The organism is Streptomyces sp. NPDC006012 (assembly GCF_042871185.1).
Classification (GTDB): Bacteria; Actinomycetota; Actinomycetes; order Streptomycetales; family Streptomycetaceae; genus Streptomyces.
The window spans coordinates 872,878-929,229 of the sequence record NZ_JBIAIE010000001.1; the positions used below are offsets into that span (position 1 = coordinate 872,878).

Here is a 56,352-nt window from a genome sequence, read left to right on the forward strand (position 1 = left end):
AGGAAGCCCATCGCCTGCACGGACTGTGCGTTCTTCAGGACCACGCCCAGGGTGAGGAACACCCACATGATCGACGAGGCGAAGGCCGCGGACAGCCCCACGGCGGCGAACAGCCCGCCCCAGTTGTGGATGTGGAAACCGACCAGGACGGACACGATCATCAGCACGGCGGTCGCGAACAGCATCCGCACCAGCTCCACCGAGATCTTCGCGAACAGCACCGAGCCGCGCCCGATGGGCAGCGACCGGAAGCGGTCCATGACACCGGAGTTGAAGTCCTGGCTGAAGCCGGTGCCGACGCCCTGGGACAGCGTCATGCTCATCATCGCGATCATGCCGGGGATCACGTACTGCACGTACCCGTTCTGGCCGCCGCCCAGGGCCTGTCCGATCGAGCCGCCGAAGACGTACACGAACAGCAGGGTGAAGACGATCGGCATCAGCAGCGCGTCGGCCATGGACTCCGGGTCCTGCCGGATCCACAGCAGGTTGCGGCGGATCAGCGCCCCGGTGTGGCGCAGGTGGCCGCGCAGCGGGATCCGGGCGTCGGGCACGGAAGCGGCGGCGGTGGCCGACGGGGTCGCGCGAGGCGCCTGGTTCAGGGTGGTCGTGGGTGACGGGCTGGCGGTCATACGGCGACCTCTTGGCGGATGTCGGCGGGCGTGGGGTCCTGCGGGGCACTGGCGCGGTGGCCGGTGAGCGACAGGAACACCTCGTCCAGGCTGGGCAGTTCGGTGGTGATCGAGGAGATGGTGATGCCGCGCGCGGTGACCGCGCCGACCACGGCGGTCAGCTGCTCGTCGCTGAGGACGGGCACCAGCAGGGTGCCGGCCTCGGTGTCCACGGTCGTCGTGGCGAGACCGGTGATGCCCAGTTCGTCCAGCATCCCGGCGAGCGGGCGCAGCTCCAGCGGGTCGGCCGGCCGTACCCGCAGCGTGCGTCCGCCGACCTTCGCCTTCAGCTCCTCGATGCGGCCGTTCGCGATGACCTTTCCGCGGTCCACGACGGTCAGTTCGGAGGCGAGCTGTTCGGCCTCCTCCATGTACTGGGTGGTCAGCAGGACGGTGACGCCGTCCCCGACCATGGCCTTGACCTCGTCCCACACCTCGTTGCGGGTCCGCGGGTCGAGACCGGTCGTCGGTTCGTCCAGGTAGAGCACCTCGGGCCGGCCGATCATCGAGGCGGCCAGGTCGAGCCGGCGCCGCATGCCGCCGGAGTAGGTGGCCGCGGGCCGCTTGGCGGCGTCCGTCAGCGAGAACCGCTCCAGCAGTTCGTCGGCGCGGCTGCGGGCCTCCTTGCGCGGCAGGTCGAGCAGCCGCCCGATCATGTACAGGTTCTCCCAGCCCGGAAGCTTCTCGTCCACCGAGGCGTACTGCCCGGTGAGTCCGATGACCCGGCGCAGCTGCCGGGGCTGCTGGACGACGTCGTACCCGGCGACGGTCGCCCGGCCGGCGTCGGGAGCGAGCAGGGTGGACAGGATGCGTACGAGGGTGGTCTTGCCGGCGCCGTTCGGCCCGAGCACACCCATCACGGTGCCTTCGCGCACGTCCAGGTCCACGCCGTCCAGCGCTTTGGTCTCGCCGTAGTGCTTGACCAGCCCCCGCACGGTCACGGCGTCGCCGTGGCCGCTGGGCTTGTTGTCGGTTCGCGTCATGACATGAACGGTGCCAGCCCGCACCGACAAACCGCCTACAGGACACCGACAGTCGCGCGGTACCGCCCGACAACGGCGGACGGCCCGCCGACGGGGGACGATCGGCGGGCCGTCCTGGGTGTTTCCACTGTGGTCATTGCGTGCCGCGCCCCCCAAGGGGCCGGGGAACCGGGGGCCCCTGTCCGAGCGAAGCCGAGAACTTGGGGGAGCGACCGGCCACGACGGCGCCGCGGACGAGCGACGGCCCTCGCGGCACAGCCGGCCGGGCGCCTAATGGACGGAGTGCTCCTCCCGCGGGAACGTTCCGCCGACGACCTCCTCGGCGAAGGACTTGGCCGCGTCGCCCATGACCGCACGCAGATCGGCGTACTGCTTCACGAACTTCGGGACCCGCCCGCCGGTCAGCCCCATCATGTCGGTCCACACCAGGACCTGCGCGTCCGTCTCGGGCCCTGCGCCGATGCCGACGGTCGGGATGTGCAGCACCCGGGTCACCTCGGCCGCCAACTCCGCCGGGACCAGTTCGAGCACCACCGCGAACGCGCCCGCGTCCTGCACGGCCTTCGCGTCGCGCAGCAGTTGCTGGGCCGCCTCCTCGCCGCGCCCCTGCACCCGGTAGCCCATGGCGTGCACGGACTGCGGGGTGAGGCCGATGTGCGCCATGACCGGGATGCCGGACTGCACCAGCAACTCGATCTGGTCGTGCGAGCGCTCGCCGCCCTCCAGCTTCACGGCGCCGACCCCGGCCTCCTTCACCAGCCGGGTCGCCGAGCGCAGCGCCTGCACCGGCCCCTCCTGGTAAGACCCGAAGGGCAGGTCGCCCACGATCAGGGCGCGTTGCGTGCCGCGTACGACCGCGGCCGACAGCATGGTCATCTCGTCGAGGGTGACGGGTACGGTCGTCTCGTACCCGAGGTGGCAGTTGCCCGCCGAGTCGCCGACCAGCATCACCGGGATGCCGGCCTCGTCGAAGACGGAGGCGGTCATGGCGTCGTACGCCGTGAGCATGGGCCACTTCTCGCCCCGCTCCTTGGCGAGGCCGATGTCGCGGACGGTGATGCGGCGGGTGCCCTTGCCCCCGTACAGCGCTTTGCTGCCGTCGGAGGACCTGGTCTGGGCAGCCGAAAGCTGCGTCATTGCAACGGCTCCTTCAAATCGTCTCGAAGCGCCCTCACGGCGTCTCCGGATCCCCTCCATGGTGGCACCTCGTGCCAGTCAGGGCCAGGGGATCCCCGTGGGTTCCGGCCGTGTTCCGGTGTGATCCCCTTCGCAGCCGCCTTCGCCTCCGGGGTGTCCGGCCGGCCGCCCCTGGGTACGCGGAGCTGGCTCTCTGTGTAAGTTCTGGGTAAAGGAAATAAGATACGAGACGGTTCCGTATCGAAAATCCTCTAGGGTCATCGCTATGACAACTCCCGCTGCACCCGCCTCCCGGATACCCGAGGAGGTGCACCGGCGCCGCTGGGCCATCCTCGGCGTCCTCATCCTGAGTCTGCTGATCGTGGTGCTCGACAACTCGATCCTGAACGTCGCGGTCAAGACGATCTCCCAGCCCGCACCCACCGGGCTGGGTGCCACCCAGAGCGAGATCGAGTGGGCGATCAACTCCTACACGCTCGTCTTCGCCGGGCTGCTGTTCACCTCGGGTCTCGTCGGTGACCGGCTGGGCCGCAAGAAGGTCCTGCTCGGCGGTCTCGTCGTGTTCGGTGTCGGCTCGGCCCTGGCCGCCGAGTCCGGGTCCCCGGGGCAGCTCATCGCCTACCGCGCGCTCATGGCCCTCGGCGCCGCCTTCGTCATGCCCGCGACCCTCGCCGTGCTCATGAACGTCTTCGAACGCGCGGAGCAGCCCAAGGCCATCGGCATCTGGGCGGGCGGCGTCGGACTGGCCATCGCCATCGGCCCGATCACCGGCGGCGCGCTCCTCGACCACTTCTGGTGGGGCTCCGTCTTCCTCATCAACGTGCCGATCGTGATCGTCGCGGTGGCGCTGATGGTCTGGCTGGTGCCCGACTCGCGCGACCCGAACCCCGGCCGGCTCGACCCCGTCGGCGTGCTGCTCTCCGTGGTCGGCCTGGTCCTGCTCGTCTACGGCATCATCAAGGGCGGCGAACTGGCCGACTTCACCGACCCGAAGGTGCTCCTCACCACCGTCGCCGGCCTGGTCGTCCTCATCGGCTTCGTCGTGTACGAGAAGCGCAGCGACCACCCGTCCCTGGACGTGACGTACTTCAGGAACAAGACCTTCTCGGCCGCCATGGCCGCCATCGCGCTGGTCTTCTTCGCGCTGATGGGCGTCACGTTCTTCAGCGTCTTCTACACCCAGAGCGTGCGCGGCTACTCGCCGCTGGAGGCCGGTGCGCTGATGCTGCCGCTGGCCGTCGCCCAGATGATCTTCGCGCCGCGCGCCCGGCTGGTCGTCGACCGCATCGGCAACCGGGTCACCACCGCGGCCGGCCTGGTCCTGATCGCCGTGACGCTGGCCGCCTTCGCGCTGTTCGAGGCGGACACGCCGATCTGGCTCCTGGAGGTGGACCTCTTCCTGATGGGCACCGCCATGGCGCACATCATGACGCCGACCTCCGTCGTCATCATGCAGGCCCTGCCGCGCGAGAAGGCCGGCTCAGCCTCCGCGCTCAGCAACACCTTCCGCCAGGTCGGCGGCGCCCTCGGCATCGCCGTACTCGGCTCGGTCCTGTCCACCGCGTACCGCGACGGCATCGGGGACAAGCTGGGGATGCTCCCGGCCGGCCTGCGCGACACCGCGGGGGAGTCCATCGAGGCCACCCTGGGCGTGGCCGCGAAACTCGGCCCGCAGGGCAGGGCGCTGGTCGGTGCCGCCGACGACGCGTTCCTGCACGCCATGCACGTCACCGCGCTGTGCGGGACCGGGGTCGCGCTGCTCGGCGCGCTGGTGGCGGCGCTTTTCCTGCCCGGCAGGCCGTCGGCGGAGCAGCGCGGCGAGGAGGAACGGGAACTGGTCGTGGCCGCGGAGTAGGCGTGTGCCCGGAGGGGGCAGCACGGCGGAAGGGGGGCGGCTGCGGGACAATCCCCGCAGCACAGCGAAAGGACGGAGTGACGTGAGCCCTGCCGGAAGCCACCCGCAGCCGTGCGGCCCCGCCCGGGGCCGGCCCCGCAGCGAGGCCGTGGAACGCGCCATCCTGGAAGGCGTGATGAAGCTCCTGGAGGACGGTGTTCCGCTCGCCGAACTGTCCATCGAGCGGGTCGCCCGTACGGCCGGCGTCGGCAAGGCCACCATCTACCGGCGCTGGGCGGGCAAGGAGGACCTGTTCGCCGACGTGATGCGCGCCGCCGAACCCCCCGAACCCGAACTCCCCGGCACCTCCCTGCGCGACGACCTGGTCGTCCTGCTCGAATCGGTGCGCCTGCGGGGCGTGGCCAGCCGCTCGTCGCTGATCCTGTACAACGCCCATGCGCAGATGAAGAACAGCCCAAAGGTCTGGGCTGCCTACCACGCCAACGTGATAGCGCCCCGGCGCAAGCTGAGCCTGGAGGTGCTGCGCCGGGGGCAGCACACCGGCGAACTCCGCACGGACATCGACCTCGAACTGGCCAACGACCTGCTCGTCGGCCCGATGCTCCTGCGCTCCGTCCTGCGCCCCGACGTCGAACTCCCCGAGGACCTCGCGGAGCAGATCGTCGACGCCGTGCTGGCGGGCCTCCGGCCGCCCGCCGGCACACCCGGCACATAGTCCGAATATTCGCGTTCTGTCACAGTCCTCACCCCTCCCGCGCAGGTCCGGAACTTTCGGCACCCACCCGTTCGTCGTCGACTTCTGTACGGCCGCCACGGGAGGCGGGAACGGAGCCGATCATCCCCTAGGGTCGTAACGCGGGGGAGTGACGGTGTGTACAGCGGGTAGTGAGGCGACGGTATGGCGCAACAGGCATACGTGACGGAAACGGAAGACGGCGGCTCCGGACCCGAGCAGCGGCGCTCCCGGCTCCGGCGCCTGGTGACCCGCCCGCTGCGCGGCTGGCGCGGCGACCGGGGCATCTGGCGCCGCGGCATCGTCCTCGCCGTCATCGCCGTCCTGCTCGCCCTGGTGCTGCTGCTGCATTCACGCATCCCCAACACCGTGGGCAACCTCGGCAGTCTCACCGAGACCTTCCTGCCCTGGCTCGGCCTGCTGATCCCGGTGCTGCTGGTCCTCGGCCTCGTCCGCCGGTCGGCCACCGCGCTGATCGCGACGGTGCTGCCGGTCGTCATGTGGCTGAACCTGTTCGGCGGGCTGGTCATCGACCGCACGTCCGCCAACGGCGACCTCATGGTCGCCACCCACAACGTCAACGCCGACAACCCGGACCCCTCCCGCACCGCCCGCGACCTGACCGGCTCCGGCGCGGACGTGCTGGCCCTGGAGGAACTGACGGCCTCCGCCGTCCCGGTCTACGAGAAGGCGCTGGCCTCGACGTACAAGTACCACAAGGTCGTCGGCACGGTCGGACTGTGGAGCAAGTACCCGACGACCGCCGTCCGGTCCGTCGACATCGAGCTGGGCTGGGAGCGCGCGATGCGCGCCACGGTCTCGACCCCCGAGGGCCAGGTCGCCGTGTACGTCGCCCATCTGCCCTCGGTGCGGGTGAAGGCCGCCACCGGCTTCACCGCCCGGCAGCGGGACAAGAGCGCCGACGCGCTGGGCACCGCGCTCGCCCACGAGAAACTTCAGCGGGTGGTGCTGCTCGGTGACCTGAACGGCACGATGAACGACCGCTCCCTCACCGCGATCACCTCCCAGCTGCGCTCCACCCAGGGCGCGGCGGGCGGCGGGTTCGGGTTCAGCTGGCCGGCGTCGTTCCCGATGGCACGGATCGACCAGGTCATGGTCAAGGGGGTCAAGCCGGAAAGCTCCTGGACCCTGCCGCGCACCGGCAGCGACCACCTCCCGGTGGCGGCCCGCGTCCAGGTCAGCGCCCCTGACTGAGTGAGCGGCCGGAGCCGGCCCGGGCCCGTCCGGCCCGGGCGCGGGACGCCCCCGAGGGCATGGGAGGACGGGCGCGGGACGGCCCCGAGACGCGTCAAGCCGATTCGCGCCACCCGTTGGTGATCGGAAGCCGGCGGTCCTTGCCGAAGCCCTTGGCCGAGATCTTCGTGCCCGGCGGGTACTGGCGGCGCTTGTACTCCGCCGTGTCCACCATGCGCAGGGTCCTGGTGACCAGCGCCGGATCGAAGCCGGCCGCGACGATCGTGTCCGCGCCCTTGTCGTGGTCGACGTAGAGGTCGAGGATCGCGTCCAGGACCGGGTAGTCCGGCAGCGAGTCCGTGTCGACCTGGCCGGGGCGCAGCTCCGCGCTCGGCGGCTTGGTGATGGAGTTCTCGGGGATCGGCGGGGTCTGGCCGCGCTCGGCCGCCGCCCGGTTGCGCCACCGGGCCAGTGCGAAGACCGACGTCTTGTACACGTCCTTGATCGGGCCGTACGCACCCACCGAGTCGCCGTACAGCGTCGAGTAGCCGACCGCCAGTTCCGACTTGTTGCCGGGGGCGAGGACGATGTGGCCCTCCTGGTTGGAGATCGCCATCAGCAGCGTGCCGCGCAGCCGGGACTGGAGGTTCTCCTCGGCAAGCCCGGTCAGCTCCGTGGACGCCATGTACGCCTCGAACATGGGGGCGAGCGGCACGGTCCGGAAGTTGAGCCCGGTGCGGCGGGCGAGGTCCGCCGCGTCGTCCTTGGAGTGGTCCGAGGAGTACTTCGACGGCATGGACACGCCGTACACGTTCTCCGCGCCCACCGCGTCGCAGGCGATCGCCGCCACCAGCGCCGAGTCGATGCCGCCGGACAGACCGATCAGGACGGACCGGAAGCCGTTCTTCTGTACATAGGCGCGCAGGCCGACCACCAGCGCCGAGTAGACCTCCTCGTCGTCGTCGAGGCGGTCCGCGTAGCCGCCCGTCCGCTCCGGGGCGTAGGCGGGCAGCGGATCCTCGGAGAGGATCACCCGGTCGATGCGCAGTCCGTCGTCCACCACGCCGGTGGGCGGCTGCGCCGAGGCCGCGGGCAGCTCCAGGTCCAGCACCACGCAGCCCTCGGTGAACTGCGGCGCCCGCGCGAGAACCGCGCCGTCGGCGTCGACGACGATCGAGTCGCCGTCGAAGACCAGCTCGTCCTGGCCGCCGGTCATGGCGAGGTAGGCCGTCGTGCAGCCCGCCTCCTGGGCCCGCTTGCGCACGAGGTCGAGACGGGTGTCGTCCTTGTTGCGCTCGTACGGCGAGGCGTTGACGGACAGCAGCAGGCCCGCGCCCGCCGACCGGGCCGCGGGCACCCGGCCGCCGTCCTGCCACAGGTCCTCGCAGATGGCCAGGGCGATGTCGACGCCGTGCACGCGCACCACCGGCATCGTGTCGCCGGGCACGAAGTAGCGGAACTCGTCGAAGACGCCGTAGTTCGGCAGGTGGTGCTTGGCGAAGGTGAGGACCGGCTCGCCGCGGTACAGCACCGCCGCCGCGTTCTGCGGGGCGCCGGCCGGCTGGCCGTACTTCGGCTGGGCGCTGTCGCTGCGGTCCAGGTAGCCGACGACCACCGGCAGCTCCCCGAAGCCCTCCGCCGCGAGCCGGGCGGCGAGTGCGCCGAGCGCGGCCCGGGACGCCTGGACGAAGGACGACCTGAGGGCGAGGTCCTCGACGGGATACCCGGTCAGCACCATCTCCGGGAACGCCACGAGATGCGCTCCCTGCTCGGCCGAGTGCCGGGTCCAGCGGAGGATCGTCTCGGTGTTGCCGGCGAGGTCGCCGACGCGCGAGTCGATCTGGTTCAGGGCGAGACGAAGTTGAGGCACACGCCCAGTGTAATCGTCAGAGCGACGCGATGGGGGTGGCGCGGAGTGTGGTGCACCCCACGCCACCCCCGTCCGGCGGCTCGATCAGTGGCGCCGGTACGACTGGACGTAGCCGTTCGCGGGCGAGCCCACGCCGGTCACGTCGTCGTAGCCCTTCACGGCCTTGAGCGAGCTGTCCTGGCCGAGGACGCGGACCGAGGTCAGCAGGCCGCCGGTGGCGTCGACGCTGTTGGCGTAGTCGACGCGGGCGACCGCGAGGCCGGAGCCGGTCGGGTCGTCCGTGACGTCGTGGTACGCCTTCGAGCCGGCCTTGGCGTAGATCGCCGGGTTGGCGAAGCCGATCGCGTGCCCGCCGCGCGCCTGCTGGGACAGCGCCTGCACGGCCGCGATCACCGGCGCGGCCAGCGAGGTGCCGCCGATGCGGTACTCGTTGTACTGCTGGGACCCGTCCGGGAAGGTCTGCGTCTGGCCGACGAGGAAGCCGGTGTTCGGGTCGGCGATCGCCGAGATGTCCGGGACGACGCGGTTGCCGGCGGCGCTGTTGGCCTTGGCGAGCGAGTTCGGGACGACACCCTTCTGGTAGAAGGGCTCGGCCACGGTCCTGCTGGTGCCGCCGCCCGCGCCGGAGGTGAACGCGCCGGGGAAGCCGGTCCAGCTCGTGCCGTCCGCCGACAGGTTCGCCTTCTCGGTGCCCCAGCCGGTCTCCCACAGGTACTTGTCGCCCTTGCCGACGGCCAGCGAGGTGCCGCCGACCGCGGTCACCCAGGCCGAGTTGGCGGGGGTGTCGACCTGCTTCGTGCCGGAGTGGGCGACCTCGTCGCCGTTGTCGCCGGAGGAGAAGTAGAAGCCGATGCCCTGGACGGCGCCGAGCTGGAAGACCTGGTCGTAGGCGGCCTGGACGTCCGGCGTCTCGTTGGCCTCGATGTCGCCCCAGGAGTTGGAGACGATGTCCGCCAGGTGCCGGTCGACGACCTTGCCGAGCGAGTCCAGCAGGTCGTTGTCGTAGCAGGACGCGGCGCCCACGTAGGTGACGTCGGCGGCGGGCGCGACCGCGTGCACGGCCTCGACGTCGAGTGTCTCCTCGCCGTACCAGCCGGCCGCCCCGCACTCCTCGGTCTTCGTGTAGGTGTCGGGCAGCACCTGCTTCAGCTGGCCGTGCTTCCAGCCCGCGTCGCCGTTCTTCTTCGCGTAGGCGGCGGCGTCGGCGGCGATGGTAGGCGAGGCGTAGGCGTCGGTGATGGCGACGCGGACGCCCTTGCCGGTGTACCGGCCGGCGCCGTAGGCGGACCGCAGCTGCCTGCCGGTGTAGCCCTTGACGGCGTACGGGATCTGCTGGCCGAACGCGCTCGGCAGCAAGCCCGCGATGTTCGAGCCGTAGTACGAGGAGAACGGCCCGGCGTTCCTGAACGCGACGTCCGGCGGCGGCAGTTCGTCCTGGTGGCTCGCCTTGTGCGGGGCGTTGTCCAGGCCCGTCACGGTGAGCACGGCGCCGTCGAGGGCCGCGGGCACGGAGGCGGCGGCCGTGGGTGCCCGGTAGGTCCTGGAGCCCTTGGCGTAGTTGTGCAGCTGGGTGCCGAACGCCTTCTCGGCGGCGGACACGTCACCGGAGACGGCGACGTAGTGCCGGGTGACCTCCGTGACCGTCAGGCCGGCCGAGGCCAGCCACGACTTCACGGCGTCCACCTGTTCCTCGGTCGCGCCGAAGCGCGCCTGCGCCTGCCCGGCGCTGAGGTACTTGCCGTACTGCGGCGAGGACGGGTCGGAGACCGCCTTCGCGTAGGCGGCGAGGCCGGAGGCGTCCCGGCCCGCCAGATACACCCGGGCGGTGACCCGGGCGCTGTTCGCGGTGGCGCCCTTGTCCGCCGTGGCGGTGGCCCAGGCGGGCCTGGTGCCCGCGAGAGTGTCCCGGGCCGGACCGTCCGCGGCGTGGGCCGCGGGTATGCCGAGAGCGAGCGCGCCGGCGAGCATGGGCAGCGTCGCCGCCATGCTCACACCGGCACGCGCCATGGCGCGGTTGGATCTCATTGAACCCCCTGTGATGCGGTTCGCACGCACGAAGTGGTAGGACGTCGCCGATCCACTCGGGGGGTCCGTAAGGGTCAGAGGCCCACGAATGGATCACACGATGGGGGTCACTCTGACGGATGAAACGTTCATGCCTGGGGAACGCGAAGGTCAAGAGAGACTCAAGGAGCGTTCATTCGGGGCGAATTGAGGTATTCGTCCGCGTGTACGTGTCAGGAGCGGGGCGCCGCGCCACGGTCCTTGAGCATGCCGGCCATCAACTCGATCTCGGACTGCTGCGACTCGACCATGCCCTTGGCGAGCCGCTTCTCCACGCCGACCGTGCACCGGGCGACACACCCCTCGGCCATGTGCACGCCGCCCTTGTGATGCTCCGTCATGAGCTGCAGGTAGAAGACCTCCGCCCGCTTGCCGGACAGGGCGCCCAGCTTCTTCAGGTCGGTGTTGGTCGCCATGCCCGGCATCAGCGCGCCGTCCTGGCCGGGCGGCATGCCGCCCATGCCCATCCAGGTCATCGGCGGCTCGGCGGACACCTTCGGCAGCCCCCACAGGTCCAGCCAGCCGAGCAGCATGCCCCGCTGGTTGGCCTGGGTCTGGGCGATGTCGTAGGCGAGCCGCCGCACCTCCTCGTCGTCGGTGCGGTCGCGCACGATGTACGACATCTCGACGGCCTGCTGGTGGTGGACCGCCATGTCCCGGGCGAACCCGGCGTCCGCGGACTCGGCGGCCGGCACCGCCGTGCCCGAGCCGCCGTCCTCGGCGACCGCGTAGGTGATCGCGCCCGCCGCGACCAGCGCCGCCGCCGCGGTCCCCGCGACCCAGCCGATGTGCCGCTTCACCGCGCCGCCCTCACTTCGACGTCCCGCCGGTGCACGAGGCACCCGGCTCCGGCGTCTGGTCGCCCTGCACATAGGTGGAGAAGAACTTGGCCACCATCGGGTCGTCCGCGCTCTTGACCGTCACCTGGTGGCCCCAGGCCGACAGCATCAGCGGCGCCGCCTGCTTCTCGAACGGACTCATCAGCGAGTACGGGGTGCTTTTCACCTTCGCCGTGAGCGTCTCCACGTCCGCCTTCTTCGCCGCCGCGGTGTACGTCACCCAGACGGCCCCGTGCTCCAGCGCGTGCACCGCGTTCTCGTTCTTCACCGGTGAGGTGTAGACGTCGCCGTTGCAGTTGAGCCAGACCGGGTTGTGGTTGCCGCCCACCGGCGGCTGCATCGGGTACGTCACGCTCGTCGTGACGTGGGTCCGCGACAGGTTGCCCTTCCAGGTGCGCACCCCGTCCTTGCCCTCGGTGAAGTGTCCCGAGTCGCCGGAGCCCTTGCCGTCGCTCGACGCGCTGTCCTTCCCGTCGGACTGCGAGTTCACGAGGACGACACCGCCGACGATGAGACCGGCGACGACCACCACGCTCGCGGCGACGACGAGCAGCCGGTTGCGGCGCTCGCGGGCGCGCTCGGCGCGCTGCATCTCCGCGATCCGGGCCTTGCGTGCCGCGCTGCTGCTGTTCTTGGCGGAACCCATGAGGTGTGTCCTTCTGGGGGAAGAGGAGAGAGAGGCGGGAGAGAGGGCGGAAGGGAAACAAAAAAAGAGGAAAGAGTCGGGGAAGCGGTGCGGAAGTGGCGCTAGCTGATCGTAAGGGGGCAGGAGCCGTCTTCGTAGGGAGGGCACCGGAATCCAGAGAATCGAAACGTGCGGGGATGCCGTACCGACGGCCCCGCCGCAACCGGCAGGAACGATCGGTATCGGCCATTACGGATGACGGTCCGAGCAGGCAAGATGGGCGGCAGGGCAGTGCATCCGCCCGGCCCTCCGCGTTCAGTACGGGGCCGGCCGGGCGATCAAGGTCCGCAACGCGCACGAAATGCTGTCGTGGTGGGATGCTCAGGTGCCCGACCGCCTCCGCCGGCACCGGGGAAAGGCGGCCTGACCAGCAAGGATGGGGAAGCGGAAGATGGACAAGCAGCAGGAGTTCGTGCTCCGGACCTTGGAGGAGCGCGACATCCGGTTCGTACGCCTGTGGTTCACGGACGTGCTGGGCTTCCTCAAGTCCGTCGCCGTGGCCCCCGCCGAGCTGGAACAGGCATTCGACGAGGGCATCGGCTTCGACGGCTCCGCCATCGAGGGCTTCGCCCGGGTCTACGAGTCCGACATGATCGCCAAGCCCGACCCGTCCACCTTCCAGGTCCTGCCCTGGCGCGCGGAGACCCCCGGCACGGCCCGCATGTTCTGCGACATCCTCATGCCCGACGGCTCACCGTCCTTCGCCGACCCGCGCTACGTCCTCAAGCGCGCCCTCGCCCGCACCTCCGACCTGGGCTTCACCTTCTACACCCACCCCGAGATCGAGTTCTTCCTGCTGAAGGACCGCCCGCTCGACGGCACCCGCCCCACCCCGGCCGACAACTCCGGCTATTTCGACCACACCCCGACCAACGTCGGCATGGACTTCCGCCGCCAGGCGATCACCATGCTGGAGTCGATGGGCATCTCCGTCGAGTTCTCCCACCACGAGGGCGCCCCGGGTCAGCAGGAGATCGACCTGCGCTACGCCGACGCGCTCTCCACGGCCGACAACGTCATGACCTTCCGCCTGGTCATGAAGCAGGTCGCGCTGGAGCAGGGGGTGCAGGCGACCTTCATGCCCAAACCGTTCAGCGAGCACCCGGGCTCCGGCATGCACACCCACCTCTCCCTCTTCGAGGGCGACCGGAACGCGTTCTACGAGTCCGGCGCGGAGTACCAGCTCTCCAAGGTCGGCCGCTCCTTCATCGCGGGCCTGCTGCGGCACGCGGCGGAGATCTCGGCGGTCACCAACCAGTGGGTGAACTCCTACAAGCGCATCTGGGGCGGCTCCGAGCGCACGGCGGGCGCCGGCGGCGAGGCGCCCTCGTACATCTGCTGGGGCCACAACAACCGCTCGGCCCTGGTCCGGGTGCCGATGTACAAGCCGGGCAAGACCGGCTCGGCCCGGGTGGAGGTGCGCTCCCTGGACTCGGGCGCCAACCCCTACCTCTCGTACGCCGTACTGCTGGCCGCGGGCCTCAAGGGCATCGAAGAGGGCTACGAACTGCCGCCGGGTTCCGAGGACGACGTCTGGGCGCTCTCCGACGCCGAGCGCCGGGCGATGGGCATCGAGCCGCTGCCGCAGAACCTCGGCGAGGCACTGACCCTGATGGAGCGCAGCGACCTGGTCGCCGAGACCCTCGGCGAGCACGTCTTCGACTTCTTCCTGCGCAACAAGCGCGCCGAGTGGCACGAGTACCGCAGCGAGGTCACGGCGTTCGAGCTGCGGAAGAACTTGCCGGTGCTGTAAGCGCAGGTCGAGGTCGTATCCCGCCGAAACGACGGATGGGGTCGACGGCTGATGGCCGTCGGCCCCAAGGCCGTTTCACGGCTGCTGGCGGGAGCTCCCCCGCCGCCGCACTCACAGCAGGCTGCCGGGGACAGGCGAAGGGACCACCCGTGCGTCGAACAGCATGAGGAGCACCACGGGCGCAACGTGTTCCTCCTGCCGTTCGGCAGCGGCGGCTGCGTCGGCCGGGGTGGTCTCTGGCGGCGAACTGGAGTTCGACTCCGGGCGGAGCAGTTGGCGATGGCGACTGCCCGAGGCCGCCGGAGGGGCGCGTCACTTCCTGCGCAACAAACGCCACGAGGTCACGGCGTTCGAGCTGCGGAAGAACCTGCCGGTGCTTCAGGGGCGGGCCCGGGCCGGCTGGGGGCCGGGGTGTGTCCCGCGCGCCGTGCGGTGCCGCGCCGCGCGCCGCACGGGCCCGGCATCACGCCTCGGCCCGCTGCGTGATGGCCGCCTCGGTGCGGTCTCCCAGGAACTCGTACCAGCGGCGCTCCAGGCACACGTAGCGCGCGTCCGCCTCGACCAGGCTGAGGAAACCCGACACGGTCTCGCCCAGCCGGTGCTGCAGTCCCGTGTCGGCCAGCGTGCCGTCCTCGGCGAACGCCTGGTAGCTGTTGGGCAGGCTGAACATGTCCGGGTAGACGCGGGTGCCCAGGTGTTCCAGGGGCACCCGCAGGGCCCACAGTCCGCGGTTGCCGCCGATCAGGGACGGCGAGGCGGAGACGAGCAGCGCGTGCTTCGTCTTGAACGGCTGCGGCCGGACCCGCGACACCCAGTCGATCGCGTTCTTCAGCACGCCCGGCACGGAGGCGTTGTACTCCGGCGAGGAGATGACGAAGGCGTCGTTCCGGTCGATCCGGTCGCGCAGGGCGAGGGCGCCCGGCGGCAGCCCTTCGGCGGCCTCCGCGTCGCCGTCGTACATGGGCATGCCGAAGTCGCGCATCCCGGCGAGGTCGACGGTGGCACCGGTGTCGGAGATGAGCCGGGCCACGAGGGCGGCGAGGCGGGAGTTGGTCGAATCGGCGCGCAGGGCTCCGCCGAAGACCAGGACCCGCAGCGGGCCGGGAACCGTATCCGTGGGCATGGGTCCGTCCTTCCGTCATGAGCGCGGCACGCGCCCTTTGCGGGGCCCTCCACCGACCAGTGTGATTCCGGGAGGGCCACCCTGCGACAGGGCGGGAAACGGGCCGCGGCGGCGAGCGCCCGCGCGGCGGCCGGCCCGGGTACGCCGCCCTGGCCGGGTCCGGCGGGCGGCGGCCGGCCCGGGTACGCCGCTCCGGCCGGGGCCAGCGCCTCCCTTCCGGCAGGTTCGCCCGTCCCCACCGCTCCGGCCGCTCCGGCCCTTCCCGTCCGGCCACGGCCCCGCCGGCCCCGGTCAGCCGAACCGCCACCTCGTCTGGCCCAACGGCTCCCCTTCCGTGAATTTTCCGAAGCCGAGGACGACCCGCGGCGCCACCGCGAACACCCTCGCCCGTCCCGGGCCGTGCTCGAAGCAGCCGTCCCGCACGTCGAAGCGCCACTCGGAGCCGTACTTCGCCGCCCAGGCCGCGGCCAGCTCGCGCAGCCGCCCGTCCCCGGTGACGCGCACCGCCGTGCCCTCCACCGCCAGGTCGTAGCCCGCGTCCCAGGCGCCGGCGCCTGCGGTGGTCAGGACCACCTCCGGGTTGCGGCCGAGGTTGCGCGCCTTGCGCTCCCCGGCGCCGGTCGCGAAATGCAGCGCCCCGTCGTCCCAGACCGCGAGCAGCGGGGTCGCGTGCGGACGCCCGTCGGGCCGTACGGTCGAGATCCAGAACAGTTCGGCCGTACGCAGCAGCGCCTCAGCCTCGGACCAGGCGGGTGCGGTGGCGCCCGCACCGGAGTACTGGCGGTCCAGCTCGCCCATGGGTTCCGGCATCGTGCCCTCCCTGTGGAATGACGGTGGCCTCGGTGGACAGACCGGGCGGACGCGTGCAACTCATCGCGGACCGCCCCGGCGCTTCACCGAAGCTTGGCGGTTAGGCTCTGGCCAGGATGAGCTTGGTCCTGACCTGATTCGATACCTGATTCGACCCGATTCGAGCCGATACGAGGGGAGGCCGCGGATGACGCCGGGGCGCAGGAGCAGTACCTTCACGCGACTGCTGCGGCACGGCTTCACCGACCCCTCCGGCGCCGAGAGCCTGCTCGACGGCGCCGAGCTGGCGCCCGTCCGCGACGACCCGGTGCTCCTGGAGGCGCTGGGCGGGACCGCCGACCCGGACCTCGCGCTGCACGGGCTGGTCCGGCTGCTGGAGGCCCAGCCCGACCCCACCGCCCGCCGTGAACTGCTCGACACGCTGATAGCGGCCAAGCCGCTGCGCGACCGCCTGCTCGGCGTGCTCGGCGCCTCCGAGGCCCTCGCCGACCACCTGGCCCGACACCCGCGGGACTGGGCGGAGCTGGTCACGTACGAGCCGCGCGACCTGCACCCCGGGGTGGAGGAGTTCGAACGGGGCCTGGCCGAGGCCATCGACCCGGTCTCGCTGCGCGTCGCCTACCGCCGCTGTCTGCTGTCCATCGCCGCCCGCGACGTGTGCGGCACCACCGACGTCGCCCAGACCGCCGCCGAACTCGCCGACCTCGCCACCGCCACCCTGCGCGCCGCGCTCGCCATCGCCCGCGCCGCCGCGCCCGACGACGCGGCGCTGTGCCGGCTCGCGGTGATCGCGATGGGCAAGTGCGGCGGCCACGAGCTGAACTACGTCTCCGACGTGGACGTGATCTTCGTCGGGGAGGCCGTGGAAGGCGCCGACGAGGACAAGGGCCTGCGGGCCGCCACCAAGCTTGCCTCGCACATGATGCGGATCTGCTCCGAGACCACGGTCGAGGGCACCATCTGGCCGGTCGACGCCAATCTCCGTCCCGAGGGCCGCAACGGCCCGCTGGTGCGCACCCTCAGCAGCCATCTCGCCTACTACCAGCGCTGGGCGAAGACCTGGGAATTCCAGGCGCTGCTCAAGGCCCGCCCGGTGGCCGGGGACATCGAACTGGGCGAGGAGTACGTCGACGCGGTCGAACCCCTGGTCTGGCAGGCCGCCGAACGCGAGAACTTCGTCCCCGACGTGCAGCAGATGCGCCGGCGCGTCGTCGAGAACATCCCCGCGGCCGAGATCGAACGCGAACTGAAACTCGGCCCCGGCGGCCTGCGGGACGTCGAATTCGCCGTCCAGCTCCTGCAGTTGGTGCACGGCCGGTCCGACCCCGCGCTGCGCAGCGGCACCACCCTGGACGCGCTCGCCGCCCTCGCCGCCGGCGGCTACGTCGGCCGCGCCGACGCCGCCCGGCTCGACGAGGCGTACCGCTTCCTGCGCTCCATGGAACACCGCATCCAGCTCTACCGGCTGCGGCGCACCCACCTCGTTCCCGAGGACGAGGCCGACCTGCGCCGCATCGGCCGCTCCCTCGGCCTGCGCACCGACCCGGTGACCGGCCTGATCCGCGAATGGCGGCAGCACACCGGTGTGGTGCGCCGCCTGCACGAAAAACTGTTCTACCGCCCGCTGCTCGCCGCGGTCGCCCAACTCGCCCCCGGCGAGGCCCGGCTGAGTATCGAGGCGGCCCGCGAGCGTCTGGTCGCCCTCGGCTACGCCGACCCCGCCGCCGCGCTGCGCCACCTGGAGGCGCTGGCCGCGGGCGTCACCCGCAAGGCGGCCATCCAGCGGACCCTGCTGCCGGTCCTGTTGGGCTGGTTCGCGGACTCGGCCGAGCCGGACGCGGGCCTGCTCAACTTCCGCAAGGTCTCCGACGCGCTTGGCAAGACCCCCTGGTATCTGCGGCTGCTGCGGGACGAGGGCGCGGCGGCCGAGAACCTGGCCCGGGTCCTGTCGGCCGGCCGGCTCGCCCCCGACCTGCTGATGCGCGCCCCCGAGGCGGTGGCCCTGCTCGGCGACGGCGACGGAGGCGGCCTCGGACCTCGCGGACGCGCCCCCCTGGAGCAGGAGATCCTGGCCGCGGTGGGCCGCGCGGCCAACGCCGAGCAGGGCGTCACCGCGGCGCGCGGCGTCCGCCGCCGGGAGCTGTTCCGCACCGCCGCCGCCGACATCGTCGACTCCTACGGCACCGAGGCCAACCCGGTCGAGGCTGACCAGGGCGCGCTGGTGGACCGGGTGGGCGGCGCGGTCTCGGACCTGACCGCGGCGACCCTCGCGGGCACGCTGCGCGCGGTGGTCCGGGCCGGCTGGGGCGACACCCTGCCGACCCGCTTCGCGATCATCGGCATGGGCCGCTTCGGCGGCCACGAACTGGGCTACGGCTCCGACGCCGACGTGATCTTCGTACACGAACCGCAGGACGGCGTCAGCGACCGCGAGGCCGCCGAGGCAGCGAACAAGGTCGTGTCCGAGATGCGCCGGCTGCTCCAGATCCCGAGCGCCGACCCGCCGCTGCTGATCGACGCCGGTCTGCGGCCCGAGGGCAAGTCGGGTCCGCTGGTGCGCACCCTGAAGTCGTACGAGGCGTACTACCGCAGGTGGTCCCTGGTCTGGGAGTCGCAGGCGCTGCTGCGGGCGGAACCGGTCGCCGGCGACGCCGACCTGGGCCGCCGCTTCATCGAGCTGGTCGATCCGCTGCGCTACCCGTCCCAGGGCCTGGACGACGACGCGGTACGCGAGATCCGGCGGCTGAAGGCCCGCATGGAGTCCGAACGCCTGCCGCGCGGCGCCGACCCCAAACTGCACACCAAGCTGGGCCCCGGCGGGCTCTCCGACGTCGAGTGGACCGTGCAGCTGCTCCAGCTGCGGCACGCCTGGGCCGAGCCGGGCCTGCGCACCACCCGTACCCGCGAGGCCCTGGCCGCCGCCCGCGCGGCCGGGCTGCTGCCGGACGAGGCGGCCGCGACCCTGGACGAGTCCTGGATCCTGGCCACCCGCGTCCGCAACGCGGTCATGCTGGTCCGCGGCCGGGCCGGCGACACCTTCCCCACCGACCCCCGCGAACTCGCCGCCGTGGGCCGCTACCTCGGCTACACCTCGGGCCACGCGGGCGACATGCTGGACGCCTACCGCCGTACGACCCGCCGCGCCCGCACGGTCGCCGAGGAACTCTTCTACGACGCCTGAACCCACGGCACCCGGGGCCGCTCGGGGCGGGTCGGGTGAAGTCCTTCCCCGAAGGTGATCGCCGAGGTCACACGGCTGCTCGTGCCGGGCTCCGGCCGGTGGTGAACGTCAGGTGCCGGCGAGACGCCACAGCGAGGTGACTTCCGCGGCCCGGGCAGCGTGCAGGGGATCGGAGGTGTCCGTGGCCCGCGGGTGCCGCGGCCTGGTGTCGATCCGGTCCACCACGTGCAGGCCCGCCGCCCCGATGCCGGCCAGTAGTTCGTCGCGGGTCCTGAGCCCGAGGAGCTCGGCGAGGTCGGACAGGACGAGCCAGCCCTCGCCTCCCGGTTCGAGATGCGCGGCGAGTCCGGCCAGGAAGTCGCGGAGCATGCCGCCGCCCGAGTCGTAGACGCCGTGCTCCACGGCGGAGGTCGGCCGGGCCGGAATCCAGGGCGGATTGCAGACGACGAGGTTCGCGCGGCCCTCGGGAAAGAGGCGGGGGCCCACGACGTCGATGCGCCCGGTGAGGTGCAGCCGGCGGACGTTGTCGCGTGCGCAGGCCAGAGCCCGCGTGCTGATGTCCGTGGCCACGACGTGGTCGATTCCCCGGCGGGCCAGGACGGCCGCGAGCACTCCCGTTCCCGTTCCGAGATCGAACGCGGTGCGGCGGCCCGAGCCGCGCTCCGCCGGCGCGGGCAGCGGCGTCCGGGCGACGAGATCGACGTACTCGCCCCTGACCGGGGAGAACACGCCGTAGTGCGGGTGGATGCGGGCGCCGAGAGCCGGTACCGGCACCCCCTTCGCGCGCCACTGCTGCGCGCCGATCACGCCCAGCAGTTCGGTGAGTGAGACGGCCATCGGCGCGGACTGCGGACCGTATGCCTCGGTGCATGCCCGGCGCACCTCAGGGGCTCTGCGCAGATCCAGCCGGTAGCCGTCCTCCAGCAGGACCAGGAGCCTGCCCAGCACCCGGGCACGGTGGCCACGGGCACGACGGTGCAGGTGGAAGGCGTCCGCCGGGCTGTCACCCGGCGGGGGAGGCCGCCGGTCGACGCGGCGGCTCATCGCTTGCAGCAGTTGGCGTGCGTTGTGGAAGTCTCCCCGCCACAGCAGGGCAGTGCCTTCGCAGGCCAGCCGGTAAGCGGTGTCGGCCTTCATCCGGTCGTCCGCGCTGATGACCGTGCGCGGAGGCGGAGTTGCGCTTTCGGAATGCCAGTGGGCGCAACGGTGGGTGCTGGACTCGGTCCAGTGGATCGTGGACACCACGAACTCCTCGTGATCGAACGTGCAGGGCACGAAGAGCACTTCGACGAGGAGCGGGAGAAACGGGCCGTGCTGCCGCACGGGCGTGTGTCAGGGCAGGTGGGGCTACCGCTCCCGCGTCGAAGCGCGGGGGGAGAAGTCGCCGAGAATCATGCCGAGTATCACGGCCAGCCCTTTCAGAGAGATGAAGGCAAAGCCTCGCACAGCCCCCGGACCGCAGGCAAACCAGCGCATTCGGGAACACCGGCCACTCGGTCGACGACGCCTGCCCGTCCCAGCCGGTCCGGGGGCGTCCTACGACGCCTGGGCCCAGGACGGCGACCGGCTGCCCCGCGGGCGGGCCGGTACCAGGCGGGGCAGGGCGTACGGCAGGGCGCCGTACCACACCCGGGCCAGGGTGAAGCCGAAGGCCAGGCACAGGACGCCGCCCACCGCGTCGAGCCAGAAGTGGTTGGCGGTCGCGACGATGACCACCAGCGTCGCCGCCGGGTACAGCAGGCCGATCACCCGCACCCAGGGCACCTTGGCCAGCGCGAAGATCGTCAGCCCGCACCACAGGGACCAGCCGATGTGCATCGACGGCATCGCGGCGTACTGGTTCGACATGTGCTTCAGATCGCCCGAGGCCATCGAGCCCCAGGTGTGGTGGATCAGCACCGTGTCGATGAAGTGCCCGCCGTTCATCAGCCGGGGCGGTGCCAGCGGATACAGGTAGTAGCCGACCAGGGCCACGCCCGTCGTCGCGAACAGCGCGAGCCGCGCCGCCGCGTAGCGCCCGGGATGGCTGTGGTAGAGCCACACCAGCACCCCGAGCGTCACCACGAAGTGCAGTGTCGCGTAGTAGTAGTTCATCGTCACGATCAGCCAAGTGACCGAGTTCACCGCGTGGTTGACGTACTCCTCGACGGCGATGCCCAGCCGGTGCTCGGTCCACCAGATCCACTCGGCATTGCGCAGCGCCTTGCCGCGTTGCTCCGGAACCGCGTTGCGGATCAGCGAGTACGTCCAGTAACTCACCGCGATGAGCAGGATCTCGAACCACAGGCGGGGCCGCCGCGGGAGGCGCAGCCGCACCACGAAACGCTGCACGCACTCGCCCGTGACCGCCTGCGGAACGGCCTCTTCCGCGCGACCTTCCGGCGGTGTCACGGTCGAGTCACTCATAGGCACAGAGTGTGCCAGAAAAGCCATCTCCGGCAGATCATCCCAAGGCCGGGTCCACAACGCATGTTCCACGCCACCGGGATGCCCCGGTGCCGGCCGGCGTCCGGCCCGCCCGCCGTGCCCGCGCCTTCCCGGACGGGGCCCGCGCACCGGGTCAGGGACGGCCGCGGTCCCCGGGCACCGACGCCGTCGAACCGCGCACCACCAGCTCCGGCATGAACACGAACTCGCTGTGCGGGGCGGGGGTTCCGCCGATCTCCTCCAGCAGGGTGCGCACCGCCGCCTGCCCCATCGCCGGCACCGGCTTGCGGATCGTGGTCAACGGCGGGTCGGTGAAGGCGATCAGCGGGGAGTCGTCGAAGCCGACCACCGAGACGTCCCGGGGGACGTCCAGGCCGCGCTGCCGTACCGCCCGTATCGCGCCGAGCGCCATCATGTCGCTGGCGCAGACCACGGCCGTGCAGTCCCGTTCGATCAGCGCCGAGGCCGCCGCCTGACCGCCCTCCAGCGTGTACAGGGAGTGCTGGATCAGTTCCGTCTCGACCGTCTGCGCGGCCAGCCCCAACTGGTCCCGCATCGCCCGCACGAAACCCTCGGTCTTGCGCACCACCGGCACGAACCGCTTCGGCCCCAGCGCCAGCCCGATCCGGGTGTGCCCGAGCGACACCAGGTGCGTCACCGCCAGCGTCATCGCCGCCCGGTCGTCCGGCGAGATGAACGGCGCCTGCACCTTCGGTGAGAAACCGTCGACGAGGACGAACGGCATGTCCTGGGCGCGCAGCCGTTCGTAGCGCTGCGTGTCTGCGGTGGTGTCCGCGTGCAGCCCGGAGACGTAGATGATCCCGTCCACCCCGCGGTCCACCAGCATCTCGGTCAGCTCGTCCTCCGTGGACCCGCCCGGGGTCTGGGTGGCGAGCACCGGGGTGTAGCCCTGGCGGGTCAGCGCCTGGCCGATGACCTGTGCCAGGGCCGGGAATATCGGGTTCTCCAGCTCCGGCGTGATCAGCCCCACCAGACCCTCGCTGCGCTGCCGCAGCCGCACCGGCCGCTCGTAGCCGAGCACGTCGAGCGCGGCGAGCACGGACTGGCGGGTGGTGGCGGCGACACCCGGCTTGCCGTTCAGGACGCGGCTGACCGTCGCTTCGCTCACCCCCGCCTGCACAGCGATGTCCGCAAGCCGTGTGGTCACGCCACCGGACTGTACCGGTCGTGTCTTCCTGTGCCCACCGGCCGGACGCCGGGCACGGCCGGTCGAACGGCCCGGTGCGGGGCGCTGCGTCATCGCGGTCCCTCGTCCTTCCGGTCGGGCGTGCTGGGGGGCAATGTCTTGCAGAGTTTTGCACAGCGACTTCGGTAGCCCTGACCAGCAGCACCGTCACGCCGTGCGCGGCCCGGAGAGCGGCCGGGGCACTCCGGCCGACCCGCGCGGCCCGGCCGCGACAGGGTGGACCGACGCACCTCTTGCACTATTTTTCTGCAAGGTCTTTCGTCCGGCTTGCAACGCTGTTACTTTCACGTCGCCCGGCGGCCGCCCCGCCCTGGCCTCACCGGAGCGGGGCGGCCCACCGGCGCGGCCGGCAAGCCCCCGGGGCGGCGGACGGGCCCGCTCCCTGCACCACTCGGGTCCCTCACCTCCAAGGAGAACTCATGCGGCGTGGCATAGCGGCCCTGGCGCCGGTGGCGTCCCGCACCCCGGCGGCCACGGCGTGCGGCGCGGGCGACAGCGGCGGTGACCAGGCGGACGACGGCCCGGTCGGGCAGGCCGGCGTCTTCGAGGCCGGCGGCAAGCACACCTTCGCCGCCGGCCCGCAGAGATCTGTCAGCGAGCACGACACCCGGCGCCATCTGATGGCGGCCACCGCCGTGCTGGTCGCGATACCTGTGTCCGCGTTCTTCTCCCTCGTACAGAAGAACCTGGTGACGGCCTGACCGCCGGTGGCACCAAGGGCTGACGCCCGGATCCGGCCAGGCCCCCGCGCCCACGCGCCGTACCCGTCCGACGAACCGACATCCGTCCCGCGCCCGGCCGTCCGGGAGCGGGGCAACCCATCGCAGCAAGGACGCCATGAGCCGACAGCACCCTGCCGCCCCGTCCGCAACCGCCTCCCCCCACGCAGCCGCCGCCCCCGTCGCCGCGCACCGCGACTGGTGGCGCGACGCGGTCATCTACCAGGTCTATCCGCGCAGCTTCGCCGACTCCGACGGCGACGGCATGGGCGACCTGGCCGGAGTCCGCTCCCGCCTCCCCTATCTGCGCGCCCTCGGTGTGGACGCCGTGTGGCTCAGCCCGTTCTATGCCTCGCCGCAGGCCGACGCGGGCTACGACGTCGCCGACTACCGGGCCGTGGACCCCATGTTCGGCACGCTCGCCGACGCCGACGGGCTGATCCGCGACGCCCACGCGGAGGGCCTGAAGATCATCGTCGACCTGGTCCCGAACCACTCCTCCGACCAGCACGAGTGGTTCAAGCAGGCGCTCGCCGAGGGCCCGGGCTCGCCGCTGCGGGACCGCTACCATTTCCGGCCCGGCAAGGGAGCCCGGGGCGAACTCCCGCCCAACGACTGGGAGTCCGTCTTCGGCGGCCCGGCCTGGACACGGGTGCCGGACGGCGCGTGGTACCTGCACCTGTTCGCCCCCGAACAGCCCGACTTCAACTGGGAACACCCGGCCGTCGGCGACGAGTTCCGATCCATCCTGCGGTTCTGGCTGGACCTCGGGGTGGACGGCTTCCGCGTCGACGTGGCACACGGCCTGGTGAAGGCCGAGGGCCTGCCGGACATCGGCACACGCGACCAGGTACGGCTGCTGGGCAGCGGTGTCATGCCGTTCTTCGACCAGGACGGCGTGCACGCCGTCTACCGCGAGTGGCGCACCGTCATCGACGAGTACGCGGGCAAGGAGGAGCCCGCCGGCCCTTCGGCACCGGGGCGGTCACGGGGGACCGGGGGGCGGATGTTCGTCGCCGAGGCGTGGACCCCGACGGTCGAACGCACCGCGCTCTACGTCCGTCCGGACGAACTGCACCAGGCGTTCAACTTCCAGTACCTCAGCACGGACTGGGACGCCGGGGAGCTGCGCCGGATCATCGACCGCACCCTGGACGCCATGCGCCCGGTCGGCGCCCCCGCCACCTGGGTGCTCTCCAACCACGACGTCACCCGGCACGCCACCCGCTTCGCCAACCCGCCGGGCCTGGGCACCCAGATCCGCACGGCCGGAGACCGGGAGCAGGGTCTGCGCCGGGCCCGCGCCGCCACCCTGCTGATGCTGGCCCTGCCCGGGTCCTGCTACCTCTACCAGGGCGAGGAGCTGGGCCTGCCCGACGTCGTCGACCTGCCGGACGAGGTCCGCCAGGACCCGGCGTACTTCCGCGGCGCCGGACAGGACGGCTTCCGCGACGGCTGCCGGGTGCCCATCCCCTGGACGCGTACGGGCCCGTCGTACGGCTTCGGCAGCGGCGGCAGCTGGCTGCCGCAGCCGTCGACGTGGGGTGAGCTGAGCGTGCAGGCACAGCAGGCCGGCCCCGGTTCGACACTGGAGCTGTACCGCCGCGCGCTGAAGCTCCGCCGCGCCGAGCCGTGCCTCGGCGCGGGTGACACGGTGGAGTGGCTGCGTGTCCCCGAGGGCGTCCTGGCCTTCCGGCGCGGGGAGTTCGTGTGCGTGGCGAACACGACGGGGGAGTCGGTGACCACCCGCTCCTACGGCCGGACGCTGCTGAGCAGCGGCGATGAAGTGACCGAGGCCGACGGCGAGGCGAAGGTGCCGGCCGACACCACGGTGTGGTGGACCATGACCTGACGGGCGGACGGGCGGACGGGCGGACGGGCGGACGGGCGGACGGGCGGACGGGCGGACGGGCGGACGGGCGGACGGGCGGACGGGAAGATCGGGAAGATCGGGAAGATCGGGAAGACGGGGGCTCCGGGTCTCCTGGAGGCCCCGCTCTCCCGGCGGCCCGGCTCTCTCGCCGTGCCCGGGCCCGGTCCCCGGCGTTCCCGGTCTCCCGACGGTCCGTCCCCCGGAGAAATACTGCGGAGACTTCGTCCGGCCCGCTGCCCAGGGAGGCGGCGGGCCTCTGGCATCTGCGCCACCGCAAGTCTTCCGAATGTTTCTGCAAGAACCTTCAACGACGAAGGAACCCCCTGCAGGGCACGCAGAAACAACACGACTACGGTGGTGGCGGCCACCCGGCCGCGGGGCCGGGATACGGCCGTTGTCGTGGAACAGGAGCGCAGATGCCGCAGATCACCGTGGACTACTCCCGGACCCTGGAGCCCGCGTTCGACCGCGGAGGCTTCGCGCGGGCGCTGCACGAGGCGGTCGTCGAGATCGCGGCGGCCAAACCGGACGCGTGCACGACGCAGTTCCGGCCCAGCACGTTCACCGCGTCCGGCTACGCGGACCCGGCCGACGGGGAGCACGCCGCCGTGCACGTGACCGTCGGACTGCTCGCCGGGCGCGGCGACGAGACGAAGGCCAGGCTGACCGAGGCCGTCCTCGACCTGCTCCGCGACCACCTCGCGGGGCAGGACGCCGCCGTGCACGCCTCCGCCGAGATCCGCGACCTCGACCCGTCGTACCGCAAGTTTTTCCGCCTGAACCCGTGAGCGCGGACCGGTTCAGGGCGCCAGGGACACCAGCCGGCCGATCAGGTCCGCCAGGGGGCCGTCGGCCGGTTCGTCCTTGACCAGACCGCGCAGCAGGTCGGCCATCTCCTCGTCGCGGGCGGCGCTCACCACGACCAGCGCCGCGAGGTCCTGCACGAGCTGGACCTCCAGCTCGGCGCGCGGGATGCGCCGCCCGTCCAGCCAGATCAACGCGGTCGACTCGGCCAGCGATATCCAGGACCGGACGACCAGTTCCAGCCGCGCCGGGGCCTGCGCCACCCCGAGATGCGAAAGGATCTGGTCGTACGCGGCCTGCCGTACGGAGTCGATGAGCGCGTTCGTCGTGGAGGAACCGACCGCCGGACCGCCGCGCATCAGCGCCGAGAAACCGGGCCCGTGCTCGTCCACGAAGTCGAAGAACCGGTGCATCACCCGCAGCAGCCGGGGACCGAGCGGACCTTCCGCGGGCTCCGCGAACCGGCCGGCCAGCTCCTCCGCGGCCCGCTGCAACGCGGCCTCGTACAGACTGAGTTTGCCCGGGAAATAGTGGTAGACGAGCGGGCGGGAGATGCCCGCCGCCGACGCTATCTCGTCGATGGAGACCTCGTCGGGGGAGCGGCGGCTGAACAGTTCGAGGGCGACGCCGATCAACTGCTGCCGCCGCTCCTCGACTCCCATTCTGCGGCGAACCCCGGTACTCATACGAACACCCTACCGATTGAATCCGGCCCCTCAGGGTCCGGAGGCGTCCCGGTACCCGCCGATATTCGTCACATGTCCAGCACCAGCCGGTCGCCGAGGGCCCGCGAGACGCAGATCCGCATCGTCCCGGCCCGCGCCGCGCCGTCCGCCGCGTCGAGGGCCCGGGAGGTCTCCCCGACCTCGTCACGGTGGTCCACCTCGCCCGCCAGCACCCGCTGTTGGCACGTCCCGCAGAACCCCTGCATGCAGGAGTACGGGGTGTCCGGCAACTCGGCCCGTACGGCGGCCAGCACGGAGGTGCCGGCCGGCACTGTCACGGTGCGCCCGCTGCGCCGGAGTTCGACCTCGAAGGCGTGGCCGCCGTCGGACGGCGCCCGCGGGACGAACCGCTCCACGTGCAGCGCGGCGTCCTCGGGCACCCGCTCCGCCACCGCCGCGAGCAGTCCTTCCGGTCCGCAGCAGTACACGGCCGTCCCCTCGGCCAGGTCCGCGAACAGCCCGTCCAGATCCGGCCGCCCCTCCTCACCGGTCACGACGACATCGACCCGGCCGCCCGCCCCCGCCAGTTGCTCGACCTCCGCGAGGAACGGCATCGACGCCCGGCTCCGCCCGCAGTACAGCAGCCGCCACCGGGCGTCTGCCGGCAGCGCCCGCAGCATCGGCAGGATCGGCGTGATGCCGATGCCCCGGCGACGAAGACGTACGCGGGTGCCGCGGTGAGCGGAAAGCGGTTGCGCGGCCCGCGCACCTCCAGCTCCACGGAGAGCCGAGCCCACCCACCCACCGCGTCGCCCCAACCCCCCGCCCCGAGGCCACCCGCGACGCCCCGGCCGCCCCCTCCAGGGGCGCGGGGAACTGCGCGACAAGCCCCCACACCGCCGCACCCGCCCACCGACCCACCACATCCACCCACCGACCCACCACACCCCACAGACCCCACAGACCCCACAACCCCCGTCCACCCCCCGAAGCGGAGCGCCCCCGCATCAAGCAGCCCCCCTCTCCGCAGCCAACGCCGCAGGCGAAAGGGCCAGATAGGCGGCAGCCTGCTCCGTGGAGCCCTCCTGCGAAGGATGGTAGGAACGGCTCAGATACCGCGGTATGGACCTGAGCATGTCCCCGGTCGCGGGGAGCGTGCCCCGGCGGCCCGCCAGATAGAAGTCCTTGAAGCTCGCCCTGCCGTCCGCGAGCGTGGGGTCGTGCGCCATGAAGAAGCGGGTCCCGCGCTGCCACATGAACACCAGCGCGGTGAAGGCCGTCGCCCAGGTGCGCACCCGGCGCCGGTAGCTGCCGTCGACGTGCGTGAACAGGTCGAAGGCGACGGACCGGTGCTCGACCTCCTCCGCGCCGTGCCAGCGCAGCAGATCGAGCATGGTCGCGTCGGCGCCGCGCCGGTCCAGCTCGCCGGCGTTCAGCACCCAGTCGCCGAGGAAGGCGGTGTAGTGCTCGATGGCCGCGATGAGCGCCACCCGCTCCAGCAGCCACCAGGTGCGGGCCCGCCCCGGCGGCAGGGTGCGGTCGCCGAGCAGCTTCTCGAAGAACCAGTCGACCTGCGCGGTGTAGGGGGTGGGGTCGAGGCCGAGGTCCCGCAGGTGCGGCAGCACTTCGTCGTGGGCCTGGGAGTGCATCGCCTCCTGCCCGATGAACCCTATGACGTCCTCGTGCAGCCGGTCGTCCCGGATCAGCGGCAGCGCCTGCTTGTACACGTGCACGAACCACCGCTCACCGGCGGGCAGCAGCAGGTGCAGCACGTTGATGGTGTGCGTGCTGAACGGGTCGTCGGGCACCCAGTGCAGGGGGGTGTCCTGCCAGGAGAAGGACACCTTGCGGGGCTTGAGCGGTATCCGCTCCGACTCCACCGGCCGGACCTGCTTATTAGACATAACGTCAAGATACTGATGGGTAGGGGGGGAGTGGAACCCTTGTGCACGGACTGCGCGGCACCGCGGACGACCGACGGCGCCGCACGGCTCCGGCGGCGGAGCGCTCAGCGCAGCGCGGTGAGCGGAGCCCCGTCGTCGAGAGTGCCCGCCAACTCCGCGCGCGCCCCCTTCTTCGCCCGCGCGGCGAGCAGCCGCCCGTGGACGGACGCGGTGATCCCGCCGGTCGCGTGGATCGACTTGGTGTCCCGGCTGCCGGCGGCCAGCAGGTACCAGGACCCGGCCTCGGACTTCCAGAGCACCCCGGCCAGCACGTGCGGGTCGCGCGGACCGCACGCGGCGACGTCCTTGGCCTTGGCGGCGACCGCCCCGTACCGGCCGCCCGGCGTGTGGAACTGGGCGAGCACCGACGTGCCGTCGCCCCGCCAGGTCTCGGCCCGGGTGCACACCCACTCGGCGGTTCCGGTGGCCTCGGGCAGCGCCTGGTCGGCGTAGGCCCAGGCGTTCACGCTCCGCACCCCCGTGGAGCGCTGCGCGGCCAGTGAGCAGGCGAACGGCGCCCAGGTGGCCAGCGTCTCGGCCCCGCTCGTGCTGGGCGCCTCGCCGATGCCGGGCCGGCCGGTGGTGAGCTGGGCCGGGACCAGTTCGCCGAGGTCGGTGGAGATCCGGGTGCCCGAGGCGTCGGTCAGCTCCAGCGCGTTCCACGACGTGCAATGGCCGGACTGCAGCGCCGGGCCGGCCAGCGGCGCCGTGATCCCGTCGGTCAGGTCGAGGTCCATCGCGCCCCCGCTCGGCTTCGTCAGGTCGCGCTCGGCGGCCTTCGTCACCCAAGGGGCGGTCAGATAGCGGACGTTGTCGTCGGAGCGGGCCACCACGAGCGCGCTCGCCTCGGCGCCGGTCGCGCCGTCGACGCGGGCCAGGTCGAGGACCGCGATCTTCACGTCGTCGTTCTTCGGTTCGGCGTAACGGGCGATGCGCAGACCGTCGTAGAGGATCACCACGCGTGCGTTGTCGACCTCGCCCGCGTACAGCAGCCGCGGCGGTCCGGCCGGGCCGCCGGTCTGGGTGCCCGGGGTCGCCGAGACGTGGACCGAACCGCCGGGCCGGGCCCAGACCGCGAGCGCGCGGCGCAGCAGGTCGGAGTCCCGGACGAGGGGGCCGCGGGCGGGCCACACCGAGAAGTCGGTACGGGACGAGGACTTCCAGGCCGCCGGGGCGCCCCGGACCAGCTTGCCCGGGTCCAGCGCGGCCTCGGCCGCCGGGTTCTTGGCGTACGCGGGGGCCGCCGCGCCGTCCGGGCCCCAGCCGTCGCCCGGCAGCGCGACGAGGACGCCGCACACCGCGAGCGCGACCGCGGCGGCGAGCGCCGCCTTGGTGTGCTGCCTGCGCCGCATCAGGTCGGTGGGCCGGGCCTGGAGCGAGCAGGGGTCGAACTCCGGGGAGTCGAGCAGCGCGTACTGCGCGGGGACGCCGTTCGCCTCCGTGAGCGCGGCGTCCGGGTCGGCCGCTCCGGCGGCCGCCAGCACCCGGCGCACGTCGGGGTCCGCAAGCCGCTCGGGACCGCGGAGCACGTACGCGGCCCGGGCCGGGCCGGAAAGGGCCGCGAGGCGCTGGTCGAGGGCGAGTTCGTCGGCGCCGCCCGAGCGCGGGAACAGCCGCAGGCCCCAGACCTGGGGGAGCAGCGGCGGCAGCTGGGACCGCTTGGGCCACGCCCGGCGTTTCAGCGGGAGCCCCGCCTCCAGTGCCGTACGCACCACCTGGAGCCGTACGAAGGAGTACCCGGGGTCGCTGTCGCGCCCGGTCGACTGGGACGGGATCACCGCGGCCGAGGTCCGGCCCCGGGGCAGCGCCCGCTGGACGAGGGCGTGCGCGGTCAGGACGCGCCGGCTGCGGCCGAGCCCCGGCGGCAGGACCAGATAGGCGATCCGGACCAGCCGCGGGTAGTGCTCGACGAGCGCGGCCTCGGCCTGCTCGACATCGACGACCGGGCCGGAGCCTTTGGCGGAGGGTGCGTGACGCTGGGCTACATCCTGTGACTGCACGTCCGGGAAAACGAGTGGGACGGCGGTTGGTCACCGTCGGTGCGTCCGGCCGCCGATCGGACCGCGACGCCGCCGACGGGCGGCCCGGGACGGCGGGACCGGCCAGGGCCCGGACCGGTCAGCGTTCCGGTCCGGTCAGCGTTCCGCTCCGGTCCCGGCGTTCCGGTTCGGTCAGGGCGCGTGCGTACGCGGCCATCGAGCGCTGGTAGCGGGGCAGATGCGGGGCGAGGGCGCCGAGCGCCAGTGACAGGGCCTCCCGGTCGCGGCCGAGGCTGGACAGGCACAGCGCCAGACAGGCGCGCACGGCGTCGTCCAGTTCGTCCGAGGGCGCGTCCAGCTCGGGTGTCAGCAACTCGGCGCCCAGGTCCGCGCGGCCGGTGTTCCGCAGCGAACTCGCCAGTTGGATCCGGGCCCGGCGGCCCTTGTAGCCGCTGGCCTCGTCGAGCCCGTGGGCCAGCGCCTCCCGGTACAGCGCCACCGCCCGGTCCGCATGCCCGGTCGAGTCCCAGGCACAGGCCCGCTCGAAGGAGCCCAGCGGGCTGTCCTCGGGCAGTTCGGCCGCCAGTGCGTCGATCACCGCCCGGAAGTCGGCGGCGGCCTCTTCCGGATAGTCGTCGAAGGCCGCCCAGGCGACGGCCACTCGGTCTTCCCAGTCCTGGTCCATCGGGCCACCCTCGCACCGGCCCGGCCGTACGGGACAACGGATTTGAACGGGAGGCCGGTGCCGACACACACTCGGACAACGGGAGTTGCCGGAAGGTCCGGAAGGGCCGTGCGGTCAGCGGTCGTGGTCGAGGTAGGCGAGGACCGCCAGGACCCGCCGGTTGTCGTCGTCCGACACCTCAAGTCCCAGTTTCGCGAAGATGTTGGAGGTGTGCTTCGCGATCGCCCGTTCGGTGACGACGAGCTGCCCGGCGATCGCCGCGTTCGACCGGCCCTGCGCCATCAGCTCCAGCACTTCCAGCTCCCGGGGGGTCAGCCCGCCCAGCGGCCGGTCGGCGGCCACCCGCCGGGACAGCAACTGCTGGATCACCTGCGGGTCCATCGCGGTACCGCCCGCCGCCACCCGGCGTACGGCGTCCACGAACTGCTCGGCGTCGAACACCCGGTCCTTCAGCAGATACCCCACCCCGCCGTCGCCGTCGGCGAGCAGTTCGCGCGCGTACAACTGCTCCACGTGCTGCGAGAGGACCAGCACCGGCAGCCCCGGCCGGTCCCGGCGGGCCGCGAGCGCGCACTGCAGGCCCTCGTCGGTGTGCGTCGGCGGCAGCCGTACGTCGACCACCGCCACGTCCGGCCGCAGCTCGGCGAGCGCCCGGGTCAGCTCGGGGCCCGACTCGACGGCCGCGGCGATCTCGAAGTCGTAGGCCGCCAGCATCCGCACCAGCCCGTCCCGCAGCAGGAACAGGTCTTCGGCTAGGACAACACGCACGGAATCTCCATGGTCACCATGGTGGGACCGCCCGCGGGGCTGCTGACGGCCAGGATGCCGTCGAATGTACCCAGTCGCCGTTCGAGCCCGGAGAGGCCGGAACCGGTCCCGAGCACCGCGCCGCCCCTGCCGTTGTCGGTGACCGCGATCCGCAGCGCCCCGCCGTCCTCGGCCACATGGTGCAGATCGACCCAGATCCGGTCGGCGCCGGAGTGCTTGACCGCGTTGGTGAGCACCTCGCTGATCGCGAAGTAGGCGGCCGACTCGACCGGCGCGTCCGCCCGCCCGTCCAGCTCCACGGTCACCTCGGTGGCCACCGGCAGCCGCAGCGCCAGCGCCCGTACGGCGTCCCCGAGCCCGCGTTCGGCCAGCACCGGCGGATGGATGCCCCGTACCAGGTCACGCAGTTCGCCCAGGGCTTCGGCGGAGTTGCGGCGGGCCTGCGCGAGCAGCTGCCGCGCCTGCGCCGGGTCCTTGTCGAGCAGCGCCTCGACGGTCCCCAGGTCCATGCCCATCGCGACGAGCCGGGCCTGCGCGCCGTCGTGCAGGTCCCGCTCGATGCGGCGCAGCTCGGCGGCGGAGCTGTCCACCGCGTCCCGCCGGGTCTCGGTCAGCACCCGCACCCGCTCGGCGAGCCCGCTCCGACCGGCCCCGAGCACCGAACGCGTGAGCAGGAAGTGGACCCGCAGCAGCGCCGGGACGAGGGCGTACGCGACGCCGGCCAGCACCAGGCCGAGCAGCCCGGCGAGCAGCGCGCTGCCCTGCCCGGAGACCGGCACGAAGCCGTACCAGTAGAAGACCTGGCCGCCGTCCGTGTACGGCCGCCACACCCCGGCCGCCAGCGCGATGCCCTCCAGCGGGTAGCACAGCAGGACCGCGGGCAGCAGCGCGGTGGCGAACCCGGCCGTCATGTCCGTCACGAGCCAGCCGAGGTCCCGCCAGGCCGCCGGGTCGCCGAGCATGCCGAAGGTGCGCGTCCACGGGTTGGCGCCCGCGGGGAGCGGCCGGTACCCGGGCGGTATCCGCACCCCGCACCACCGCGCGGCCACCAGCCGCCGCCAGTTCGCGAACGCCCGCACCCCGGTCAGCACCCAGGGCGTCGTGACGATCCCGATGCCCAGCACGATGAACGCGATCGACAGGACGGACAGCACGAAGAGGGTGATCGAACCGGCGAGCGCGACGACCGCGAGGGCGAGTCCCCGCGCGCCGGCGAGCACGACGGCGGCTGTCCGGCCGCCGGAGTTCCTGGGGTGTCCGCTCCTCGTGTCCATGCCGCCCAGTCTCGCCGAACCGGCAGCGTCGGTCACGGGGGCGGAACCCCCGGTCAGGGGTGGTGGCAGTTACACCCCCGGCCGCCCCGGCACGTCCCCGGCCGCTCCCGGGGCGGCGGCGAGCACCCGCGCCTCCACCTCCGGGTCGAGGCCCTTGCAGGTGCGGTCCGGCCGTTGCGGTGCCCGGCCGCCGATCTCCCGCAGCCACGCCCAGGTGTCGGCGACGGTCTCGCCGACCGGACGGCACACCAGCCCCGCGGCCAGCGCCCGTGAGACGTCCGCGCGGTGCAGGGCCTCGTACAGGTCACCGCCCGGCGGCACCCACACCGGCAGCTCCACCCACGGTTCGATCCCGGCGTCCAGCACCGCCTGCGGATCGATCCAGCGCAGTTGCGCGTCCGCGCCGGTCGCCTCGGCGCACGCCGCGAGGAGGCCGCCCATCGTGGTGTGCCCGGGCGGGCTCACCAGGTTGTACGGGCCGCCGAGCCCCCGCTCCACCGCCCCGAGGGTCCATTCGGCCAGATCGCGCACGTCGATGTACTGCACGGGCAGCTCGCGCGGGCCGGGTGCCAGGACCGGGCCGCCGCGGGCGATCCGGGTCAGCCACCAGGGCAGCCGGCCGACGTTCTCGTACGGGCCGAGGATCAGCCCGGCCCGCACCAGCAGCGCGTCGTCCGCGCCGAACGCCGCCACGGCGGCCAGCTCCCCGCCCCGCTTGTCCCGTGCGTAGTCGGTCTGCCCGGCACCGGCCTCCGCGCCCTCGACCAGCGGCGCGTCCTCGCCGCGCGCGCCCGCCGGGGGATAGGCGTACACCGAACGGCTGGAGACGTACGCATAGCGGCCGGCCCGGTCCCGCAGCAGCCGCGCCGCGTCTCGCACCGCGCGCGGTGCCGCCGACCAGGTGTCGACGACGGCGTCCCACGGGCCGCCCGCGGCGAGCGCGGCGAGCCCGTCGGCGGCGGTGCGGTCGCCGTGCAGCGACCGCACGCCGAGCGGGGCCGCGTGGCGTCCGCGGTGGAAGACGGTCACCTCCCAGCCACGCCGGAGCGCCGACTCCGCCACGGCCCGCCCCACGAACTCCGTACCGCCCAGCACCAGAAGTCTCATGCCGGTCACTGTGCCCGGTGCGGTCGCGGGGCGGAACCGGATCCGCCGACAGCGGAGCGTGCGGTCCTGGCCCGGTCAGCGTCCGGTCGGCGGCGTGTACTTGTAGCCGACGCGGCGCACCGTCTGGATCGCCCGGCGGTGCTCGGCGCCCAGCTTGCGGCGCAGCCGGGCGATGTGGACGTCCACGGTGCGTCCGTCGCCGACATGGCCGTAGCCCCACACCGTGGTGACCAGCTGGTCGCGGGTGTGCACCCGGCCCGGATGCGCCACGAGGTGGGCGAGCAGTTCGAACTCCAGGTAGGTGAGGTCGAGGTCGCGGCCGTCCACCTGGGCGGTGCGCTGGGCGGTGTCGATGCGCACCAGCGGGTCGCCCGCGGGCGCGGATGCCGGGGCGGGCCCGGTCTCCGCCTCGTCGGGCACCGCGGCCGGCGGGAAGGGCAGGTGCCGGTCGGCCGGGACCAGCACCAGATAGCCGACCATCGGCGGCTGCCCGGGCAGGCTGGGCACGGTGTGCTGCGGCGCCGGCAGCCAGGTGGCGCCCGGCAGCAGGTCCGCGACGTCGTTCAGGCCCTCGACCGGGGCCGGGCGGGGCGGGATCCAGTCCTCGTCCCGGTCGACGGCGCGCAGCCGGTGCCGGGTGCCGGACGGCTGGGACGCGGAGGGGAGGGCGGCGGTATTGAGAGGACGCGTGGTCGCCATGAGAGGTCAGCTCTTTCGCGCGAGAGGTTCGTCGGGCGGGTCGACGGCCGCGACTCGTGGTCGGGCACGCCGGTACGTTCGTCGTTTCGCGCTGGCCGAAGGCCGGGATGTACGGCTTTAGAGGGCCCGCGCGTTCCACGCGCGGCAACACACCCGGTCGAAGTCGTGGTGCTGACGGGAAGGCCAGAACGGCTCAAGGTCGTTGCGACCCGTCGCGGTGTGTTCCTGGATGCCGACCATGGGCCCATTGAAGCAGACGGCGGCCCGCAGCAGGACCCTCCGCTCACTGCTCGGACGCTTCCTTGGCGGGAAGTTGACGAAGCCCGGTGCCGGTCGTCGGGTCTTTGCCGCCGGTCAGCCGGGTCCCCGTTGCCGGTCGTCGGGTCCCCGTCCGGGGCCGGGGACGCTGTCGCCCGGCGCGGCTCGGTGCTGCCCGGCGTCGATCGGTACCGGGGCCGGCGCCTCCAGGTGGCTCCGTGCGGTGCGCGGGTGCCCATGCGAAAGGGCGCCCACCGGCTGTCTCCAGCGGTGGGCGCCCCTGCGCGCGGTCTTGGCGCGGATCAGACCTGGCCGGCCTTCTCCAGCGCGGAGCAGCAGGTGTCGACCAGGAGCCGGGTCACCACGTACGGGTCGACGTTGGCGTTGGGACGGCGGTCCTCCATGTAGCCCTTGCCGTCCTTCTCGACCTGCCACGGGATGCGGACCGAGGCGCCGCGGTCGGAGACGCCGTAGGAGTACTTGTCCCACGGGGCGGTCTCGTGCAGCCCGGTCAGGCGCTCGTCGATGCCGGCGCCGTAGTGCTTGACGTGGTCGAGCGGCTTGGAGCCCTCGCCGAGCGACTCGCACGCGGTGATGATCGCTGCGTAGCCGTCGGGCCCTTCGCGCATCGCCTTGGTGGAGAAGTTGGTGTGCGCGCCCGCGCCGTTCCAGTCGCCCTTGACCGGCTTCGGGTCGAGGGTGGCGGAGACGCCGAAGTCCTCGGCGGTGCGGTAGAGCAGCCAGCGCGCCACCCACAGCTCGTCGGCGACCTGGAGCGGGGACAGCGGACCGACCTGGAACTCCCACTGGCCGGGCATGACCTCGGCGTTGATGCCGGAGAGGCCGAGTCCGGCCTTCAGACAGTTGTCGAGGTGGGCCTCGACGATCTCGCGGCCGAAGATCTCGTCGGCGCCGACGCCGCAGTAGTAGCCGCCCTGCGGGGCCGGGAAGCCGCCCTCGGGGAAGCCGAGCGGGCGGGAGCCGTCGAAGAAGGTGTACTCCTGCTCGATGCCGAAGACCGGCTCCTGCGCGGCGAACCGCTCCGCCACCTCGGCCAGCGCGGCCCGCGTGTTGGAGGGGTGCGGGGTGAGGTCGGTGTTCAGGACCTCGCACAGCACCAGGAGGTCGTCGCCGCCGCGGATCGGGTCGGGACAGCTGAGGACCGGCTTGAGCACACAGTCCGAGGCGTGCCCCTCGGCCTGGTTGGTGGAGGACCCGTCGAAGCCCCAGATCGGCAGCTCGGCGCCCTTCGCGGCGTCCCCAAGGATCTTCGTCTTGGAACGCAGCTTGGCCGTCGGCGCGGTGCCGTCGATCCAGATGTACTCGGCCTTGAAGCTCACGGGCTACTTCCTTCGAGGTGGGTCAGGGCGTACGCGCGGGTGCCGCGGTGCTACGGCACCGGGGCGCCGCGTCTCTTGCCCGGCAGCCTGTCAACGGGCGGTTTCCCGGCCATTGCCCGCCTGTGAACCACGTGTTACCCGGGGCCTGTCCTGCGGCGCACGTTCCGGAGCGGCCGGTGCGGGTGGAGCGGACCCTGCGCCATGCGCCGTACAGCGGACCGTGCACCATCCGCCGTGCCCGTACCCCGTGCCCGCCGGAGGTGCGCGCACCCACCCTCTGTTCGAATTTTCCGGCTCCCCTCCTGTCCCTCCCCGAACTGCCGTGACATGCTGTCAATTTCACCCCTCACCAGCTGCTTTGACGCATCTCATGGCTCCTCGAATGTCAGTGGCGGGCAGTAGAATGGAGGCAGTGTTCGAGAACGCGACAGGAGAATGCCTGTGCCCGCTGCCGCACTGAAGCCGAAGCCGTTGCCGACCCAGTCCACCGCGAAGCGCCCCGTCCAACTCGAACTGCCGTACGCACCGATGATGAAACGTCCCCTGCCGCCCGGGCGCCCGCGCGAGTGGTACGTGACGCACAACCGCCGCCTCAAGGCGATGCGGCTCGCCATAGCCCTGCTCGACTCGGGCGTCTACGTTCCCCGGCAGGCCCACAACGACACGATCCGCAGCACGGCGGAACTGATCGGCGTCCACCCGCCGTCGGACATGACGTGCCACATGGTGCGGGCGTTCATGCGCTACAGCCGCTGAGGCCGGTGCCGGGCACCCCGCCCGCGGGGTGCCCGCCGCCGTCCGGCCGGCCGTTCACGCACGGGCCACCGGCCGGTCCCGTCACCGGTTCGCCGGGCTGGACATGCGGACGCCCGGCATGCCGACTTCACTTCGATCAGATCAGGAGGTGACGGGAGCCAGGGAGGCGAGGCGTATGCCCACGGCCGTGGGCCGTGCAGACAGTGGCAAGGCCGCCCGCAAACGAGTGTCCCGCTCCGCGCACGCCGGGTGGCTGCCGCCCGTGGACCGCCCCGACCCGGTCGCCGTGCTGGAGGAGCAGGGCCGGGACCGGCTGCCGGAGCTGCTGCCGATCCGGTACGGACGGATGGCCGCCTCGCCGTTCGCCCGGTCGCCGACTTCGCGCTCCGCTACGCCGGCCAGACCGACGCCGACCACGCGGCTCTCGGCGCCGCCGTCGCCGCAGGGGTGGTACGGGCGGCCCCGGGGCTCTGACCGATCCGGGAGATCCGCGGGTGCGGAACTGGCGACCGGTGACCCAGGGCCCCGGCGACCGGCGACCCGGGGATCACGGGCGGCTCGCGGCGGTCCCTGTGCGCGTGGGGGCGGGCCTGCGAGGCGGGCCCGGTGGCCGGGCGGGTACGGAGCGGGGCCGGGCCGGGACCGGTGAAAACGGGGTCGAGCCGGAAGCCGCCCGGGCTCCGGAGACGCCCGGGTCCTCGGGGTCTCCCGCGCGTCTCCCCGGGTCGGGTCACAGCCCGGGGGCGCCCCACACCGGGAACCAGCGGCTCAGGTCCTCCTCGATCCGCAGATCGTCCGCGAGGGCCGACTTCACCTGGAGTTCCAGCGCGTTGTCACGCCGCTCGGCGGTGCCGGGCAGCGGTGCGAAGGGATAGAAGGTGCCCCGCTTGTAGAGATACACCAGGGCCAGCCGCCGCCGGCCGCCCGCCGCGTCCTTGTTCTCGAACCCGGCGAGGGAGCACAGCAACTGCGGGCCGAAGCCGTTGACCTCCATCGAGCTGTTCACCGCGTGCAGGTCGTTGACCAGCTCGGGGAGCTGGTCCGGCGTGCGCTGCGACACCAGCCAGGAGTAGCCGTAGTCGTCCTGCCGCAACTCCACCGGCGGGGCCCCCGGCACCGCACCCCGCTCGTGCAGCGGCGACCCCGCGCGCTCGGCGTCCGCGTCCAGCAGGGCCCGTACCTCGCGCTGCGTCTGCTCGAAGGCCGCGCCCTCGACCGACGCGAAGCACACCGCGCCACAGCCGGTCGGGGTGAACCCGGCGGCGGCCTCCAGCGCCACGGCCGCCGAGGGCAGCGCGAACAACTGGTCCAGGTCGGGCGCGACGGGCTTCGTACGCCCGAGGAGGATGTCCAGGAACCCCATGCTCAGCCCGCCTTGCCCGGCATGGCCGCCTCGCCCAGCTCGGCGGAGATCCGGCTCAGCTGCTCAAGGCGCTTCTCCAGGCTGGGGTGGGTGGAGAACAGCCGGGACAGGCCCGGCTCGGCGCCCAGCGCCGGGCTGAAGTAGAAGGCGTTGAACGCCTGTGCCGTGCGCAGGTCCTTCGTCGGGATCCGGGCGATGTCCCCGTCGACCTTGGTCAGCGCGGAGGCGAGGGCCGAGGGGCGGCCCGTCAGGAAGGCGGCGGCCCGGTCGGCGGCCAGCTCGCGATACCGGGACAGCGCCCTGATCAGCATGAAACTGATCGCGTACACGGCCGCGGAGACGCCCATGATGACGGCGAAGACAGCCAGGGTGTTCTGGTCCCGGCGCCCGCGGAACAGCTCCGAGTAGAAGGCGAACCGCACCATGAGACCGGCGAGGACGCCGAGGAAGGACGCGACCGTGATCACGGCGACGTCCCGGTGCGCCACGTGCGACAGCTCGTGCGCGAGCACGCCCTCCAGCTCCGCGGGCTCCAGCCGGCGCAGCAGGCCGGTGGTCACGCAGATCACCGCGTGATCGGCGTTGCGGCCGGTCGCGAACGCGTTCGGCATGTCGATGTCCGACACGGCGACCGCGGGCTTGGGCATGTCCGCCTGGGCGCACAGACGGTCGATCACGCCGTGCAGGTCCGGATACTGCTCGCGCTCCACGATCCGGCCGTGCATGGCGTACAGCGCGATCCGGTCGGAGAACCAGTACTGGGCAAGAAGCACCCCGGCCGCGATCACCACGACCAGCAGCCACGACTTCAACACTGTGATCAGCACGGCCACGAAGGCCACGTACAGCAGACCGAGCAGGAACAGTGTGGTCACCATGCGCACGGTCAGCCGTCGGTCGCTCCTAAAGCGGCTCTGCATCTGCATCACCCCGCAGTCACGCACTCGTCCCGCTGTCCAGTGTGCACCTGGCGGGGGTGAAGGGGGTGTCGGGATCGGCCCTGGTGCGGGCAAAGATTCGGTGCCGGTGCAGGCAGCGACATCAGCGGGGCGACCTCAGCAGAGGGGCCTCAGTAGGGCGACCGGGTCTGGGCCCAGCCCAGCAGCAGGATCACCGCGGCGACGCAGCCGAGCACGATCGCCGTCGATATCCAGGAGGAGCGGCGCGGGGCGTGCCGCTCCGGGGCGGCGCGGAACGGGGCGGGATCGGGCGGGTTCTCCTTCCAGCGGGCGGCGAGCATCCTGGCCCGGGCGGAGGGCTCCTTGTGCTCGGCCGCGCCGGCCCACTTGATATCGAACTCGCGTTCGAGATCGTCCTGCTCGGACATCCCGGAGCCCCCTGCGTCCCGATGGTTTCTGTCGAACAATTGTGCCGCACACCATACGGCGGCGCCCCCGCCCTGCAAAACAGGGGCGGGGGCGCCGGGGCCTCGCGTGCGGGTCGGGTCACACGTCGAAGTACAGCTCGAACTCGTGCGGGTGCGGACGCAGCTGCAGCGGAGCGATCTCGTTCGCGCGCTTGTAGTCGATCCACGTCTCGATCAGGTCCGGGGTGAAGACATCGCCCTGGAGCAGGAACTCGTGGTCGGCTTCGAGCGAGGCGAGGACGGCCGGGAGCGAGGTCGGGACCTGCGGGACGCCCGCGTGCTCCTCCGGGGCCAGCTCGTACAGGTCCTTGTCGATCGGCTCGGCGGGCTCGATCTTGTTCTTGATGCCGTCCAGGCCCGCGAGGAGCAGGGCCGAGAAGGCGAGGTACGGGTTGCCGGAGGAGTCGGGCGCGCGGAACTCGACGCGCTTGGCCTTCGGGTTGGAACCCGTGATCGGGATACGCATGGCCGCGGAGCGGTTGCGCTGCGAGTAGACCAGGTTCACCGGGGCCTCGAAACCGGGCACCAGGCGGTGGTACGAGTTCACCGTCGGGTTGGTGAAGGCCAGCAGCGACGGGGCGTGCTTGAGGATGCCGCCGATGTAGTAGCGGGCGGTGTCCGACAGGCCCGCGTAGCCCTGCTCGTCGTAGAACAGCGGCTCGCCGCCCGTCCACAGCGACTGGTGGACGTGCATGCCCGAGCCGTTGTCGCCGAAGATCGGCTTCGGCATGAAGGTCGCGGTCTTGCCGTTGCGCCAGGCGACGTTCTTCACGATGTACTTGAACAGCTGGAGGTCGTCGGCGGCGGCCAGCAGCGTGTTGAACTTGTAGTTGATCTCCGCCTGGCCGGCGGTGCCCACCTCGTGGTGCTGGCGCTCGACCTTCAGGCCGGCCTTGTCCAGCTCAAGGCTGATCTCGGCGCGCAGGTCGGCGAAGTGGTCGACCGGCGGGACCGGGAAGTAGCCGCCCTTGTAACGGACCTTGTAACCGCGGTTGTCCTCCAGCGCGCCGGAGTTCCAGGCGCCGGCCTCGGAGTCGATCTCGTAGAAGGCGCCGTTGGCCCGGGTCTCGAAGCGGGCCGAGTCGAAGACGTAGAACTCGGCCTCGGGGCCGAAGTACGCGGTGTCCGCGATCCCGGTGGAGGCGAGGTAGGTCTCCGCCTTCTTCGCCACGTTGCGCGGGTCGCGGGAGTACTGCTCGCCCGTGATCGGGTCGTGGATGAAGAAGTTGATGTTGAGGGTCTTGTCGCGGCGGAAGGGGTCGATCCGGGAGGTCGACAGGTCCGCGCGCAGCGCCATGTCGGACTCGTGAATGGCCTGGAAACCACGGATCGACGATCCGTCGAAGGCCAGCTCCTCGTCCGGGTCGAACGCATCGACGGGCACTGTGAAGTGCTGCATCATGCCCGGCAGGTCGCAGAAACGGACGTCGATGAACTTGACGTCCTCGTCCGCGATGTACTTCTTGGCCTCGTCGGCGTTCTGGAACATCCAGCTCCTCCTACTCCCGACCGTCCTGTCGCCGGGGCGGTAGATCGTTCGTGCGGCCAGTGCGGTGGCACACGTTGCGACGACCCTAGGGACGGGTGATTTCTCGGGCGTGACCCATTTGTTTCGCTGAAGTTAACCGGCCCAGGTCCCACCGTAGCCCCGGCGGACCCCGCCGTCTCCCGCTCGAATGCGGGCGCAGTACCGTGGGCGGGTGGACAACAGGCAAGCATTGGGATCGTGGCTCTCCGGGCCCCGCGCGGCCCTGGAAGAGGCGGGTGCCGACCTCGGATACCGGGGTGAACGGCTCGGTCTGCCGCAGGAGGGGCCGGGCTCGATCGCCCGCCCGGGCCGTCGGCTGGGCGCGCTGGCCGTGGACTGGGGGCTGTGCCTGCTGATCGCATACGGCCTGATCACGGACAGCTACAACCGGGCGGCCCAGGTCTGGGCCCCGCTCATCCTCTTCGTCCTGATCCTGCTCACCGTCGGTACGCTCGGCTTCACGCCGGGCAAGCGGATCTTCGGCCTCCGTGTGGTCGCCCTCGACACCGGCCGGGTCAACCCGCTGCGCGTCCTGCTCCGCACGGTCCTGCTGTTCCTCGCCCTCCCGGCGCTGATCTGGGACCGCGACGGCCGCGGCCTGCACGACCGCCTGGCCCGCACGGTGGAAGTCCGCAGCTGACCGCCGCGTAGGACGAAGTCGCGTACGACGACGCGTACGACGAAGGGGGCGGCCGGAGTGATCCGGCCGCCCCCTTCGCTTGCCGTCGCCGTCCAGCGGCCGACGTCGTCGTACGGGAACCAGGTGAAGGGGTCAGCGGGGCTTCTGGCCGCCCTTCGGCATCCGCATGCCCTTGGGCATCGGGCCCTTCGGCAGCGGCATGTTGCTCATCAGGTCGCCCATGGCGCGCAGCCGGTCGTTGGTGGCCGTCACCTGCGGGCCGGTCAGGACGCGCGGGAACTTCAGCATGGTCGTACGCAGCTTCTTCAGCGCGATCTGGTTGTCGCCGGTGCCGACCATCACGTCGTGCACGGGCACGTCCGCCACGACGCGGTTCATCTTCTTCTTCTCGGCGGCCAGCAGGGTCTTGACGCGGTTCGGGTTGCCCTCGGCGACCAGCACGATGCCGGCCTTGCCGACCGCCCGGTGCACCACGTCCTGGCTGCGGTTCATCGCCACCGCGGGGGTCGTCGTCCAGCCCCGGCCGATGTTGTCGAGCACGGCCGCGGCGGCGCCCGGCTGGCCCTCCATCTGCCCGAAGGCGGCCCGCTCGGCGCGGCGGCCGAAGACGATCGCCGCCGCGAGGAAGCCGAGCAGCAGGCCCAGGATGCCGAGATAGACCGGGTGACCGATCAGAAAGCCGATCGCGAGGAGGACACCGAAGGTGACGATGCCGACAGCCGCGAGTACAAGACCGATCGTCTTGTCGACCTTGCGGGTCATCTTGTACGTCAGGGCGATCTGTTTCAGTCGCCCGGGGTTCGCAGCGTCCGCTGCGGATTCCTTCCTCGCCATGCCACGAAGTCTACGTGGCCCGGGAAGCGCCTTCGACGGCAGTGTCCTTGGCGGCCGGATCCGGGCCGGCGGGCGTCAGGAGCGGGTGGCGGCACGCTCCAGGACACGCTCCGCCTCGACCCGGTCCTGGGCGCGGCGGCGGTCCTCCAGGACCGAGGTCCAGGCGTTGCGGCGGGCGGTGCGCTGACCGGCGCTCATGAGCAGAGACTCGACGGCGCGGAGCGCGCCGGTGAAGCTCGGAACGGCGGTGGCGCGGACGGGCGCGGCCTGCATGGTGGAGGTCCCCCCTCGAAACGGCTCCGGGAACGGGTGCGCGTGGCGTGAATCCAGTGTCACGGTTCGGTGTTACCAGGGCGTGACCAGCCGGTCAAACACCGATGACGACGGGAAACAGGGGGCCGAAACGGTGACGCGGCCCCGGCGAGCGCCTCTCATCTGGGAGGACGGCCGGGACCGCGGTTCACCCTGACTCTACTGGCGGGTAACGAGGTGTGTGCGAACTCATACGAGTCCACGGCCCTTACCGCGCAAGCGAAGTGACGGCCGGTCAGACCGCCTGGGCGGCGATGAACGCGCCGCGCTTCTCGACGGCCATCCGGTACAGCCGCCCGGCACGGTAGGAGGACCGTACCAGCGGTCCCGACATCACGCCCGAGAAGCCGATCTGCTCGGCTTCCTCCTTCAGCTCGACGAACTCCTGCGGCTTGACCCAGCGTTCCACGGGGTGGTGGCGCACGGACGGGCGCAGGTACTGGGTGATGGTGATCAGCTCGCAGCCCGCGTCGTGCAGCTGCCGCAGCGCCTCGCCGACCTCCTCGCGGGTCTCGCCCATGCCGAGGATCAGGTTGGACTTGGTGACCAGGCCGTAGTCGCGGGCCTCGGTGATGACCTTCAGGGAGCGCTCGTAGCGGAAGCCGGGACGGATCCGCTTGAAGATCCGCGGCACCGTCTCGACGTTGTGCGCGAAGACCTCGGGCCGGGCCGAGAAGACCTCCGCCAGCTGCTCGGGGACCGCGTTGAAGTCGGGGGCCAGCAGCTCCACCTTGGTCCGGCCGCCCTCGCGGTCGGCGGTCTGCCGGTGGATCTCGCGCACGGTCTCCGCGTACAGCCAGGCGCCGCCGTCTTCGAGGTCGTCGCGGGCCACACCGGTGATGGTGGCGTAGTTCAGGTCCATCGTGACCACGGACTCGCCCACCCGGCGCGGCTCGTCGCGGTCCAGCGCCTCGGGTCTGCCGGTGTCGATCTGGCAGAAGTCGCAGCGCCGCGTGCACTGGTCGCCGCCGATGAGGAAGGTCGCCTCGCGGTCCTCCCAGCACTCGTAGATGTTCGGGCAGCCGGCTTCCTGGCAGACCGTGTGCAGACCCTCGCTCTTGACCAGGTTCTGCATCTTCGTGTACTCGGGGCCCATTTTCGCCCGGGTCTTGATCCACTCGGGCTTGCGCTCGATGGGGGTCTGGCTGTTGCGGACCTCCAGGCGCAGCATCTTGCGTCCGTCTGGTGCGACTGCGGACACGACCGGCTCCTAGCGATTGATTCTTCGGCGACTTTCAGGGTACGCCCGTTGATTTGAATGCCCGGCGGTGGTGCTCACCCGGCTGCGGCTGCCGTTCGCCGGGTCCTGCTCCGGCCGGAACCGCGTGGTTCGTCAAGCGTCGGGCGGGGGGTTTTATGCCGCCGCGTCACGCCGCCGGCTGCTCGGCCGGACTCCGCTCGATCTCCCGCGGCTTCAGCTCCGCGCTCTCCAGGATCTCCCGCAGGTGCCGTTCCACCGTGGGCAGCACCTCCGCGATGGTGAGGTCGCGGCCCAGCTCGGCGGCGAGGGAGGTGACGCCCGCGTCCCGGATGCCGCACGGGATGATCCGGTCGAACCAGGTGGTGTCGGGGTTCACGTTGAAGGAGAAGCCGTGCATCGTGACGCCCTTGGCGACCCGGATCCCGATCTGGGCGAGCTTGCGGTCCTCGCGGCGCTGCCCGGCGTTGGACGGGGCGTACTCCGGGCCGTTGAGGCGCGGGTCGAACTCCTCGTCGGTCAGGCGCGGGTCGAGGTCGAGGGTGAGGCCGCCGATCGCCGGGCGCCGCTCGACCGGGTCGCCGAGCACCCACACCCCGCTGCGGCCCTCGACCCGGCTGGTCTCCACGCCGTACTCCGCGCAGGTGCGGATCAGCGCCTCCTCCAGCCGGCGCACGTGCGCGACGACGTCCACGGGGCGCGGGAGCTTCTGGATCGGGTAGCCGACGAGCTGGCCCGGACCGTGCCAGGTGATCTTGCCGCCGCGGTCCACGTCGATGACCGGGGTGCCGTCGAGCGGGCGTTCGCTGTCCTCGGTGCGGCGGCCGGCCGTGTAGACGGGCGGGTGCTCAAGGAGCAGGACGGTGTCCGGGGCCTCGTCGGCGAACCGCGCCGCGTGCACCCGGCGCTGCTCGTCCCACGCCTCCTGGTACTCGACCGCGTCCGCGCCGAATCCCATGCGGACGAACCGCAACTCACTCACGGCAAGCGCCTCCCTAGGGCATTGGCTGTGTCAGGTGCGTAACGCGCCCAAGTCACTGTACGTCCGGCCGTCACGCGTCAGCCCTGGGGTCAATCCTCACACGATCGGATGAATGAGTGTCGATATGTGCGACCGCCTGCTCACTCTCCGCTACATTCGCGCCGTCCATGAGGCCATAAGGGCTGCTCACAGGCAATCCGGGCAAGTCGGCCCGGGAGGCAGGAGACCGTACCGCACATGACGGAACGACCCGCGCAGCGCACTCCCAACCGCCAGCTCGCCGCGCTCATCGCGGAAGCGGGGTTCTCCAACGCGGGTCTGGCCCGCCGTGTGGACCAGCTCGGTCTGGAACACGGACTGGACCTCAGATACGACAAGACGTCGGTGACCAGATGGCTCCGGGGCCAGCAGCCGCGCGGCACCACGCCCGCGCTGATCGCCGAGGTCTTCACCCGCCGGCTCGGGCGCCGGCTCACCGCCCAGGATCTCGGCCTCGACGCCTGTGCGCCGGTGTACGCCGGGCTGGAGTTCGCGGCCGGCCCCGAAGAGGCCGTCGACATCGTGAGCGGGCTGTGGCGCAAGGACTCCGGCAGCCATGCCGAGCTGCGCAAGATCGCGTTCACTGCGGCGGGCCTCGTGGTGCCCAGCCGGGACTGGCTGATCGGCCGGGCCGACGACAAGGTGGCCCGCGGCGAGCCCGCCGCCCGGGTGCCCGCGCAGGGCCGTCCCGGAGCCGCCGAGCGGGCGCTGCCCCTGCCGCCGCGGCTGCGCGGCCAGGCCGACCGCGGACCCGCCCACAAGGTCACCGGCGGTGACATCGCCGCCCTGCGGTCGGTCGGTGAACTGTTCCGCGTCCTCGACGACCAGTACGGCGGCGGCCACGCCCGGCAGGCGCTCGTGCGCTACCTGGAGCACGAGTGCGAGCCGATGCTGCGCGGCGTGTACGGCGAGCAGACCGGCCGCCGGCTGTTCGCCGCGGCCGCCGACCTCACCCGGCTGGTCGGCTGGACGTCGTACGACATCGCCGCACACGGACTCGCCCAGCGCTACTTCGTGCAGGCGCTGCGGCTCGCCCAGGCGGCCGGGGACCGTGCCTACGGCTCCTACGTCCTGGTCACCATGAGCCGGCAGGCCGTCTACCTCGGGCACGGGCGGGAGGCGGTCCAACTGGCGCGGGTGGCGCAGCAGGGGGTCGGGACCGGCGCCCCGCCCGTCGTGCAGGCGCTGCTGCACTCCGTCGAGGCGCGTGCGCACGGACTGCTGGGCGAGGTGCGGGCGTGCACCGGCGCACTGGTACGGGCCGAGCGCGCCTTGGAGGTGTCCCGGCCCGGTGACGACGTGCCGCACTGGGCGCGCTTCTTCGACGAGGCGCAGCTCGCCGACGAGTTCGGGCACTGCCACCGGGATCTGCAGCAGTACCGGGCCGCCGCCCAGCACGCCGAGCGCTCCCTGCAACTGCGTGCGCCGGTGTACGCCCGCAGCCGGCTGTTCTGCCGGGTCGTCCTCGCCACCGCCCGCCTCGGCCTCGGCGAACTCGACCAGGCGTGCGCACTGGGCGCGGAGGCCGCGGGGCAGGCGACGGAGATGCGGTCGGTGCGGGCACTGGAGTACGTCAGGGACTTCGAGCGGCGGCTGGAGCCGTACAAGGATGCTGCGCCGGTTCGGGGGTATCGCGACCACGTCGCTGCGCTTGGCTGAGCGGTGGGGCGGTGGGGCGGGGCCGGAGTGGGCTCCTGGCCCCGCCCCGGACCTGCCCACCGCCTTGGCCTGCGGCCCGGGGCTGGCCTCCGTCTTGGCCTGCGGCCGGGACCGGCGTCCGGCCGGGTGCCCGGTCTGTGGTCTGGCCTGGCGGCGGCGGTGGGTTCGGTGGGTTCGGTGGGTTCGGGGGTGGGGGGATCGGTGGTGGGTTGGGTGCGGGTGGTTGGGGGGTGGTTGCGCAGTTCCTCGCGCCCCTGTGGTCAGGCTGCTTTTCGCAGGGTCGGCAGGGGTTCTGCTCGGTTCATCGAGCCTGTGCCCAGGTCTGACAGGATCGCTGCTGTGGCCCGGTGGGCCGAGTGCAGGGCGCCCTGCACGGTGCTGGTGTCGCGGTGGTCGCCGCACACGTACAGGCCCGCGAGCAGCCGGACCGGGCGGCGCAGGTCGTGCGGTGGGCGCATCGCGGGCACCGCCTCGGGGGTGTGGTGCACGGCAAGGGTCTCCCAACGGTGGGTCGAGGTGCCGTAGAGCCGGGCCAGGTGCATGCGTACGGCGGTGTCGACGCCCTCCGGGGGAGTGCCCAGGACGGTCGAGGAGATCAGCGCGCGGCCCGCGGGCGCGCGGCTCGGGTCGACGTGGCTGACCACCGCGGTGTGCGCGACCGGGCCGCCGCGGTCGGCGTCCAGCAGCAGCGCGGCCCCGGTCGTCGGAGGCTCGTCCGTGGTGTGGTGCACGACGGTCACCGGGTGGAAGTCCGGCACCCGCAGGCCGGGCAGCAACTCGGCGGCGGCGCGCGCGTCGGTGGCCAGCAGCACGGCCCGGCAGCGGATCTCGCCGTGCTCCGCGGTGGTCACCGAGGTCGTCGAGACGGACGTGACCCGCACGCCGGTGTGCACCGTGCCCGGTGGCAGCGCTCCGGCCAGCAGGTCCGGCAGTGCCTCGGCCCCGCCCTCCGGCACGCACATCCGGCCACCCGCGAACGAGCGCAGCGCGAGGTCGGCGCACCGGCTGGACGTGGTCAGCTCCGGGTCGCACAGCAGGGCGGCCAGCAGCGGCCGCAGGAAGCCGTCGACCGTACGCGCTGGGGTCCCGCGGGCTATGAGGGCCTGGTCGGCGGGGAGTTCGGGGCGGGCCAGCAGGCGCTCCACGGGGGTCGTGGCCAGCCGGCCGAGCAGGGCGCGCAGCCGGAGCGGGGCGCCGACGTCGAGGACGCGGGCCCCGGGCCGGGTGGCCGGCATGCCCGCGGTCCTGGGCACGCCCGTACTCCTGGGGGCGGCCGCCAGGGCGCGCACCGCATTGAGTGCGCCCCTTGCGCTCCCCGCGCCCGCCGGTGCGCCCACACGGTGCCGACGCCCGTCGTGGTGCAGCACCACGCCCGGCGCGAAGGTGCGCAGGACGAGGGCGTCGAGCCCCGGAGTCAGCCGCAGTTCCGGATACGAGGTGAACAGGAGCTGTCCGATCCGGTCGAGCCGGAAGCCGTCGACCTTCTCCGTCGACATGCGGCCGCCGACGCAAGGGGCGGCCTCCAGGACCGCGGTCGTCACACCTGCACTGGTGAGGCGATGGGCCGCCGACAGTCCGGCGATCCCGGCTCCCACGACGACGACGTCCGCCTGGTTCACGGGCTCAAGCACGAGGCCCCTCCTCGACATTGCGCGGCCGGTGGGGCCCGATGCCCCGACAGGCTGCAGGGATACCCGAGTTCGGGTCGAGGGTAGGGCGGTGATCGGTCAAGGACAGTCGCGCATCAACAGGGCACGGTCGCACGACGGTCGCATACGGTCACACGCGTCCGTCACGCAGCACGGATCGCGTCCTCGGCCCCGGGGAACGCAAACGTGAAACCCGACTCCAGCAGCCGCTTGGGCACCACCCGTTGACTGCCGAGCACATCCCCGGCCAGTTCGCCCAGCGCCGTCCGCAGCACGGGCTCCGGCACCGTGAACAGGGTCGGGCGGTGCAGCACCCGGCCCAGCGCCGCGGTGATCTCACGGTTCGTCACCGGTTCCGGAGCGGTCAGATTGACCGGGCCCGACAACTCCGGGGTGTCGACGAGATGCCGCAGCGCGGCGACCACGTCGTGCAGGGCGATGAACGACCAGTACTGCCGCCCGTCCCCGAGCCGTCCGCCGAGCCCGGCCCGGAACAGCGGGAACAGCCGCCCGAAGGCACCGCCCCCGCGGGCCACCACCAGCCCGGTGCGGCCGTACACGGTGCGGATTCCGGCCTCCTGGGCGGGCGCCGCCGCCTCCTCCCACTCCACGCACAGGGACGGCAGGAAACCGTCCCCCGGCGGCGCCGCCTCGTCCACCGCCCGGTCCCCGGTGTCGCCGTAGTATCCGATCGCGCTGCCGTTCACGAACACCCGCGGCGGCTCCTCCAGCGCCGCGACGGCCTCCGCGAGCGCCGCCGTGCCCAGCACCCTGCTGTCCCGGATCGTCCGCTTGTAGGCGTCCGTCCAGCGGCGGTCGCCGATCCCGGCGCCCGCCAGATTGACCACGGCGGCACATCCGGCCAGCCCGGCCGCGTCCACGTGCTGCCGCTCCGGGTTCCAGCGGACCTCTCCCGGGCCCTCGGGCGCCCGGCGGACCAGCCGCACCACCTCGTGTCCGTCCGCGGCCAGGGACCGCACCAGAGCGCTGCCGATGAGACCGGACGCGCCGGCCACCGCGATTCGCGAACGTTCCATGGCCTCATCCTGCCCGGCGGGGCGGGCAGATCTCCGGACGACTCCCCGGCCCCTCCCGCACGGGCTCCCGGACCGACTCCCCGGGCTCTCCTGCACCGGCTCCCCAGCCCACCCCCCATGCCCTGCCGAGCTGCCCACTTCCCGCACCCGCCGCGCTCCCGCCCCCCTGTCCCGCCAAGCTCCCCGCGTCCGTCCTAAAGTTGCCGTCATGCCCGACCCGTACATACGTCTCGCCAAGCCCGCCGACGAGGCGGCGCTGAGCCTGCTCGACCGGGAGACCTGGTCGCCGCTGCATGCCGTGCAGCCCCGGCCGCAGCCGCCCTACCGGCCCTTCTTCTCCGAACGCTGCGGTCCCGGGGACCATCTCGTCGCGGAACTCGACGGCGTCGTCGTCGGCTACGTCAGGCTCGCCCTGCCCACCGAACTGGCCTGCAACGCGCACGTCCGCCAGATCCAGGGGCTCGCCGTGGCCGCATCGGCACGCGGCACCGGGGCCGGGCGGGCGCTGGTGCGGGCGGTGCAGGACGAGGCGCGGCGGCGTGGTGCCCGGCGCCTCACCCTGCGCGTCCTCGGGCACAACACCCCGGCCCGGACCCTGTACGAGTCCGAGGGGTTCGCGGTCGAAGGGGTGCTGCCCGGGGAGTTCTTCCTCGACGGGGAGTACGTCGACGACGTGCTCATGGGGCGCTCCCTGTGAGCCTCACGAGGTGACCAGGCTCCCCGTGTCCACCGCCGTCGTCGCGCCGGCGGCGCGCGCGGCGTCGCCCGCCACCTCGTCCGCCGTCAGGACGTAGCCCGTCTCGTTGTCGGAGGTCGAGCGGGCGAACACCACACCGAACACCCGGCCGCCGGTGGTCAGCAGCGGGCCGCCGGAGTTACCGGGACGCACCGTCGAGCGGATCGAGTAGATCTCGCGGGTGACCGTGGCGTCGTTGTAGATGTTCTGGCCCGTCGCCTCCACCCGGTTCGCCACCGTGGCCGCCTGGAGGTTCAGACCGCCGTCCTGCGGATAGCCCGCGACCACCGCCGAGTCCCCGCGCGCCGCGCTGTCGTCGAAGCGCAGCGCGGGCGCGTGCAGCCCCGGCACGTACAGCACCGCCACGTCCCGCTGCGGGTCGAACAGGACCACCCGGGACGCGTACACCGCCCCGACGCCGCCGATCCGCACGCTGGGGCCGTCGATGCCCGCCACCACGTGCGCGTTCGTCATCACGTGCTGCGGCGCGAACACGAACCCGCTGCCCTCGCGGCCCTCGGTGCCCGCGGAGCCCTCGATCTTCACCGTGCTCAGCCGCGCGGCGTTCGTGGCGGCGGCCGTCACGTTGTCGCCGGACGGACGGGCGACATTGGCCGTCGAGTCGTTCTCGAACGGGTTGAACACCTGCGGGAAGCCCGCCTCCGTGAGCGCGGACGTGGCACGCGAGAACCAGGCGGGCGTGGTGTCCGGCATCGCGTTCTGCACCGCGCCCAGCAGTGCCGAGTTCCGGATCGCGGACGTCACCACCGGCGACGACGAGGCGCCCAGCACGCTCGCCGCGACCCAGGCCACGATCAGCACGGCGACCGAGTTCGCCGCCGCCCCGCCCAGCCCGTCGGCCAACCGCAGCGGCCCCTGGTCCAGTTCCCGGCGCAGCCGCAACGCCAGCCGCCCGGCCAGTTCGTGTCCCACCGCCGCCGGGATCAGCACCGTCAGTACGGCGGTCACCGTGGCCGCGGTCGTCCCGCGGGTGACCAGGTTCATCACCCACGGCAGGATCCACACGCCGACGATCGCACCGCCCACGAAACCGGCCAGCGAGACGCATCCGGCGACCAGACCGCGCCGGTAGCCGGATCCGGCGTACGCGAGGATCACCAGTACGAGCAGCACATCGAGCAGGTCCACGGAGCCGCCTTTCTCTCGGACCCCTGATTACGGGCGGGACGGTCCCGGTGATCAACCGTGTGCGGGACGTCCCGGTCCGGACCTCGCCACGCGCGCGTTGTCCGCAAAAACGCCCCGGACCGGGATGATGGTTCCACCGGGTGGCACACCACACATCGCGGGCGTGCCGGGGGACACCCAGAGTGGGACCCATGTGGGCCTTCAGAAGATCGCGAAGACAACGGCAGAGACGGCCACGGGGCAGGCGCCGCCTGCTCGGACCGGCTCTGCTGCTCATCGGCTGTCTGTCGGGCGCCGCCGCCACCGGAGCGCTGCTGCTGTGGCTCCGCGGCGTACACCGCCCCCCGGTCCCGCCCCGGCACGCCCAGCCGCCGGCGCCGCGCAGCGCGCCGCTGTACCGGGCGTCCGAGCCGCACATCCTGCCGCGCTCCACCTGGCTGAACGCCACCGTGCGCAGGACGCAGCCGCCCCCGCGCTACGACGACGCGGTGGTCGCGGTGTTCGTCCACCACACTGACTCGCCCAACACCTACCGCTGCGCCGACACGCCGGAGGTCATCCGCCGCGTGTACGCGGGTCAGACCACTGCCCGCAAATGGGACGACATCGGCTACAACTTCCTCGTCGACCGCTGCGGCACCATCTACGAGGGCCGCGCGGGCGGCGTCGAACGCGCCGTCATCGGCGCCCACTCCCAGGGCTTCAACCACCGCACCGCCGGCATCGCGGCCATCGGCACCTTCACCCGGGGCATCACCGTGCCCCGCGCGATGACCGACGCGATCGCCGGCCTGATCGCCTGGAAGCTGGGCCTGTCCGGTGTGGACCCGCGCTCCGCCGCCCACCTCGTCTCCAGCAGCGCCCTCAGCCGCTACCCGCTCGGTGCCAGGGCCACCCTGCCCGCCGTCTCCGGCCACGACGCCGGCTACCGCACCAGCTGCCCCGGCGCGGCCCTGACGGCGCAGCTCCCCGAGATCAGGAAAACCGCGGCGCGTCTCCAGGGGCGGCGGTGACACCCGCTCATCGCGGCCCCGCAGCAGCCGCGGTACGGGCCCGGCAGCTCCACGGCCGCCCGCCCACGGACGCCGGCCGCGGGCGCGGCACCGCCTGACGCCCTGGCGTCCCCGCAGCACCCCGGCAGCGCGCCGTCCCCGCGGCCTCACCCCCGGAACCGCTCCCACAGCTTCGGATAGCGTTCCGCGAGGGCCCGCTCGCTCTCGAAGTCGACCGGCTCGCCCTCCGGTTCGGCGGGCGCGGGGGCCAGCCCGAGGTCCGGGGCGACGGTGCCGGTGAGCTGCTCGTACGCCTCGTCCGCCGCGTAGCCCAGCTCCTCGCCGTCGCCGTCGATCTCCTCGTCGAAGTCGTCCAGCAGGTCGGCCAGCGAGTCCGGGTCGTGCAGGGCGCCCTCGAAGACGTCCCGGCCCTGCCCGATCAGCCAGCACCGGAAGAAGTCGAAGGCGTCGTCGCTGGCCCCGTCCAGCAGCACCCAGGCGGCGCCCCACAGGTCCCAGCGGTAGCCACGGTTGTAGCGGGCCTCGAAGTGACGGGCGAAGTCCAGCACCGCGTCCGGGTCGAGCTGGGCGAGCCGCTCCACGAGCAGGTCCGCCTGCTCCTCCGGGTCGCCCTCGGCGGCCTCACGGGCGGCGTCCACCAGGTCCCAGAACTCCGTCTCGTCCATCACGGGTCAAGCATCGGGCCTGTCCGGGCGCCACGCACGCGGAGTGCGGGCCGTCAACCGCTGTACAGCCGGCCGAGCCGGGCGGCGTCCTGCGCGAACCGTTTGCGCAGGGTGTCCGGCGCCAGCACCTCCGCCTCCGGGCCGAGCGCGGTGAGCTGCGTGTACGCGACCTCCTCGGACTCGACCGGCAGCGTCGCGGTCACCCAGCCGTCCGGGTCCGCGGCGGCCGCCTCGCCCGCCGTGCGCAGCGCCTCGCGCGCGGCGAGCGGATCGACCACGTACCCGAGCCGCCGCACGCCCTCCGCGGACAGCCGTACGACGACCTCGGCGCGCAGGATCGACCGGGCGAACCGCTCGGCCTGTGCCGCCCAGTAACCGGGCAGGTCGAAGTCCTCGTCGCGGAAGAAGCGGGGGCCGTCGCCGCGGGCGGCCGTGAACCGGTCCACCCGGTAGGTCCGGAACACCCCGGCGTCCGGGACCCGCGCGCACAGGTACCAGGCGCCGGCCTTCAGGACCAGTCCGTACGGCTCCAGGGCGCGTTCCACCTCGGTCTCGCCGCGGCGGTAGCCGGCCGTGAGACAGCGGTCGTCCCAGACCGCCTCCGCGACCACGGGCAGCAGCGCCGGCGTCTCCGGCTCGCGGAACCAGCCCGGCGCGTCCAGATGGAACCGCTGCGCGGCGGTCCGCGGGGCGTCCCGCAGGCCGGGCAGCAACGCGGCGGACACCTTCAGCCGGGCCGCCGAGGCCGTGTCCGCGAGCCCCATGTCCCGCAGCGCCCCCGGCACCCCGCTCAGGAACAGCGCCTCGGCCTCGCCGCGCGCCAGCCCCGTCAACCGCGTCCGGTACCCGCCGATCAGCCGGTACCCCCCGGCCCGCCCCCGGTCCGCGTACACCGGGACGCCCGCCTCCGAGAGGGCCTGCGCGTCGCGGGTGATGGTCCGCTCCGACACCTCCAGCTCCTGCGCCAGCTCGGCGGCGGTCATGGAGTGACGGGACTGGAGCAGAAGCACCATCTTGATCAGTCGGGCGGCACGCATCCCTTCATGATGCCGCCGGCCTCTGACAACGGTCGTCCACCGGCCCATCCGGTGCGGCGGCCCCGCGACGGCCCCCGGTGCGGTGGGGTCGTCACGGGGGTATGGGGGCGGGGCGCGGGGTGCGGGGCCGCGACGCCCGAACGGGGTGTGCGGGGCGGCGCCGGTTCACTACCGGGCCCCGCCCCGCACACCCACGGACGTCCTACAGCCCGTAACGCTCCCGGGCCTCCTTCACCGACGTCGCCTTCACCTCGCCGCGCCGGGCGAGCTGGGCCAGCGCCGCGACGACGATCGACTCGGCGTCGACGCCGAAGTGCCGGCGGGCGGCCGGGCGGGTGTCCGACAGGCCGAAGCCGTCGGCGCCCAGCGAGGAGTAGTCCTGCTCGACCCACTGCGCGATCTGGTCCGGCACCTGGCGCATGTAGTCGGAGACCGCGAGCACCGGGCCCTCGGCACCCTGGAGCGCCTGACGGACGTACGGCACCCGGTCCTCGCCGCACAGCAGCGCCGCGTCGGCCTCCATGGCGTCGCGCCGCAGCTCCGTCCAGGACGTCGCGGACCAGACGTCGGCCGCCACGCCCCACTCCTCGGCGAGCAGCTTCTGCGCCGTCAGGGCCCAGTGGATCGCCGTACCGGAACCCAGCAGTTGGATGCGCGGGGCGATGGGGGTACCACCCTGGTCGAGCGAAGCCGAGAGCTTGGGGGATGCGGGGGCGAGCCCCGCCGACTCCGCCGTGTTGAAGCGGTACAGGCCCTTGACGATGGCCTCGTCGATACCGGCGGCGGACGGCTTGGCCGGCTGCGGCAGGGGCTCGTTGTAGACGGTCAGGTAGTAGAAGACGTTCTGGTCCTCGCCCGGCGCGGCCTCGCCGTACATCCGGCGCAGGCCGTCCTTGACGATCGTCGCGATCTCGTACGCGAACGCCGGGTCGTACGTCAGCGCCGCCGGGTTGGTCGCGGCGATCACGGGGGAGTGGCCGTCGGCGTGCTGCAGGCCCTCACCGGTGAGCGTCGTGCGGCCGGCCGTGGCGCCGACCAGGAAGCCGCGGCCGAGCTGGTCGCCGAGCTGCCACATCTGGTCGCCGGTGCGCTGCCAGCCGAACATCGAGTAGAAGATGTAGAAGGGGATCATCGCCTCGCCGTGCGTCGCGTACGACGTCGAAGCGGCGATGAAGTCGGCCATCGAACCGGCCTCGGTGATCCCCTCGTTGAGGATCTGGCCGTTCTTGGCCTCCTTGTAGAACATCAGCTGGTCGCGGTCGACCGGCTCGTACGTCTGGCCCTTGGGCGAGTAGATGCCGAGCGACGGGAACAGCGACTCCATGCCGAAGGTGCGCGCCTCGTCCGGGACGATCGGCACCCAGCGCTTGCCGGTCTCCTTGTCCCGCACCAGGTCCTTGACCAGACGGACGAAGGCCATCGTGGTCGCCAGGTTCTGCGAGCCGGAGCCCTTGTCGAACGCGGCGAACGCCTTGTCGGCGGGCGCGGGCAGCGCGGGCAGCGGGTGCACACGGCGGGCCGGGGCGGGGCCGCCGAGGGCCGCGCGGCGCTCCTGGAGGTAGCGCACCTCGGCGGAGTCGGCGCCCGGGTGGCCGTAGGGCACCTGGCCGTCGGTGAAGTCGCCGTCCGGGATCGGCAGCCCCAGCAGGTCGCGCATCGTCTTGAACTCGTCCACCGTCAGCTTCTTCATCTGGTGGTTGGCGTTCTTCGACGCGAAGCCCTCGCCGAGAGTGAAGCCCTTGA

47 protein-coding genes and 3 pseudogenes (2 of these 50 cut by a window edge) are annotated in these 56,352 nt (G+C 72.3%); 14 read left to right on the plus strand and 36 right to left on the minus strand.

Annotation, left to right across the window (positions count from 1 at the left end; translation table 11 throughout):
• From ACFYPJ_RS03765 to panB, 3 genes are all read right to left on the minus strand, one after another.
• Positions 1 to 632, minus strand: partial view of an ABC transporter permease gene (locus tag ACFYPJ_RS03765; RefSeq protein ID WP_389009830.1) — the 5' portion only. Its footprint begins 235 nt before the window's first position; the window shows 632 of its 867 coding nt (coding positions 1–632); its start codon is at positions 630 to 632; the stop codon falls past the left edge of the window.
• Complete coding sequence (locus ACFYPJ_RS03770) at positions 629 to 1,654, minus strand: ATP-binding cassette domain-containing protein (RefSeq protein ID WP_389009833.1); 1,026 nt, start codon at positions 1,652 to 1,654, stop codon at positions 629 to 631. The genes ACFYPJ_RS03765 and ACFYPJ_RS03770 overlap by 4 nt, the downstream gene beginning before the upstream one ends.
• A 270-nt stretch (positions 1,655 to 1,924) precedes the next feature.
• Positions 1,925 to 2,791, minus strand: a complete 867-nt coding sequence (gene panB / locus ACFYPJ_RS03775; RefSeq protein WP_389009836.1) for a 3-methyl-2-oxobutanoate hydroxymethyltransferase — start codon at positions 2,789 to 2,791, stop codon at positions 1,925 to 1,927.
• Positions 2,792 to 3,056: 265 nt separating this feature from the next.
• On the opposite strand from panB, the gene ACFYPJ_RS03780 reads away from it, so the two are divergent.
• From ACFYPJ_RS03780 to ACFYPJ_RS03790, 3 genes are all read left to right on the plus strand, one after another.
• The gene (locus ACFYPJ_RS03780) at positions 3,057 to 4,646 is read left to right on the plus strand and encodes an MFS transporter (protein ID WP_389009839.1); all 1,590 of its coding nucleotides are present in this window, start codon (positions 3,057 to 3,059) and stop codon (positions 4,644 to 4,646) included.
• Between the two features lie 82 nt (positions 4,647 to 4,728).
• Positions 4,729 to 5,361: a TetR/AcrR family transcriptional regulator gene (locus ACFYPJ_RS03785; protein ID WP_389009842.1), complete on the plus strand. Its 633-nt coding sequence runs from the start codon at positions 4,729 to 4,731 to the stop codon at positions 5,359 to 5,361.
• Between the two features lie 183 nt (positions 5,362 to 5,544).
• Entirely contained in the window at positions 5,545 to 6,594 is a 1,050-nt protein-coding gene (locus ACFYPJ_RS03790; protein WP_389009845.1) for an endonuclease/exonuclease/phosphatase family protein, read from the plus strand.
• 94 nt (positions 6,595 to 6,688) lie between these two features.
• On the opposite strand, the gene ACFYPJ_RS03795 is transcribed toward ACFYPJ_RS03790, so the two are convergent.
• The 4 genes from ACFYPJ_RS03795 to ACFYPJ_RS03810 all read right to left on the minus strand — a co-directional run bounded on the left by ACFYPJ_RS03795 (position 6,689) and on the right by ACFYPJ_RS03810 (position 11,992).
• Positions 6,689 to 8,443 carry an NAD+ synthase gene (locus ACFYPJ_RS03795; protein WP_389009848.1) on the minus strand — a complete coding sequence of 585 codons (1,755 nt, stop codon included), beginning with the start codon at positions 8,441 to 8,443 and terminating at the stop codon, positions 6,689 to 6,691.
• A gap of 84 nt (positions 8,444 to 8,527) precedes the next feature.
• Positions 8,528 to 10,468, minus strand: a complete 1,941-nt coding sequence (locus tag ACFYPJ_RS03800; protein WP_389009851.1) for a protease pro-enzyme activation domain-containing protein — start codon at positions 10,466 to 10,468, stop codon at positions 8,528 to 8,530.
• Positions 10,469 to 10,680: 212 nt separating this feature from the next.
• Positions 10,681 to 11,307 (minus strand): DUF305 domain-containing protein, encoded by a 627-nt coding sequence (locus ACFYPJ_RS03805; protein WP_389009854.1) that lies wholly within the window; start codon positions 11,305 to 11,307, stop codon positions 10,681 to 10,683.
• A gap of 10 nt (positions 11,308 to 11,317) precedes the next feature.
• Positions 11,318 to 11,992, minus strand: a complete 675-nt coding sequence (locus ACFYPJ_RS03810; RefSeq protein ID WP_389009857.1) for a DUF3105 domain-containing protein — start codon at positions 11,990 to 11,992, stop codon at positions 11,318 to 11,320.
• Between the two features lie 430 nt (positions 11,993 to 12,422).
• Between ACFYPJ_RS03810 and ACFYPJ_RS03815 the strand changes: the two genes are divergently transcribed.
• On the plus strand, positions 12,423 to 13,784 hold the full coding sequence (locus ACFYPJ_RS03815; RefSeq protein ID WP_389009860.1) for a glutamine synthetase family protein: 1,362 nt from the start codon (positions 12,423 to 12,425) through the stop codon (positions 13,782 to 13,784).
• 463 nt (positions 13,785 to 14,247) lie between these two features.
• Here the strand turns inward: ACFYPJ_RS03815 and ACFYPJ_RS03820 are convergent, their stop codons facing one another.
• Positions 14,248 to 14,907 (minus strand): NADPH-dependent FMN reductase, encoded by a 660-nt coding sequence (locus ACFYPJ_RS03820; RefSeq protein ID WP_389009863.1) that lies wholly within the window; start codon positions 14,905 to 14,907, stop codon positions 14,248 to 14,250.
• A gap of 291 nt (positions 14,908 to 15,198) precedes the next feature.
• On the minus strand, positions 15,199 to 15,717 hold the full coding sequence (locus tag ACFYPJ_RS03825) for a pyridoxamine 5'-phosphate oxidase family protein (protein WP_389009866.1): 519 nt from the start codon (positions 15,715 to 15,717) through the stop codon (positions 15,199 to 15,201).
• A 187-nt stretch (positions 15,718 to 15,904) separates the two neighbouring features.
• On the opposite strand from ACFYPJ_RS03825, the gene ACFYPJ_RS03830 reads away from it, so the two are divergent.
• Positions 15,905 to 18,898: a bifunctional [glutamine synthetase] adenylyltransferase/[glutamine synthetase]-adenylyl-L-tyrosine phosphorylase gene (locus tag ACFYPJ_RS03830; protein WP_389009869.1), complete on the plus strand. Its 2,994-nt coding sequence runs from the start codon at positions 15,905 to 15,907 to the stop codon at positions 18,896 to 18,898.
• Positions 18,899 to 19,006: 108 nt separating this feature from the next.
• Here ACFYPJ_RS03830 and ACFYPJ_RS03835 read toward each other — a convergent pair whose 3' ends face one another.
• The 3 genes from ACFYPJ_RS03835 to ACFYPJ_RS03845 form a co-directional block, all read right to left on the minus strand.
• Positions 19,007 to 20,140, minus strand: coding sequence for a methyltransferase (locus ACFYPJ_RS03835; RefSeq protein WP_389009872.1), 1,134 nt, complete (start codon positions 20,138 to 20,140; stop codon positions 19,007 to 19,009).
• Between the two features lie 294 nt (positions 20,141 to 20,434).
• A complete protein-coding gene (locus tag ACFYPJ_RS03840) occupies positions 20,435 to 21,304 on the minus strand; it encodes a phosphatase PAP2 family protein (protein ID WP_389009875.1) in 870 nt (289 codons plus the stop codon).
• Positions 21,305 to 21,458: 154 nt separating this feature from the next.
• Positions 21,459 to 22,493, minus strand: a complete 1,035-nt coding sequence (locus tag ACFYPJ_RS03845; RefSeq protein WP_389009877.1) for a LacI family DNA-binding transcriptional regulator — start codon at positions 22,491 to 22,493, stop codon at positions 21,459 to 21,461.
• 596 nt (positions 22,494 to 23,089) lie between these two features.
• Between ACFYPJ_RS03845 and ACFYPJ_RS03850 the strand changes: the two are divergent.
• The 3 genes and pseudogenes from ACFYPJ_RS03850 to ACFYPJ_RS03860 form a co-directional block, all read left to right on the plus strand.
• Positions 23,090 to 23,256, plus strand: a pseudogene (locus ACFYPJ_RS03850) (ABC transporter permease); the annotation flags it as partial.
• A gap of 113 nt (positions 23,257 to 23,369) precedes the next feature.
• Positions 23,370 to 25,103 carry an alpha-amylase family glycosyl hydrolase gene (locus ACFYPJ_RS03855; protein ID WP_389009880.1) on the plus strand — a complete coding sequence of 578 codons (1,734 nt, stop codon included), beginning with the start codon at positions 23,370 to 23,372 and terminating at the stop codon, positions 25,101 to 25,103.
• Between the two features lie 437 nt (positions 25,104 to 25,540).
• Positions 25,541 to 25,912, plus strand: coding sequence for a 5-carboxymethyl-2-hydroxymuconate Delta-isomerase (locus tag ACFYPJ_RS03860; protein ID WP_389009883.1), 372 nt, complete (start codon positions 25,541 to 25,543; stop codon positions 25,910 to 25,912).
• 12 nt (positions 25,913 to 25,924) lie between these two features.
• On the opposite strand, the gene ACFYPJ_RS03865 is transcribed toward ACFYPJ_RS03860, so the two are convergent.
• The 10 genes and pseudogenes from ACFYPJ_RS03865 to glnII form a co-directional block, all read right to left on the minus strand.
• Positions 25,925 to 26,614, minus strand: coding sequence for a TetR/AcrR family transcriptional regulator (locus tag ACFYPJ_RS03865; protein WP_389009886.1), 690 nt, complete (start codon positions 26,612 to 26,614; stop codon positions 25,925 to 25,927).
• A 68-nt stretch (positions 26,615 to 26,682) separates the two neighbouring features.
• Positions 26,683 to 27,380, minus strand: a pseudogene (locus tag ACFYPJ_RS03870) (PDR/VanB family oxidoreductase); the annotation flags it as partial.
• Positions 27,381 to 27,600: 220 nt separating this feature from the next.
• Positions 27,601 to 28,497, minus strand: coding sequence for a metal-dependent hydrolase (locus tag ACFYPJ_RS03875; protein WP_389009889.1), 897 nt, complete (start codon positions 28,495 to 28,497; stop codon positions 27,601 to 27,603).
• A 104-nt stretch (positions 28,498 to 28,601) separates the two neighbouring features.
• The gene (locus tag ACFYPJ_RS03880) at positions 28,602 to 30,536 is read right to left on the minus strand and encodes a hypothetical protein (RefSeq protein WP_389009892.1); all 1,935 of its coding nucleotides are present in this window, start codon (positions 30,534 to 30,536) and stop codon (positions 28,602 to 28,604) included.
• Positions 30,537 to 30,654: 118 nt separating this feature from the next.
• Positions 30,655 to 31,200, minus strand: a complete 546-nt coding sequence (locus tag ACFYPJ_RS03885; protein WP_389009895.1) for a tetratricopeptide repeat protein — start codon at positions 31,198 to 31,200, stop codon at positions 30,655 to 30,657.
• Positions 31,201 to 31,314: 114 nt separating this feature from the next.
• Positions 31,315 to 31,968, minus strand: a complete 654-nt coding sequence (locus ACFYPJ_RS03890) for a LuxR C-terminal-related transcriptional regulator (protein WP_389009898.1) — start codon at positions 31,966 to 31,968, stop codon at positions 31,315 to 31,317.
• A complete protein-coding gene (locus tag ACFYPJ_RS03895; protein WP_389009901.1) occupies positions 31,953 to 33,242 on the minus strand; it encodes a sensor histidine kinase in 1,290 nt (429 codons plus the stop codon). Before ACFYPJ_RS03895 ends, ACFYPJ_RS03890 begins: the two co-directional genes overlap by 16 nt.
• Positions 33,243 to 33,311: 69 nt before the next feature.
• Positions 33,312 to 34,349, minus strand: a complete 1,038-nt coding sequence (locus ACFYPJ_RS03900) for an NAD-dependent epimerase/dehydratase family protein (RefSeq protein WP_389009903.1) — start codon at positions 34,347 to 34,349, stop codon at positions 33,312 to 33,314.
• 75 nt (positions 34,350 to 34,424) lie between these two features.
• Positions 34,425 to 35,048 (minus strand): winged helix-turn-helix domain-containing protein, encoded by a 624-nt coding sequence (locus ACFYPJ_RS03905; protein ID WP_389009905.1) that lies wholly within the window; start codon positions 35,046 to 35,048, stop codon positions 34,425 to 34,427.
• A 560-nt stretch (positions 35,049 to 35,608) separates the two neighbouring features.
• A complete protein-coding gene (glnII, locus tag ACFYPJ_RS03910; protein WP_389009908.1) occupies positions 35,609 to 36,646 on the minus strand; it encodes a glutamine synthetase in 1,038 nt (345 codons plus the stop codon).
• 441 nt (positions 36,647 to 37,087) lie between these two features.
• Here glnII and ACFYPJ_RS03915 point away from each other — a divergent pair, with 441 nt between their 5' ends.
• Both ACFYPJ_RS03915 and ACFYPJ_RS03920 read left to right on the plus strand, forming a co-directional pair.
• Positions 37,088 to 37,402: a hypothetical protein gene (locus tag ACFYPJ_RS03915; RefSeq protein ID WP_389009911.1), complete on the plus strand. Its 315-nt coding sequence runs from the start codon at positions 37,088 to 37,090 to the stop codon at positions 37,400 to 37,402.
• 175 nt (positions 37,403 to 37,577) lie between these two features.
• A pseudogene (locus ACFYPJ_RS03920) lies at positions 37,578 to 37,769 on the plus strand (DUF2252 domain-containing protein); the annotation flags it as partial.
• A 363-nt stretch (positions 37,770 to 38,132) separates the two neighbouring features.
• Here the strand turns inward: ACFYPJ_RS03920 and ACFYPJ_RS03925 are convergent.
• From ACFYPJ_RS03925 to glnA, 4 genes are all read right to left on the minus strand, one after another.
• Complete coding sequence (locus ACFYPJ_RS03925; protein WP_389009914.1) at positions 38,133 to 38,765, minus strand: hypothetical protein; 633 nt, start codon at positions 38,763 to 38,765, stop codon at positions 38,133 to 38,135.
• A gap of 2 nt (positions 38,766 to 38,767) precedes the next feature.
• On the minus strand, positions 38,768 to 39,685 hold the full coding sequence (htpX, locus tag ACFYPJ_RS03930) for a zinc metalloprotease HtpX (protein ID WP_389010150.1): 918 nt from the start codon (positions 39,683 to 39,685) through the stop codon (positions 38,768 to 38,770).
• A 149-nt stretch (positions 39,686 to 39,834) separates the two neighbouring features.
• Positions 39,835 to 40,092, minus strand: coding sequence for a hypothetical protein (locus ACFYPJ_RS03935; protein ID WP_389009917.1), 258 nt, complete (start codon positions 40,090 to 40,092; stop codon positions 39,835 to 39,837).
• 118 nt (positions 40,093 to 40,210) lie between these two features.
• Positions 40,211 to 41,620, minus strand: coding sequence for a type I glutamate--ammonia ligase (gene glnA, locus ACFYPJ_RS03940; protein WP_389009920.1), 1,410 nt, complete (start codon positions 41,618 to 41,620; stop codon positions 40,211 to 40,213).
• A 211-nt stretch (positions 41,621 to 41,831) separates the two neighbouring features.
• Here glnA and ACFYPJ_RS03945 point away from each other — a divergent pair, with 211 nt between their 5' ends.
• Entirely contained in the window at positions 41,832 to 42,299 is a 468-nt protein-coding gene (locus ACFYPJ_RS03945; RefSeq protein WP_389009923.1) for an RDD family protein, read from the plus strand.
• A gap of 132 nt (positions 42,300 to 42,431) precedes the next feature.
• On the opposite strand, the gene ACFYPJ_RS03950 is transcribed toward ACFYPJ_RS03945, so the two are convergent.
• The 4 genes from ACFYPJ_RS03950 to lipB form a co-directional block, all read right to left on the minus strand.
• Positions 42,432 to 43,133: a DUF4191 domain-containing protein gene (locus tag ACFYPJ_RS03950; protein WP_389009926.1), complete on the minus strand. Its 702-nt coding sequence runs from the start codon at positions 43,131 to 43,133 to the stop codon at positions 42,432 to 42,434.
• 75 nt (positions 43,134 to 43,208) lie between these two features.
• Complete coding sequence (locus ACFYPJ_RS03955; RefSeq protein WP_389009928.1) at positions 43,209 to 43,406, minus strand: hypothetical protein; 198 nt, start codon at positions 43,404 to 43,406, stop codon at positions 43,209 to 43,211.
• A 274-nt stretch (positions 43,407 to 43,680) separates the two neighbouring features.
• On the minus strand, positions 43,681 to 44,646 hold the full coding sequence (gene lipA / locus ACFYPJ_RS03960) for a lipoyl synthase (RefSeq protein ID WP_389009931.1): 966 nt from the start codon (positions 44,644 to 44,646) through the stop codon (positions 43,681 to 43,683).
• Positions 44,647 to 44,812: 166 nt separating this feature from the next.
• The gene (gene lipB, locus ACFYPJ_RS03965; RefSeq protein ID WP_389009933.1) at positions 44,813 to 45,625 is read right to left on the minus strand and encodes a lipoyl(octanoyl) transferase LipB; all 813 of its coding nucleotides are present in this window, start codon (positions 45,623 to 45,625) and stop codon (positions 44,813 to 44,815) included.
• A 237-nt stretch (positions 45,626 to 45,862) separates the two neighbouring features.
• Between lipB and ACFYPJ_RS03970 the strand changes: the two genes are divergently transcribed.
• Positions 45,863 to 47,323, plus strand: coding sequence for a regulator (locus ACFYPJ_RS03970; RefSeq protein WP_389009936.1), 1,461 nt, complete (start codon positions 45,863 to 45,865; stop codon positions 47,321 to 47,323).
• Positions 47,324 to 47,583: 260 nt separating this feature from the next.
• Here ACFYPJ_RS03970 and ACFYPJ_RS03975 read toward each other — a convergent pair whose 3' ends face one another.
• Both ACFYPJ_RS03975 and ACFYPJ_RS03980 read right to left on the minus strand, forming a co-directional pair.
• The gene (locus ACFYPJ_RS03975; RefSeq protein WP_389009939.1) at positions 47,584 to 48,954 is read right to left on the minus strand and encodes an NAD(P)/FAD-dependent oxidoreductase; all 1,371 of its coding nucleotides are present in this window, start codon (positions 48,952 to 48,954) and stop codon (positions 47,584 to 47,586) included.
• A 161-nt stretch (positions 48,955 to 49,115) separates the two neighbouring features.
• The gene (locus tag ACFYPJ_RS03980) at positions 49,116 to 50,009 is read right to left on the minus strand and encodes a TIGR01777 family oxidoreductase (RefSeq protein ID WP_389009942.1); all 894 of its coding nucleotides are present in this window, start codon (positions 50,007 to 50,009) and stop codon (positions 49,116 to 49,118) included.
• A gap of 208 nt (positions 50,010 to 50,217) precedes the next feature.
• On the opposite strand from ACFYPJ_RS03980, the gene ACFYPJ_RS03985 reads away from it, so the two are divergent.
• Entirely contained in the window at positions 50,218 to 50,706 is a 489-nt protein-coding gene (locus ACFYPJ_RS03985; protein WP_389009946.1) for a GNAT family N-acetyltransferase, read from the plus strand.
• Between the two features lie 3 nt (positions 50,707 to 50,709).
• Here ACFYPJ_RS03985 and ACFYPJ_RS03990 read toward each other — a convergent pair whose 3' ends face one another.
• Entirely contained in the window at positions 50,710 to 51,894 is a 1,185-nt protein-coding gene (locus tag ACFYPJ_RS03990; protein ID WP_389009949.1) for a MarP family serine protease, read from the minus strand.
• A 191-nt stretch (positions 51,895 to 52,085) separates the two neighbouring features.
• Here ACFYPJ_RS03990 and ACFYPJ_RS03995 point away from each other — a divergent pair, with 191 nt between their 5' ends.
• Positions 52,086 to 52,907 carry a peptidoglycan recognition protein gene (locus ACFYPJ_RS03995; protein ID WP_389009952.1) on the plus strand — a complete coding sequence of 274 codons (822 nt, stop codon included), beginning with the start codon at positions 52,086 to 52,088 and terminating at the stop codon, positions 52,905 to 52,907.
• A gap of 146 nt (positions 52,908 to 53,053) precedes the next feature.
• On the opposite strand, the gene ACFYPJ_RS04000 is transcribed toward ACFYPJ_RS03995, so the two are convergent.
• The 3 genes from ACFYPJ_RS04000 to aceE form a co-directional block, all read right to left on the minus strand.
• On the minus strand, positions 53,054 to 53,572 hold the full coding sequence (locus tag ACFYPJ_RS04000; protein ID WP_389010153.1) for a DUF4240 domain-containing protein: 519 nt from the start codon (positions 53,570 to 53,572) through the stop codon (positions 53,054 to 53,056).
• 53 nt (positions 53,573 to 53,625) lie between these two features.
• Entirely contained in the window at positions 53,626 to 54,609 is a 984-nt protein-coding gene (locus ACFYPJ_RS04005) for a helix-turn-helix transcriptional regulator (RefSeq protein WP_389009955.1), read from the minus strand.
• 202 nt (positions 54,610 to 54,811) lie between these two features.
• Positions 54,812 to 56,352: the 3' portion of a pyruvate dehydrogenase (acetyl-transferring), homodimeric type gene (gene aceE / locus ACFYPJ_RS04010; protein ID WP_389009958.1), read on the minus strand. 1,210 nt of this gene lie beyond the right edge of the window; 1,541 of the gene's 2,751 nt are visible here — the last part of the coding sequence; its start codon lies beyond the right edge, outside the window — the gene reads right to left on this strand; the stop codon is at positions 54,812 to 54,814.

What these genes read in the sequence shown, in the direction of transcription:
- ACFYPJ_RS03860 (WP_389009883.1), top strand. Translation starts at nt 25,541, where the DNA reads ATGCCGCAGATCACCGTGGACTACTCCCGGACCCTGGAGCCCGCGTTC.
- ACFYPJ_RS03935 (WP_389009917.1), bottom strand. Translation starts at nt 40,092, where the DNA reads ATGTCCGAGCAGGACGATCTCGAACGCGAGTTCGATATCAAGTGGGCC.
- ACFYPJ_RS03950 (WP_389009926.1), bottom strand. Translation starts at nt 43,133, where the DNA reads ATGGCGAGGAAGGAATCCGCAGCGGACGCTGCGAACCCCGGGCGACTG.
- ACFYPJ_RS03780 (WP_389009839.1), top strand. Translation starts at nt 3,057, where the DNA reads ATGACAACTCCCGCTGCACCCGCCTCCCGGATACCCGAGGAGGTGCAC.
- ACFYPJ_RS03985 (WP_389009946.1), top strand. Translation starts at nt 50,218, where the DNA reads ATGCCCGACCCGTACATACGTCTCGCCAAGCCCGCCGACGAGGCGGCG.
- ACFYPJ_RS03825 (WP_389009866.1), bottom strand. Translation starts at nt 15,717, where the DNA reads ATGCCGGAACCCATGGGCGAGCTGGACCGCCAGTACTCCGGTGCGGGC.
- ACFYPJ_RS03810 (WP_389009857.1), bottom strand. Translation starts at nt 11,992, where the DNA reads ATGGGTTCCGCCAAGAACAGCAGCAGCGCGGCACGCAAGGCCCGGATC.
- glnA (WP_389009920.1), bottom strand. Translation starts at nt 41,620, where the DNA reads ATGTTCCAGAACGCCGACGAGGCCAAGAAGTACATCGCGGACGAGGAC.
- ACFYPJ_RS03980 (WP_389009942.1), bottom strand. Translation starts at nt 50,009, where the DNA reads ATGGAACGTTCGCGAATCGCGGTGGCCGGCGCGTCCGGTCTCATCGGC.
- ACFYPJ_RS03875 (WP_389009889.1), bottom strand. Translation starts at nt 28,497, where the DNA reads ATGTCTAATAAGCAGGTCCGGCCGGTGGAGTCGGAGCGGATACCGCTC.
- ACFYPJ_RS03905 (WP_389009905.1), bottom strand. Translation starts at nt 35,048, where the DNA reads ATGGCGACCACGCGTCCTCTCAATACCGCCGCCCTCCCCTCCGCGTCC.
- ACFYPJ_RS03830 (WP_389009869.1), top strand. Translation starts at nt 15,905, where the DNA reads ATGACGCCGGGGCGCAGGAGCAGTACCTTCACGCGACTGCTGCGGCAC.
- ACFYPJ_RS03770 (WP_389009833.1), bottom strand. Translation starts at nt 1,654, where the DNA reads ATGACGCGAACCGACAACAAGCCCAGCGGCCACGGCGACGCCGTGACC.
- ACFYPJ_RS03900 (WP_389009903.1), bottom strand. Translation starts at nt 34,349, where the DNA reads ATGAGACTTCTGGTGCTGGGCGGTACGGAGTTCGTGGGGCGGGCCGTG.
- ACFYPJ_RS04000 (WP_389010153.1), bottom strand. Translation starts at nt 53,572, where the DNA reads ATGGACGAGACGGAGTTCTGGGACCTGGTGGACGCCGCCCGTGAGGCC.
- ACFYPJ_RS03865 (WP_389009886.1), bottom strand. Translation starts at nt 26,614, where the DNA reads ATGAGTACCGGGGTTCGCCGCAGAATGGGAGTCGAGGAGCGGCGGCAG.
- htpX (WP_389010150.1), bottom strand. Translation starts at nt 39,685, where the DNA reads ATGCAGAGCCGCTTTAGGAGCGACCGACGGCTGACCGTGCGCATGGTG.
- ACFYPJ_RS03815 (WP_389009860.1), top strand. Translation starts at nt 12,423, where the DNA reads ATGGACAAGCAGCAGGAGTTCGTGCTCCGGACCTTGGAGGAGCGCGAC.
- ACFYPJ_RS03955 (WP_389009928.1), bottom strand. Translation starts at nt 43,406, where the DNA reads ATGCAGGCCGCGCCCGTCCGCGCCACCGCCGTTCCGAGCTTCACCGGC.
- panB (WP_389009836.1), bottom strand. Translation starts at nt 2,791, where the DNA reads ATGACGCAGCTTTCGGCTGCCCAGACCAGGTCCTCCGACGGCAGCAAA.
- ACFYPJ_RS04005 (WP_389009955.1), bottom strand. Translation starts at nt 54,609, where the DNA reads ATGCGTGCCGCCCGACTGATCAAGATGGTGCTTCTGCTCCAGTCCCGT.
- ACFYPJ_RS03925 (WP_389009914.1), bottom strand. Translation starts at nt 38,765, where the DNA reads ATGGGGTTCCTGGACATCCTCCTCGGGCGTACGAAGCCCGTCGCGCCC.
- ACFYPJ_RS03855 (WP_389009880.1), top strand. Translation starts at nt 23,370, where the DNA reads ATGAGCCGACAGCACCCTGCCGCCCCGTCCGCAACCGCCTCCCCCCAC.
- ACFYPJ_RS03895 (WP_389009901.1), bottom strand. Translation starts at nt 33,242, where the DNA reads ATGGACACGAGGAGCGGACACCCCAGGAACTCCGGCGGCCGGACAGCC.
- ACFYPJ_RS03885 (WP_389009895.1), bottom strand. Translation starts at nt 31,200, where the DNA reads ATGGACCAGGACTGGGAAGACCGAGTGGCCGTCGCCTGGGCGGCCTTC.
- ACFYPJ_RS03970 (WP_389009936.1), top strand. Translation starts at nt 45,863, where the DNA reads ATGACGGAACGACCCGCGCAGCGCACTCCCAACCGCCAGCTCGCCGCG.
- ACFYPJ_RS03790 (WP_389009845.1), top strand. Translation starts at nt 5,545, where the DNA reads ATGGCGCAACAGGCATACGTGACGGAAACGGAAGACGGCGGCTCCGGA.
- ACFYPJ_RS03800 (WP_389009851.1), bottom strand. Translation starts at nt 10,468, where the DNA reads ATGAGATCCAACCGCGCCATGGCGCGTGCCGGTGTGAGCATGGCGGCG.
- ACFYPJ_RS03820 (WP_389009863.1), bottom strand. Translation starts at nt 14,907, where the DNA reads ATGCCCACGGATACGGTTCCCGGCCCGCTGCGGGTCCTGGTCTTCGGC.
- ACFYPJ_RS03995 (WP_389009952.1), top strand. Translation starts at nt 52,086, where the DNA reads ATGTGGGCCTTCAGAAGATCGCGAAGACAACGGCAGAGACGGCCACGG.
- ACFYPJ_RS03840 (WP_389009875.1), bottom strand. Translation starts at nt 21,304, where the DNA reads ATGAGTGACTCGACCGTGACACCGCCGGAAGGTCGCGCGGAAGAGGCC.